This window comes from Klebsiella sp. 1SOBk10mer, from assembly GCF_046602535.1.
GTDB classification, from domain to species: domain Bacteria; phylum Pseudomonadota; class Gammaproteobacteria; order Enterobacterales; family Enterobacteriaceae; genus Klebsiella; species Klebsiella quasipneumoniae.
In genome coordinates this window covers 1-56,914 of sequence record NZ_JBKIUP010000016.1, presented here as the reverse complement: position 1 = coordinate 56,914, position 56,914 = coordinate 1, and the positions used below count along the sequence as shown (strand labels likewise).

The 56,914-nt window shown below is 59.1% G+C and carries 52 protein-coding genes and 1 pseudogene; 34 read left to right on the top strand and 19 right to left on the bottom strand.

What is annotated here, in order from left to right; translation table 11 throughout:
* Positions 1–109 precede the first annotated feature (109 nt).
* The 3 genes from efeB to efeU are packed head-to-tail and all read right to left on the bottom strand — an operon-like array spanning position 110 to position 3,407.
* Positions 110–1,393 carry an iron uptake transporter deferrochelatase/peroxidase subunit gene (gene efeB, locus ACLH1I_RS24310; protein ID WP_032455815.1) on the bottom strand — a complete coding sequence of 428 codons (1,284 nt, stop codon included), beginning with the start codon at positions 1,391–1,393 and terminating at the stop codon, positions 110–112.
* Positions 1,394–1,397: 4 nt separating this feature from the next.
* Positions 1,398–2,525, bottom strand: a complete 1,128-nt coding sequence (gene efeO, locus ACLH1I_RS24305; protein WP_017901109.1) for an iron uptake system protein EfeO — start codon at positions 2,523–2,525, stop codon at positions 1,398–1,400.
* Between the two features lie 51 nt (positions 2,526–2,576).
* Positions 2,577–3,407 (bottom strand): iron uptake transporter permease EfeU, encoded by an 831-nt coding sequence (gene efeU, locus ACLH1I_RS24300; RefSeq protein WP_004204515.1) that lies wholly within the window; start codon positions 3,405–3,407, stop codon positions 2,577–2,579.
* A 270-nt stretch (positions 3,408–3,677) separates the two neighbouring features.
* Between efeU and ACLH1I_RS24295 the strand changes: the two genes are divergently transcribed.
* Entirely contained in the window at positions 3,678–4,862 is a 1,185-nt protein-coding gene (locus tag ACLH1I_RS24295; protein WP_064794579.1) for a NupC/NupG family nucleoside CNT transporter, read from the top strand.
* A 31-nt stretch (positions 4,863–4,893) separates the two neighbouring features.
* Here ACLH1I_RS24295 and ACLH1I_RS24290 read toward each other — a convergent pair whose 3' ends face one another.
* Both ACLH1I_RS24290 and putP read right to left on the bottom strand, forming a co-directional pair.
* Positions 4,894–5,328, bottom strand: a complete 435-nt coding sequence (locus ACLH1I_RS24290; RefSeq protein WP_004204513.1) for a DUF3574 domain-containing protein — start codon at positions 5,326–5,328, stop codon at positions 4,894–4,896.
* Positions 5,329–5,462: 134 nt separating this feature from the next.
* Positions 5,463–6,971, bottom strand: a complete 1,509-nt coding sequence (putP, locus tag ACLH1I_RS24285; protein WP_004147889.1) for a sodium/proline symporter PutP — start codon at positions 6,969–6,971, stop codon at positions 5,463–5,465.
* Between the two features lie 420 nt (positions 6,972–7,391).
* Here putP and putA point away from each other — a divergent pair, with 420 nt between their 5' ends.
* Both putA and ACLH1I_RS24275 read left to right on the top strand, forming a co-directional pair.
* The gene (gene putA / locus ACLH1I_RS24280; RefSeq protein WP_049116747.1) at positions 7,392–11,354 is read left to right on the top strand and encodes a trifunctional transcriptional regulator/proline dehydrogenase/L-glutamate gamma-semialdehyde dehydrogenase; all 3,963 of its coding nucleotides are present in this window, start codon (positions 7,392–7,394) and stop codon (positions 11,352–11,354) included.
* Between the two features lie 183 nt (positions 11,355–11,537).
* A complete protein-coding gene (locus tag ACLH1I_RS24275) occupies positions 11,538–11,933 on the top strand; it encodes a lysozyme inhibitor LprI family protein (protein WP_017901106.1) in 396 nt (131 codons plus the stop codon).
* Here ACLH1I_RS24275 and rutR read toward each other — a convergent pair whose 3' ends face one another.
* A complete protein-coding gene (gene rutR / locus ACLH1I_RS24270) occupies positions 11,934–12,572 on the bottom strand; it encodes an HTH-type transcriptional regulator RutR (RefSeq protein WP_004204508.1) in 639 nt (212 codons plus the stop codon).
* Positions 12,573–12,856: 284 nt separating this feature from the next.
* On the opposite strand from rutR, the gene rutA reads away from it, so the two are divergent.
* From rutA to rutG, 7 genes are read left to right on the top strand one after another with little or no spacing between them, the layout of a single operon-like run.
* Positions 12,857–13,948, top strand: coding sequence for a pyrimidine utilization protein A (gene rutA, locus ACLH1I_RS24265; protein WP_004204507.1), 1,092 nt, complete (start codon positions 12,857–12,859; stop codon positions 13,946–13,948).
* On the top strand, positions 13,948–14,658 hold the full coding sequence (rutB, locus tag ACLH1I_RS24260; RefSeq protein WP_053810574.1) for a pyrimidine utilization protein B: 711 nt from the start codon (positions 13,948–13,950) through the stop codon (positions 14,656–14,658). Before rutA ends, rutB begins: the two co-directional genes overlap by 1 nt.
* On the top strand, positions 14,651–15,043 hold the full coding sequence (rutC, locus tag ACLH1I_RS24255) for a pyrimidine utilization protein C (protein ID WP_004204505.1): 393 nt from the start codon (positions 14,651–14,653) through the stop codon (positions 15,041–15,043). Before rutB ends, rutC begins: the two co-directional genes overlap by 8 nt.
* Positions 15,040–15,843 (top strand): pyrimidine utilization protein D, encoded by an 804-nt coding sequence (gene rutD / locus ACLH1I_RS24250; RefSeq protein ID WP_049093322.1) that lies wholly within the window; start codon positions 15,040–15,042, stop codon positions 15,841–15,843. The genes rutC and rutD overlap by 4 nt, the downstream gene beginning before the upstream one ends.
* A complete protein-coding gene (locus ACLH1I_RS24245; RefSeq protein WP_017901103.1) occupies positions 15,840–16,430 on the top strand; it encodes a malonic semialdehyde reductase in 591 nt (196 codons plus the stop codon). The genes rutD and ACLH1I_RS24245 overlap by 4 nt, the downstream gene beginning before the upstream one ends.
* A 10-nt stretch (positions 16,431–16,440) precedes the next feature.
* Positions 16,441–16,935, top strand: a complete 495-nt coding sequence (gene rutF / locus ACLH1I_RS24240) for an NADH-dependent FMN reductase RutF (RefSeq protein WP_012968592.1) — start codon at positions 16,441–16,443, stop codon at positions 16,933–16,935.
* A gap of 21 nt (positions 16,936–16,956) precedes the next feature.
* Positions 16,957–18,279: a pyrimidine utilization transport protein G gene (gene rutG / locus ACLH1I_RS24235; RefSeq protein WP_004204500.1), complete on the top strand. Its 1,323-nt coding sequence runs from the start codon at positions 16,957–16,959 to the stop codon at positions 18,277–18,279.
* A 735-nt stretch (positions 18,280–19,014) separates the two neighbouring features.
* On the opposite strand, the gene ACLH1I_RS24230 is transcribed toward rutG, so the two are convergent.
* Positions 19,015–19,953 carry a DMT family transporter gene (locus ACLH1I_RS24230; RefSeq protein WP_064794428.1) on the bottom strand — a complete coding sequence of 313 codons (939 nt, stop codon included), beginning with the start codon at positions 19,951–19,953 and terminating at the stop codon, positions 19,015–19,017.
* A 163-nt stretch (positions 19,954–20,116) separates the two neighbouring features.
* Positions 20,117–20,290, bottom strand: a complete 174-nt coding sequence (locus tag ACLH1I_RS24225; RefSeq protein WP_002898708.1) for a general stress protein — start codon at positions 20,288–20,290, stop codon at positions 20,117–20,119.
* A gap of 87 nt (positions 20,291–20,377) precedes the next feature.
* Here ACLH1I_RS24225 and ACLH1I_RS24220 point away from each other — a divergent pair, with 87 nt between their 5' ends.
* From ACLH1I_RS24220 to ACLH1I_RS24210, 3 genes are all read left to right on the top strand, one after another.
* Complete coding sequence (locus tag ACLH1I_RS24220; protein WP_049116017.1) at positions 20,378–20,599, top strand: hypothetical protein; 222 nt, start codon at positions 20,378–20,380, stop codon at positions 20,597–20,599.
* A 127-nt stretch (positions 20,600–20,726) separates the two neighbouring features.
* The gene (gene wrbA, locus ACLH1I_RS24215) at positions 20,727–21,323 is read left to right on the top strand and encodes an NAD(P)H:quinone oxidoreductase (protein ID WP_002898704.1); all 597 of its coding nucleotides are present in this window, start codon (positions 20,727–20,729) and stop codon (positions 21,321–21,323) included.
* Positions 21,324–21,343: 20 nt separating this feature from the next.
* On the top strand, positions 21,344–21,571 hold the full coding sequence (locus tag ACLH1I_RS24210) for a YccJ family protein (RefSeq protein WP_008805934.1): 228 nt from the start codon (positions 21,344–21,346) through the stop codon (positions 21,569–21,571).
* Positions 21,572–21,636: 65 nt separating this feature from the next.
* Here ACLH1I_RS24210 and agp read toward each other — a convergent pair whose 3' ends face one another.
* Positions 21,637–22,884 carry a bifunctional glucose-1-phosphatase/inositol phosphatase gene (agp, locus tag ACLH1I_RS24205; protein WP_023317888.1) on the bottom strand — a complete coding sequence of 416 codons (1,248 nt, stop codon included), beginning with the start codon at positions 22,882–22,884 and terminating at the stop codon, positions 21,637–21,639.
* A gap of 152 nt (positions 22,885–23,036) precedes the next feature.
* Between agp and ACLH1I_RS24200 the strand changes: the two genes are divergently transcribed.
* The gene (locus tag ACLH1I_RS24200) at positions 23,037–23,486 is read left to right on the top strand and encodes a winged helix-turn-helix transcriptional regulator (protein WP_064794430.1); all 450 of its coding nucleotides are present in this window, start codon (positions 23,037–23,039) and stop codon (positions 23,484–23,486) included.
* Positions 23,487–23,601: 115 nt separating this feature from the next.
* Positions 23,602–24,390: an SDR family NAD(P)-dependent oxidoreductase gene (locus ACLH1I_RS24195; RefSeq protein ID WP_064794431.1), complete on the top strand. Its 789-nt coding sequence runs from the start codon at positions 23,602–23,604 to the stop codon at positions 24,388–24,390.
* Positions 24,391–24,409: 19 nt separating this feature from the next.
* Here the strand turns inward: ACLH1I_RS24195 and ACLH1I_RS24190 are convergent, their stop codons facing one another.
* The gene (locus ACLH1I_RS24190) at positions 24,410–24,631 is read right to left on the bottom strand and encodes a hypothetical protein (RefSeq protein WP_004201478.1); all 222 of its coding nucleotides are present in this window, start codon (positions 24,629–24,631) and stop codon (positions 24,410–24,412) included.
* A 256-nt stretch (positions 24,632–24,887) separates the two neighbouring features.
* Between ACLH1I_RS24190 and ACLH1I_RS24185 the strand changes: the two genes are divergently transcribed.
* Positions 24,888–25,010 carry a small membrane protein gene (locus tag ACLH1I_RS24185; protein WP_002898600.1) on the top strand — a complete coding sequence of 41 codons (123 nt, stop codon included), beginning with the start codon at positions 24,888–24,890 and terminating at the stop codon, positions 25,008–25,010.
* A 118-nt stretch (positions 25,011–25,128) separates the two neighbouring features.
* On the opposite strand, the gene ACLH1I_RS24180 is transcribed toward ACLH1I_RS24185, so the two are convergent.
* The gene (locus tag ACLH1I_RS24180) at positions 25,129–26,520 is read right to left on the bottom strand and encodes an APC family permease (RefSeq protein WP_004201476.1); all 1,392 of its coding nucleotides are present in this window, start codon (positions 26,518–26,520) and stop codon (positions 25,129–25,131) included.
* Positions 26,521–26,873: 353 nt separating this feature from the next.
* Positions 26,874–28,295, bottom strand: a complete 1,422-nt coding sequence (locus tag ACLH1I_RS24175) for a glutamine synthetase family protein (RefSeq protein WP_064150340.1) — start codon at positions 28,293–28,295, stop codon at positions 26,874–26,876.
* A 225-nt stretch (positions 28,296–28,520) separates the two neighbouring features.
* Between ACLH1I_RS24175 and puuD the strand changes: the two genes are divergently transcribed.
* From puuD to ACLH1I_RS24155, 4 genes are all read left to right on the top strand, one after another.
* The gene (gene puuD, locus ACLH1I_RS24170) at positions 28,521–29,273 is read left to right on the top strand and encodes a gamma-glutamyl-gamma-aminobutyrate hydrolase (RefSeq protein WP_025999163.1); all 753 of its coding nucleotides are present in this window, start codon (positions 28,521–28,523) and stop codon (positions 29,271–29,273) included.
* A gap of 25 nt (positions 29,274–29,298) precedes the next feature.
* Positions 29,299–29,856: an HTH-type transcriptional regulator PuuR gene (gene puuR, locus ACLH1I_RS24165; protein WP_002898590.1), complete on the top strand. Its 558-nt coding sequence runs from the start codon at positions 29,299–29,301 to the stop codon at positions 29,854–29,856.
* 321 nt (positions 29,857–30,177) lie between these two features.
* The gene (puuC, locus tag ACLH1I_RS24160) at positions 30,178–31,665 is read left to right on the top strand and encodes an aldehyde dehydrogenase PuuC (RefSeq protein WP_048294461.1); all 1,488 of its coding nucleotides are present in this window, start codon (positions 30,178–30,180) and stop codon (positions 31,663–31,665) included.
* Positions 31,666–31,667: 2 nt separating this feature from the next.
* A complete protein-coding gene (locus tag ACLH1I_RS24155; RefSeq protein WP_198080105.1) occupies positions 31,668–32,948 on the top strand; it encodes an NAD(P)/FAD-dependent oxidoreductase in 1,281 nt (426 codons plus the stop codon).
* Here the strand turns inward: ACLH1I_RS24155 and ACLH1I_RS24150 are convergent.
* Positions 32,945–33,907 (bottom strand): LysR substrate-binding domain-containing protein, encoded by a 963-nt coding sequence (locus ACLH1I_RS24150; RefSeq protein ID WP_008805923.1) that lies wholly within the window; start codon positions 33,905–33,907, stop codon positions 32,945–32,947. The two genes, ACLH1I_RS24155 and ACLH1I_RS24150, sit on opposite strands and share 4 nt — an antisense overlap.
* Before the next feature lie 82 nt (positions 33,908–33,989).
* Here ACLH1I_RS24150 and ACLH1I_RS24145 point away from each other — a divergent pair, with 82 nt between their 5' ends.
* The 5 genes from ACLH1I_RS24145 to ACLH1I_RS24125 all read left to right on the top strand — a co-directional run bounded on the left by ACLH1I_RS24145 (position 33,990) and on the right by ACLH1I_RS24125 (position 40,856).
* A complete protein-coding gene (locus tag ACLH1I_RS24145) occupies positions 33,990–35,075 on the top strand; it encodes a tartrate dehydrogenase (RefSeq protein ID WP_017899481.1) in 1,086 nt (361 codons plus the stop codon).
* A 522-nt stretch (positions 35,076–35,597) separates the two neighbouring features.
* A complete protein-coding gene (locus ACLH1I_RS24140) occupies positions 35,598–37,205 on the top strand; it encodes a BCCT family transporter (RefSeq protein WP_004201469.1) in 1,608 nt (535 codons plus the stop codon).
* Positions 37,206–37,242: 37 nt separating this feature from the next.
* Positions 37,243–38,367, top strand: a complete 1,125-nt coding sequence (yeaW, locus tag ACLH1I_RS24135; RefSeq protein ID WP_004201468.1) for a carnitine monooxygenase, oxygenase subunit YeaW — start codon at positions 37,243–37,245, stop codon at positions 38,365–38,367.
* An 18-nt stretch (positions 38,368–38,385) separates the two neighbouring features.
* The gene (locus ACLH1I_RS24130; RefSeq protein ID WP_198080106.1) at positions 38,386–39,834 is read left to right on the top strand and encodes an NAD-dependent succinate-semialdehyde dehydrogenase; all 1,449 of its coding nucleotides are present in this window, start codon (positions 38,386–38,388) and stop codon (positions 39,832–39,834) included.
* 56 nt (positions 39,835–39,890) lie between these two features.
* Positions 39,891–40,856 (top strand): PDR/VanB family oxidoreductase, encoded by a 966-nt coding sequence (locus ACLH1I_RS24125; protein WP_043521056.1) that lies wholly within the window; start codon positions 39,891–39,893, stop codon positions 40,854–40,856.
* Positions 40,857–40,893: 37 nt separating this feature from the next.
* On the opposite strand, the gene ptsP is transcribed toward ACLH1I_RS24125, so the two are convergent.
* Entirely contained in the window at positions 40,894–43,395 is a 2,502-nt protein-coding gene (gene ptsP / locus ACLH1I_RS24120) for a phosphoenolpyruvate--protein phosphotransferase (protein WP_004201465.1), read from the bottom strand.
* A gap of 309 nt (positions 43,396–43,704) precedes the next feature.
* Here ptsP and ACLH1I_RS24115 point away from each other — a divergent pair, with 309 nt between their 5' ends.
* From ACLH1I_RS24115 to ACLH1I_RS24095, 5 genes are read left to right on the top strand one after another with little or no spacing between them, the layout of a single operon-like run.
* Entirely contained in the window at positions 43,705–44,781 is a 1,077-nt protein-coding gene (locus tag ACLH1I_RS24115) for a PTS fructose transporter subunit EIIC (protein ID WP_004201464.1), read from the top strand.
* Positions 44,782–44,801: 20 nt separating this feature from the next.
* Positions 44,802–45,122 (top strand): PTS fructose-like transporter subunit IIB, encoded by a 321-nt coding sequence (locus ACLH1I_RS24110; protein WP_004201463.1) that lies wholly within the window; start codon positions 44,802–44,804, stop codon positions 45,120–45,122.
* A gap of 50 nt (positions 45,123–45,172) precedes the next feature.
* Positions 45,173–47,470, top strand: coding sequence for a formate C-acetyltransferase (locus tag ACLH1I_RS24105; protein WP_049003770.1), 2,298 nt, complete (start codon positions 45,173–45,175; stop codon positions 47,468–47,470).
* Complete coding sequence (locus ACLH1I_RS24100; RefSeq protein WP_004201461.1) at positions 47,436–48,311, top strand: [formate-C-acetyltransferase]-activating enzyme; 876 nt, start codon at positions 47,436–47,438, stop codon at positions 48,309–48,311. Before ACLH1I_RS24105 ends, ACLH1I_RS24100 begins: the two co-directional genes overlap by 35 nt.
* 15 nt (positions 48,312–48,326) lie before the next feature.
* Complete coding sequence (locus ACLH1I_RS24095; protein WP_004201460.1) at positions 48,327–48,668, top strand: PTS fructose-like transporter subunit IIB; 342 nt, start codon at positions 48,327–48,329, stop codon at positions 48,666–48,668.
* A gap of 13 nt (positions 48,669–48,681) precedes the next feature.
* Here ACLH1I_RS24095 and ACLH1I_RS24090 read toward each other — a convergent pair whose 3' ends face one another.
* Positions 48,682–49,449, bottom strand: coding sequence for a phytanoyl-CoA dioxygenase family protein (locus tag ACLH1I_RS24090; RefSeq protein ID WP_017899475.1), 768 nt, complete (start codon positions 49,447–49,449; stop codon positions 48,682–48,684).
* A 261-nt stretch (positions 49,450–49,710) separates the two neighbouring features.
* Between ACLH1I_RS24090 and ACLH1I_RS24085 the strand changes: the two genes are divergently transcribed.
* Entirely contained in the window at positions 49,711–50,544 is an 834-nt protein-coding gene (locus ACLH1I_RS24085; protein ID WP_032455802.1) for a helix-turn-helix transcriptional regulator, read from the top strand.
* Positions 50,545–50,561: 17 nt separating this feature from the next.
* On the opposite strand, the gene ACLH1I_RS24080 is transcribed toward ACLH1I_RS24085, so the two are convergent.
* From ACLH1I_RS24080 to ACLH1I_RS24065, 4 genes are all read right to left on the bottom strand, one after another.
* Positions 50,562–51,461 (bottom strand): GGDEF domain-containing protein, encoded by a 900-nt coding sequence (locus ACLH1I_RS24080; RefSeq protein ID WP_017899473.1) that lies wholly within the window; start codon positions 51,459–51,461, stop codon positions 50,562–50,564.
* A gap of 244 nt (positions 51,462–51,705) precedes the next feature.
* Entirely contained in the window at positions 51,706–52,734 is a 1,029-nt protein-coding gene (locus tag ACLH1I_RS24075) for an ABC transporter ATP-binding protein (RefSeq protein ID WP_023317877.1), read from the bottom strand.
* 1 nt (position 52,735) lies between these two features.
* Entirely contained in the window at positions 52,736–54,310 is a 1,575-nt protein-coding gene (locus ACLH1I_RS24070; RefSeq protein ID WP_023317876.1) for an ABC transporter permease, read from the bottom strand.
* Between the two features lie 21 nt (positions 54,311–54,331).
* On the bottom strand, positions 54,332–55,348 hold the full coding sequence (locus ACLH1I_RS24065) for an iron ABC transporter substrate-binding protein (RefSeq protein ID WP_004201453.1): 1,017 nt from the start codon (positions 55,346–55,348) through the stop codon (positions 54,332–54,334).
* Between the two features lie 400 nt (positions 55,349–55,748).
* On the opposite strand from ACLH1I_RS24065, the pseudogene ACLH1I_RS24060 reads away from it, so the two are divergent.
* The 3 genes and pseudogenes from ACLH1I_RS24060 to ACLH1I_RS24050 form a co-directional block, all read left to right on the top strand.
* A pseudogene (locus tag ACLH1I_RS24060) lies at positions 55,749–56,360 on the top strand (CSS-motif domain-containing protein); the annotation flags it as partial.
* 207 nt (positions 56,361–56,567) lie between these two features.
* Complete coding sequence (locus ACLH1I_RS24055; RefSeq protein ID WP_406946352.1) at positions 56,568–56,819, top strand: EAL domain-containing protein; 252 nt, start codon at positions 56,568–56,570, stop codon at positions 56,817–56,819.
* Positions 56,820–56,836: 17 nt separating this feature from the next.
* A partial coding sequence (locus ACLH1I_RS24050; RefSeq protein ID WP_223602338.1) for a hypothetical protein occupies positions 56,837–56,914 on the top strand: 78 nt, incomplete at its 3' end.

The window sequence follows — 56,914 nt, the reverse complement described above, 5'->3', positions numbered from 1 at the left end:
TAGGAGACTATCGGTCATTTGTATTACAGAAATATAACACATGGCAGGAAATATAATAAAAAAGAGAAAAACAGCAGAAAACGCCCTGCCCTTGCGGACAGGGTCGGTATCAAGCCTGAAGCAGCGTCTGTCCCAGGTAGTGCTTATCATCCACCACGCCGGGTAAAACAAAGAAGTAGCCCCCGCCGATGGGTTTGACGTACTCCTCCAGCGCCTCGCCGTTTAGCCGTTTCTGCACCGTCAGAAAACCCTTTTCCAGATCGTGCTGATAGCAAACGAACAACAGCCCCATATCCAGCTGCCCGGCATTAGTGACTCCCAGCGAATAGCTGTAGCCGCGGCGCATCATCAGGCTGGACTGGGTTTCCGGCGTGCGAGGGTTGGCCAGACGAATATGGCTATCCAGCGCGATCGTCTCGCCGTTAGGATCTTTACTGTAATCCGGGGTATCGTGTTCGTTTTTCATCCCCAGCGGCGCACCGGTGTGCTTGTCGCGGCCGAAGATGGTCTGCTGCTCCTTGAGCGGCGTCCGGTCCCAGAACTCGACGTGGAACTGGATGATGCGCGCCGCCTGATAGCTGCCGCCCACCGCCCAGGCCGGCTCGTCCTGATCCGCCGTGACCCACACGACCTGATCCATCAGCGCGCTGTCATGGCTCGCCGGGTTAGCGGTACCGTCCTTGAAACCCAGCAGGTTGATGGGGGTCTCCTTGCCTTTGCTGCGCGCCGCGCTATCGGAGATAAACCCTTCCCGCTTCCAGCGCACGCTGAGCAAATCCGGCGTATGTTTGATGACATCGCGCAGGGCGTGGATCACCGTGTCCTGAGTATTGGCGCAGATCTGCAGCAGCAAGTCGCCATGGCACAGGGCGGCATCCAGTGAATCATTGGGGAAGCGAGTCATCGGCTGCAGCTTTTTCGGCGCTTTTTCCGCGAGACCAAAGCGCTCATCAAACAGCGAATGGCCGACCGAGACGGTGATGGTCAGATTATCCGGGGCAATCCACGGCCCTAAGATGCCGGAATCCATCGGCGGCAGACGCGGATTAGGCGTATCCGGCGCCGGGCCGCCCTGGGTTAAAAAGGCGATACGCTGGGTCAGCAGCCGAAACAGACGCTCGAGGTCGGCTTTATCTGACGCCAGCACATCGAACGCCACCAGCATCATCGAGGCCTGCTGCGGCGTCAGAATACCCGCCTGATGCCGGCCATAGAATGGCTGTTTTTCCTGGCGCGCGTCAGGTGTGAGCGTCCCGGGGGAACTTTCCGCTTTTGCCGCATGCGCCACCGGGCAGCCGCCGGTGATGGCCAGCGCGCCGCCAAGCGCGCCGATCCCTTTCAGTAAGCGACGACGTGACGGCTCGTTCACGTCGTGTGGTTTCTGTTGTGCCATCGACTTAGTCCAGACCCAGGATCCCGCGCAGCTGAGCCAGATCTTCCGCCAGGGTGGTGATCGGCCCTTTCAGCGCATTACGGTCAGCGGTGGTCAGCTTATCGTAAGTTTCGAAACCCTCTTTGGTGCGGTATTTGCTGAGGATACTGTCCACTTTCTTAAAGTTGGCGTCCACTTTAGCCAGCAGTGCGCTGTTCTCTTTTTGCAGCTGCGGGCGCAGCAGATCGACAATTTTCTGCGCGCCGTCAATATTGGCCTGGAAGTCCCACAGGTCGGTATGGCTGTAGCGATCTTCTTCACCGCTGATCTTGCTGGCTGCGACTTCTTCAATTAATCCTGCCGCCCCGCCCACGACTTTTGACGGTGGGAACGCCAGCTCGCTGATGCGCTTTTGCAGCTCCAGCACATCGCTGTTCAATTGATCGGCATATTTTTCCATGCCCTTGACGCTGTTATCACCAAACAGCGCCTTTTCCAGACGGTGGAATCCGGTGAATTTCGGATCTTCCGCTTTTTTCTCGAAATCGTCTTCGCGGGCGTCGATGCTGCCGTCAAGGTCAGAGAACAGCTCAGCAATCGGCTCAATGCGCTCGTAATGCTGGCGCGTCGGGGCGTACAGCGCTTTCGCTTTTTCGATGTCGCCAGCTTTCACCGCGTCGGTAAAGGCTTTGGTGCCGCTGACCAACTGCGCGGTTTCCGCCGTCACATAGGCTTTATAAGCGGTGATCGCTTCGCCGAGGCTCAGCACCGCATCCGCTTTCGCCGCGTCTTTGGTGGCGGCGCCGGTGACGATCAGTTTGCCTTTCGGGTTGGTGAGCAGACCGCAGGTCATGTCATATTCGCCCGGCTGCAGGTTTGCGGTGAGCTTCTGGGTAAAGCCCGGCGCGATGTTTTCGCGCTCTTCCACCACCATCACCCCTTTCAAAATCTCCCACTCCAGCGCTTTCTGGCTGTGGTTCTGAATAATAAACTGGGTTTTACCCGCGTTAACGGTCACCTGCATCGGCTCGCACTGTTTGTCGTTGACGGTGACTTTGACCTGCGGGATATCCGCAGCCTGAGCACCGAATGCAGAGCTGAGCAGCGCGGCCACGGTCACCCGCAGCGCATTACGGCGAAAATGAATCATCATGATCATCCCTTTCGGTAAGTAGAGTGTCGCTTATAAGCTCGCAGCGCCTGGTCAGGCAGCCCGCGAGGCAGTCGTATTATTTCGCGGCGGCAGCGCAAACAGCACCAGCGCCGGGATCAGATAAAGCAGATAGACAGCCACTTCGCTGACGCTTGGCGTCTCCTGGTAGCCGAAGATCCCTTCCAGCAGCGTGCCGAACAGCGTATGCGTCGACAGCACAGTGCTCAGATCGAAGGCGGTCTCCTGGAACAGGTTCCACAGGCCCGCCTCGTGGAAGGCGCGGATCGCCCCCGCCGCCAGGCCAGCGGCCACCAGCAGGATAAACAGGCTGGTCCATTTGAAGAACACGCCAAGGTTGAGACGGATACCGCCCCAGTAGAGGAGGAAACCCAGCACGATTGCCGTGGCCAGCCCCAGCATCGCCCCCAGCGGCGGCCAGATGCCAACGTCCTGCTGGAATGCCGCCAGCAGGAAGAAGACCGACTCCAGCCCCTCACGGGCGACCGCGAAAAAGACCATCATCACCAGCGCCCAGCCGTGGTGATTGCCGCGCTGTAGCGCCTTATCCACGGCCTGCTCCAGCTGCTGCTTGACGTTGCGTGAGACATTGCGCATCCAGAAGACCATCCACGTCAGGATCACCACCGCAATGACCGCGACGATCCCTTCGAACAGCTCCTGTTCGCGCTGAGGAAATTCCCCGGTGGTTTCGTTGATAAAGATGCCTAAGCCAAGACACAGCGCCGCTGCGAGGATCACGCCAATCCACATCACGCCAATCCAGTTGCCGCGCTGGGTGCGTTTCAGATAGCTGGCGATCAGGCTGACAATCAGCGCCGCCTCCAGGCCTTCGCGTAACATAATGAGAAATGGGACAAACATGCCAATACCCTTAAATGTAAAGCACCGTCAACGAATGCAAAAACAGGTAATATTTATGATAGTGATTATCATTACAATACTCAGAAACACAAGCGAAATGTTTAGAGAATGATGACTATCTGTAAATAAATCGCTGGCAAATAATGACTTATGAAAATATTCGCCTGTTATGAGGGAAAAGAATAAGCAAAGGATTTTTTACGCCAGATATTTACCCGTCGCGGCGGCTATGGCTAAATGGCGGCCTTATTGACCTGCGAAAAGAACAACATGACTGCATTTTTTCATTTCCTGCTGGCGCTGGCGGTGATCCTCGCCCTGGCCTGGCTTGTCAGCTACGACAGACAAAAAATTCGTATTCGTTATATTCTTCAGTTGATTATTATAGAAATAGCGCTCGCTTTCTTTTTCCTGCACGCCGAAAGCGGCCTGTGGCTGGTAAAAAATATTTCCGGCTTTTTTGCTTCGCTGTTAGGCTTTGCCGCCGAGGGGACCAATTTCGTCTTTGGCGGCATGAGCGAAAAAGGCTTAGCCTTTATTTTTCTTGGCGTCCTGTGTCCGATTGTGTTTATTTCCGCGCTGATTGGTATTCTCCAGCACTGGCGGATCCTGCCGATTTTTATTCGCGTGATTGGCACCCTGCTGTCGAAGGTCAACGGCATGGGTAAGCTGGAATCTTTTAACGCCATCAGCTCACTGATCCTCGGCCAGTCGGAAAACTTCATCGCCTACAAAGGCGTACTGGGCGACCTCTCCTCACGGCGCCTGTTCACCATGGCGGCGACGGCCATGTCAACCGTATCGCTGTCGATCGTCGGCGCCTATATGACCATGCTGGACGCCAAATATGTCGTCGCGGCGCTGATCCTGAATATGTTCAGCACCTTTATCGTGCTGTCGGTGATTAACCCGACGCGGCCGGGCAGCGAGCAGGAAATAAAGCTGGAGAAGCTGCATGAATCACAGAGTTTCTTTGAAATGCTCGGGGAATATATTCTGGCCGGCTTTAAAGTGGCGATGATTATTCTGGCGATGCTGATCGGCTTTATCGCCCTGATCAGCGCCATTAACGCGCTGTTCGCTACCCTGTTTGGCCTCAGCTTCCAGCAGATCCTCGGCTACGTCTTCTATCCGTTAGCCTGGCTTATCGGCATTCCGCTGAGCGATGCGCTGAACGCCGGCAGCATCATGGCCACCAAGCTGGTCGCTAACGAATTTGTGGCGATGATTGAGCTGCAAAAGATTGCCGCCAGCATGACGCCGCGCGGGCTCGGCATTCTCTCGGTCTTCCTGGTGTCGTTTGCTAACTTTGCTTCAATCGGCATTATCGCCGGGGCGATCAAAGGCCTGAATGAACCGCAGGGCAATATCGTCTCCCGCTTCGGCCTGCGGCTGGTGTTTAGCGCCACGCTGGTGAGCCTGCTTTCCGCCAGCTTCGCCGGGCTGGTGCTGTAAGACAAACGGCGGGGCTGCCCCCGCCGTTTACTCAGAACTGCACGCAGACCGGCTGGTCGACACGCATCACCGACTCCTGCGCGAAGCGCGATTTATAGCCCTCGCGCAGGGCCTCAATACCGGTCTCGCTCTGCGCGTCGTGGCCATGGATCACCATCAGCGCCTTGCTCTGCTCCCGCACCACCTGACCATTCTGGCCAAGCCACTGGCCGTGGGCATCAAACACCGTCAGCCCGTCGCGAAAGCGCGGCGTGACGTCGCGGTCGACAAACTGTTGCCACTCTTCAGCGGTGATGTCTTTCCCCGCCGGGCGGCTCAGACCGAAGTAAAGCGTGGTTTGCACCATGGACTGATCCGCCGGGCAGGCGCCGGGCTTCGGCGCGCTGGTCGATGAACTTCCACCCGCCGCGCAGCCGCTGAGTAACCCTGCCAGCACCAGCGCCATTACACCCTGTCTGAACGTCATCTTTGCTATCCTCATTGTTATTAGTCAGGAAATATCAGCGGATTTTCAAATAATTAGCAAGGGTTATAATATTCCGGCCCGGCAACAGGCAATAAAAAGCCCGCCAGCGGCGGGCTCGTGAGCGTCAGATGAGCTTACTCAGCCGTGGCGCGTACCGGCGGCGGCGTATGGTAGTGGGCATCCGCTTCAGCGAAGCGCTGCTGCATGCTGGCTGACGGCGCTTTATCCAGCAGGCTAAAGACCACAATCCCGATGCTGCCGAAGACAAAGCCCGGAATAATTTCATACAGGCCCAGCCAGCCAAACTGCTTCCAGACGATCACGGTCAGGGCGCCAATCACCATCCCGGCCAGCGCGCCGTTACGGGTCATACGCGACCACATCACCGAAAACAGCACCACCGGGCCAAAGGCGGCGCCGAAACCGGCCCAGGCATAGCTCACCAGACCCAGCACGCGGTTCTCCGGGTTGGCCGCCAGGGCAATGGCCACCAGGGCAACCACCAGCACCATCATACGGCCCACCCAGACCAGCTCTTTCTGACCGGCGTTTTTGCGCAGGAAGGCTTTATACAGATCTTCAGTAATCGCGCTGGAGCAAACCAGCAGCTGACAGCTCAGGGTGGACATCACCGCCGCCAGAATCGCCGACAGCAGGATCCCGGCAATCCACGGGTTAAACAGGATTTGCGCCAGCTCGATAAACACGCGTTCGGCGTTCTGGTTAACCGCGCCCGCCAGGCTCGGGTTGTTATTGAAGTAGGCGATGCCAAAGAAGCCGACGGCCACCGCCCCGCCGAGGCAGAGGATCATCCAGGTCATACTAATGCGACGCGCGTGGACGATGCTGTGGTGCGAATCCGCCGCCATAAAGCGCGCCAGAATATGCGGCTGACCGAAATAGCCCAGTCCCCAGCCCATCAGCGAAATAATCGCCACGAAGTTCAGCCCTTTCAGCATGTCGATATTTTCGATGCTCTTCTGCTTAATGACTTCCAGCGAATCGCCAAAACCGCCGACGGATATAATCACGATTACCGGGGTAAGGATCAGCGCGAAAATCATCAGGCTGGCCTGCACGGTATCCGTCCAGCTGACGGCGAGGAAGCCGCCGACAAAGGTATAGATAATTGTCGCCGCCGCGCCGGCCCACAGCGCGGTTTCATAACTCATGCCAAAGGTGCTTTCAAACAGACGCGCCCCCGCCACAATTCCCGAGGCGCAATAGATAGTAAAGAACAGCAGAATAACCAGCGCCGAAATAATTCTCAGCACCCGGCTTTTATCTTCAAAACGGCCGGTAAAATAATCAGGCAGCGTCAGGGCGTTATTATTCACCTCGGTATGCACGCGCAGGCGCCCGGCGACCAGCTTCCAGTTAATCCACGCCCCCAACGTTAAGCCGATGGCAATCCAGCTTTCGGAAATCCCGGAGAGGAAAATGGCACCCGGCAGGCCCATCAGCAGCCAACCGCTCATGTCCGAGGCGCCGGCGGAAAGCGCGGTCACAAATGGCCCCAGACTCCGCCCCCCGAGAATATAATCATCAAAGTTTTTGGTCGAACGCCAGGCAATAAACCCTATCAATACCATACCAAAAATATAAACAATAAATGTCACCAGCATCGGTGTGCTAATAGCCATGCAAAGTCTCCAGAATTTTTATCGACAGCGTCCAACTTCGTCGTTTTTTTCCACTACCGGAACGGGGTAATGGCGCATTGTTTAATTGGGCGACCGTATCCTGACGGAAGCTTCGGTTTTTCACAAACGATTTAACACAGCATTTACACGAAAATCCGACGGCGCAAAACGTCAATTTGCGAGAGGTTGCACTCTCTCACGTTTTTAAAGGTTGCACCAAACAAAAGTGTTAACTCACGCATACAAATACCCTATGAGCCCGGGGTTAAAATTCTGCTATTTTAGGCATTATTTTTAACAAATCAGCCATTTCACGGCTTTCGTCACAAGCCATAATTAACATGGTTGCACAAAGTTGCAACATAGTGGATATTTCCATGCAACCGCATAAGCTAACGATAAATGACAGGAGTTTTGAGCATGGGCACCACCACCATGGGTGTTAAGCTTGACGACGCAACCCGCGAGCGCATTAAGTCCGCCGCGAGCCGCATTGACCGCACGCCGCACTGGCTGATTAAGCAGGCCATCTTCAATTATCTGGAAAAACTGGAGAACGATGAGACGCTGCCCGAGCTACCGGCGCTGCTCTCCGGGGCCGCCAACGAAAGCGATGACGCCAGCGTATTAACGGAAGAGCCGTATCAGCCGTTCCTCGAATTCGCCGAGCAGATCCTGCCGCAGTCGGTAAGCCGCGCGGCGATCACCGCCGCCTGGCGTCGCCCGGAAACCGACGCGGTGCCGATGCTGCTGGAGCAGGCCCGACTGCCGCAGCCGCTGGGAGAGCAGGCGCATAAGCTGGCGTATCAACTGGCGGAAAAACTACGCAACCAGAAGACCGCCAGCGGCCGCGCCGGCATGGTGCAGAGTCTGCTGCAGGAGTTCTCCCTCTCCTCACAGGAAGGGGTGGCGCTGATGTGTCTGGCGGAAGCCCTGCTGCGTATTCCGGATAAAGCCACCCGCGATGCGCTGATCCGCGACAAAATCAGCAACGGCAACTGGCAGTCGCACATTGGCCGCAGCCCGTCGCTGTTCGTCAACGCCGCCACCTGGGGGCTGCTGTTCACCGGCAAACTGGTCTCCACCCACAACGAAACCAGCCTCTCCCGCTCGCTGAACCGCATCATCGGCAAGAGCGGCGAACCGCTGATCCGCAAGGGCGTGGATATGGCGATGCGACTGATGGGCGAACAGTTCGTCACCGGGGAAACCATCGCCGAAGCGCTGGCCAACGCCCGCAAGCTGGAAGATAAAGGTTTCCGTTACTCTTACGACATGCTAGGCGAAGCGGCCCTGACCGCCGCCGACGCCCAGGCCTATATGGTCTCTTATCAGCAGGCGATCCACGCCATCGGCAAAGCCTCTAACGGCCGCGGCATTTATGAAGGGCCGGGCATCTCCATTAAGCTGTCGGCTCTGCACCCACGCTACAGCCGCGCCCAGTATGACCGGGTGATGGAAGAGCTCTACCCGCGTCTGAAATCGCTGACCCTGCTGGCGCGCCAGTATGACATCGGCATTAACATCGACGCCGAAGAAGCGGACCGTCTGGAGATCTCTCTCGACCTGCTGGAAAAACTGTGCTTCGAGCCGGAGCTGGCGGGCTGGAACGGGATTGGCTTCGTGATTCAGGCCTACCAGAAGCGCTGTCCGTTTGTCATTGATTACCTGATTGACCTCGCCACCCGCAGCCGCCGTCGCCTGATGATCCGTCTGGTGAAAGGCGCCTACTGGGACAGCGAAATCAAACGCGCGCAGATGGAAGGTCTCGAAGGCTATCCGGTCTACACCCGCAAGGTTTACACCGACGTCTCCTATCTCGCCTGCGCGAAAAAGCTGCTGGCGGTGCCGAACCTGATTTATCCGCAGTTCGCCACCCACAACGCCCATACCCTGGCGGCTATCTACCAGCTGGCGGGCCAGAACTACTACCCTGGCCAGTATGAGTTCCAGTGCCTGCACGGCATGGGCGAACCGCTGTACGAGCAGGTGGTGGGCAAAGTCGCCGACGGCAAACTGAACCGGCCGTGCCGGATCTACGCCCCGGTGGGCACCCACGAGACGCTGCTGGCGTATCTGGTGCGTCGTCTGCTGGAGAACGGCGCCAATACCTCCTTCGTCAACCGTATTGCGGACAATACCCTGCCGCTGGACGAGCTGGTGGCCGACCCGGTCAGCGCGGTAGAAAAACTGGCGCAGCAGGAAGGCCAGGCCGGCCTGCCGCATCCGAAAATCCCGCTGCCGCGCGATCTCTACGGCAGCGGCCGGAGCAACTCCGCCGGTCTGGATCTGGCTAACGAGCATCGTCTGGCCTCCCTCTCCTCTTCCCTGCTCAACAGCGCCCTGCATAAATGGCAGGCATTGCCGATGCTGGAGCAGCCGGTAGCCGAAGGCGAGATGCAGCCGGTAGTCAACCCGGCTGAGCCAAAGGACATTGTCGGCTACGTCCGCGAAGCCAGCGATGACGAAGTGCAGCAGGCGCTGACCAGCGCTATCAACAACGCGCCAATCTGGTTCGCCACCCCGCCGCAGGAGCGCGCCGCCATTCTCGAGCGTGCCGCGGTGCTGATGGAAAGCCAGATGCCGACCCTGATGGGGATCCTGGTGCGCGAAGCGGGTAAAACCTTCAGCAACGCCATCGCCGAAGTGCGCGAAGCCGTTGACTTCCTCCACTACTATGCCGGCCAGGTGCGCGACGATTTCGATAATGAAACCCACCGTCCGCTGGGTCCGGTGGTCTGTATCAGCCCGTGGAACTTCCCGCTGGCGATCTTCACCGGGCAGATTGCCGCCGCGCTGGCGGCCGGCAACAGCGTGCTGGCGAAACCGGCCGAGCAGACGCCGCTGATCGCCGCCCAGGGCGTGGCGATCCTGCTGGAAGCCGGCGTGCCGCCAGGGGTGATCCAACTGCTGCCGGGCCGCGGGGAAACCGTCGGCGCCGCGCTGACATCCGATGAGCGCGTGCGCGGCGTGATGTTCACCGGCTCCACCGAAGTGGCCACCCTGCTGCAACGCAATATCGCCAGCCGCCTCGACGCTCAGGGACGCCCGACGCCGCTGATCGCCGAAACTGGCGGGATGAACGCGATGATCGTCGACTCGTCGGCGCTCACCGAGCAGGTGGTGATCGACGTCCTGGCCTCCGCATTCGACAGCGCCGGCCAGCGCTGCTCCGCCCTGCGCGTCCTCTGCCTGCAGGAAGAGGTAGCCGACCACACCTTAACCATGCTGCGCGGCGCGATGAGCGAGTGTCGCATGGGCAATCCGGGCCGCCTGACCACCGATATCGGTCCGGTTATCGATGCAGAAGCGAAAGAGAATATCGAACGCCATATTCAGACGATGCGCGCCAAAGGCCGCACCGTCTATCAGGCGGTGCGCGAGAATAGCGAAGACGCCCGCGAATGGAACCACGGGACCTTCGTGCCGCCGACGCTTATCGAACTCGACAGCTTTGACGAGCTGAAAAAAGAGGTTTTCGGCCCGGTGCTGCACGTGGTGCGCTATAACCGTAACGAGCTGGATAAACTGGTGGAGCAGATTAACGCCTCCGGTTACGGCCTGACCCTCGGCGTGCATACCCGCATCGACGAGACCATCGCCCAGGTCACCGGCAGCGCGAAGGTGGGCAACCTGTACGTCAACCGCAATATGGTTGGCGCCGTGGTCGGCGTGCAGCCGTTCGGCGGCGAAGGGTTGTCCGGTACCGGTCCGAAAGCCGGCGGCCCGCTGTACCTTTACCGTCTGCTTTCCAGCCGTCCGCAGGGCGCCGTTGGCGTGACCTTCGCCCGCCAGGATGCAGAGCGTCCGCTGGACGCCCAGCTGAAAACGCTGCTGGAAAAACCACTGCAGGCGCTGCAGCAGTGGGCGGCGGGCCGACCTGAGCTGCAGGCGCTGTGCCAGCAGTACAGCGAGCAGGCGCAAAGCGGCACCCAACGCCTGCTGCCGGGGCCAACCGGCGAGCGCAACACCCTGACGCTGATGCCCCGCGAGCGCGTGCTGTGCGTGGCGGATAATGAGCAGGATGCGCTGATCCAGCTGGCGGCTGTGCTGGCGGTCGGTTGTGAAGTGCTGTGGCCGGACAGTGCCCTGCAGCGCGATCTGGCGAAGAAACTGCCGCGGGACGTCAGCGAGCGGATCCGTTTTGCCAAAGCGGATCAGTTGCCCGGTCAGGCCTTCGACGCGGTTATCTATCACGGCGATTCCGACCAGCTGCGCGAGCTGTGCGAGCAGGTGGCAGCGCGCGACGGGGCGATTGTCTCCGTGCAGGGCTTCGCCCGCGGCGAAACCAATCTGCTGCTGGAGCGGCTGTATATCGAGCGTTCGCTGAGCGTCAACACCGCGGCGGCAGGCGGTAACGCCAGCCTGATGACCATCGGCTAACCCGGGCCCCCCGGTGGCGCTGTGTTACCGGGGCTACATAACACCGCAAAGGGTAGCCCGGATAAGGCGCTGTGCGCCGCCATCCGGGCAATCAATCTGCGATGCGATCAGCTAATGACAGCCGACGTCAGCTGTGCTTAATTAGGGCTCCCTGACGGGAGCCTTTTTTATGGGAGCAGAACAATGAAACGCATGTTATTTGCCGTGGCGGCCCTTCTGGCCAGCGGCGCGGCGCTGGCGGACGAGTGCAGCAACGCCAACACCCAAACCGAAATGAATCAGTGCGCGGCCGCGCAGTTTCAGGCAGCCGACAAAAAACTGAACGACACCTGGCAGCAGGCTCTGCAGCGGGCGGTGGGTAAACAGCAAACATTACTGAAACAGGCGCAGCAGGCATGGATTGCTCTGCGCGACGCCGACTGCGCCTTCCTCGCGTCCGGCGCCGAAGGCGGCAGCATGCAGCCGATGCTGCTGAGCCAGTGCATGACCGATAAGAGCGTGGAGCGGGAATCTTTCCTCGCCTCGCTGCTGCAGTGCGAGGACGGCGATCAAAGCTGCCCGCTGCCGCCGGCCAATTAACTAACGGACGCGAATGCCTTCGATAATCATCCGCTGGACATTATCGACCGTTTGCTCAAAAAAGGCCGCGTCCTGCAGCGTGGCGCCGGTGACCGCCTCTACCTGGGTGGCGAAGTCGGCGTAATGCTGGGTAGTGGCCCAGATCATAAAGATTAAATGCTGCGGATCGACCGGCGCCAGCTTGCCGCGGTCGATCCAGCCGGAGACAATCGCCGATTTCTCATCGACCAGCGCTTTCAGATCCCCGGTCAGCTCACCCATCAGCAGCGGCGCGCCCTGCAGCATCTCGAGACAGAAGAGCTTCGAGGCCTGGGGGTGATCGCGGGACACCTCCAGCTTCAGGCGAATATACTCGCGGATCGCCACCAGCGGGCTGATATCCTCGCGAAAGGCCTTCAGCGGCGCCAGCCAGATGGCGAGGATCTGCTGCAGAACGGCCACGTACAGCGCCTCTTTCGAAGGGTAGTAATAAAGCAGATTGGTTTTCGACACCCCGGCGCGCTCAGCTACCTGCTCCAGCCGCGTACCGTGAATACCAAATTGCGAAAATGCCTCCAGCGCGGCGGCCAGGATGGCCTCCTTTTTGGCGCTGACCGCTTGTGAACGTTTGCCGTTTTTCTTCACCGCGCCCTGTGCCATACATCCTCTCCTTCAGTTGACGCCACCAGCATAGCAAAAGCCCTTCGCCGACACGACCCCATGCACCCTGATTGCGCATGACTGCCGTTTTTTCGTGCACTGATTTTGACCATCCAGTCCACTTTTTTATCGTCCTTTTTAGCAACCCAATAGCAACACATTAATAACATTAGCATTTATAAAACTGGCATCGCGTTTGCTTTACCTGTTCTGCGAGGTGGTCCAGGGAGAGGCAGGATGCCGCACCACCGCAACCCATCTTCCATGACTGTAGAGAGGTAGGTATGAAAATTGGTGTTTTCGTTCCCATTGGCAACAACGGCTGGCTGATCTCCACCCATGCCCCGCAGTATATGCCGACCTTCGAACTGAATAAGGCTATCGTGCAGAAAGCCGAGCACTACCATTTCGACTTCGCGCTCTCCATGATCAAGCTGCGCGGCTTCGGCGGGAAAACAGAATTCTGGGATCACAACCTGGAGTCCTTCACCCTGATGGCCGGCCTGGCCGCGGTGACCTCGAAGATCCAGATCTACGCCACCGCCGCCACCCTTACGCTGCCGCCGGCGATCGTCGCCCGGATGGCCTCCACCATCGATTCCATCTCCGGCGGCCGGTTTGGCGTCAATCTGGTGACCGGCTGGCAAAAACCGGAATATGACCAGATGGGCATGTGGCCGGGGGATGACTATTTCGCCAGCCGCTATGACTATCTCACCGAATACGTTCAGGTGCTACGCGACCTGTGGGGCACCGGGCGCAGCGATTTCAAAGGCGATTACTTCACCATGAACGACTGCCGGGTCAGCCCGCGCCCTTCGCAGCCGATGAAGGTGATCTGCGCCGGGCAGAGCGACGCCGGTATGGCCTTCTCCGCCCAGCACGCGGACTACAACTTCTGCTTTGGCAAAGGGGTCAACACGCCGACGGCCTTCGCGCCGACCGCAGCGCGCATGATGCAGGCGGCGGAAAAAACCGGCCGTGACGTAGGCTCCTATGTGCTGTTCATGGTGATCGCCGACGAAACCGACGAAGCGGCGCGCGCCAAATGGGAGCACTACAAAGCGGGCGCCGATGAAGAAGCGCTGGCGTGGCTCACCGAGCAGAGTCAGAAAGACACCCGCTCCGGCAGCGATACCAACGTGCGCCAGATGGCCGACCCAACCTCGGCGGTCAATATCAACATGGGCACCCTTGTCGGATCGTATGCCAGCGTCGCCCGTATGCTTGATGAAGTCGCGAGCGTGCCCGGCACCGACGGCGTGCTGCTGACCTTTGATGATTTTCTTGCCGGCATTGACGCCTTTGGCGAACGCATTCAGCCGCTGATGCGCTGCCGGGACCACATTGCTCCTGTTACCCGTGAGGTGGCCTGATGATTACCCTTCCCGCTCGCCCGGAATCCCTGACCTTCGCGCCGCAGCAGAGCGCGCTGATTGTTGTCGATATGCAGAACGCCTACGCCAGCCAGGGCGGCTATCTGGATCTTGCCGGCTTTGACGTCTCCGCCACCCGGCCGGTTATCGACAATATTAATACCGCCGTCACCGCCGCCCGCGCCGCGGGCATGCTGATTATCTGGTTCCAGAATGGCTGGGATGACCAGTATGTTGAAGCCGGCGGCCCGGGCTCGCCGAACTACCACAAGTCCAATGCGCTGAAAACGATGCGTCAGCGCCCGGAGCTGCAGGGCAAGCTGTTGGCGAAAGGCGGCTGGGATTATCAGCTGGTGGACGAACTGACGCCGCAGGAAGGCGACATCGTGTTGCCGAAACCGCGCTACAGCGGCTTCTTTAACACCCCGCTCGACAGCATTTTGCGCAGCCGCGGTATACGCCACCTGGTGTTCACCGGGATCGCCACCAACGTCTGCGTCGAATCGACGCTGCGCGACGGCTTCTTCCTCGAATACTTCGGCGTGGTGCTGGAGGATGCCACCCATCAGGCCGGCCCGGCCTTCGCCCAGCAGGCGGCACTGTTCAATATTGAAACCTTTTTCGGCTGGGTCAGCGACGTCGAGAGCTTCTGCCGCGCGCTATCCCCTGCCACCCCGCTGTCTTTAGCCAAGGAGAAACGTTATGCCTAAACAGGTGATCATTCCGCCAGGCACCACCACGCCGATTGCCCCCTTTGTTCCGGGGACGCTCGCCGATGGCGTGGTCTACGTCTCCGGTACTCTGCCGTTTGATAAGCAAAATAATGTGGTGCACATCGGCGACCCAAAGGCGCAAACCCGCCACGTGCTGGAGACCATCAAGAGCGTTATCGAAACGGCGGGCGGGAGTATGGCGGATGTGACTTTCAACAGCATCTTTATCACCGACTGGACAAATTACGCCGCGATTAACGAGGTTTACGCCGAGTTTTTCCCCGGCGATAAACCCGCGCGCTTTTGCATTCAGTGCGGTCTGGTGAAGCCCGATGCGCTGGTGGAAATCGCCAGCGTCGCCCATATCGGCACCCCGACATGATGAGGCTCAATATTGCTCCAGCCCCATGGCCCGGCGCGCCGGTGGTGGTCCTCAGCGCCGGTCTGGGCGGCGGCGGCGGCTACTGGCTGGCGCAGCGCGCGGCGCTGGAGGAACAGTATCAGCTGGTGAGTTATGACCATAACGGGACCGGGGAGAACGCCGGTCCGCTGCCCGCCGACTACAGCATGGCGACGATGGCCGGAGAGCTGTTCAGCGCTCTGCAGGCGGCGGGGATCGCCCGCTTCGCGCTGGTGGGCCACGCGCTGGGGGCGCTAATTGGCCTGCAGCTGGCGCTCGATCGCCCCGAGGCGGTGAGCGCCCTGGTGCTGGTCAACGGCTGGCTGTCGCTGTCGCCGCACACCCGCCGCTGCTTCCTGGTGCGCGAGCGTCTGCTGCATGCCGGCGGCGCGCAGGCGTGGGTCGAAGCACAGCCGCTGTTTCTCTACCCGGCGGAATGGATGGCCGCGCGCCTGCCGCGCCTCGAAGCGGAAGATGCGCTTGCCATCAGCCATTTTCAGGGCAAGGAGAACCTGCTGAAGCGGCTGCAGGCCCTGAAGCAGGCTGATTTTTCGCGTCGCGCGGCGGCCATCGCCTGCCCGACGCTGATTATCAGCGCCGCTGACGACCTGCTGGTCCCGGCCTCCTGCTCCCGCGTGCTGCAGACGGCTATCTCCGGCAGCCAGCACGTGGAAATGCCATGGGGCGGCCATGCCTGTAACGTCACCGACGCCGATACCTTTAATACCATTTTACGCGACGGGCTGGCCGCTATGCTGCCGGTCGCCACGGAGACCCGATGAACGACGCGATAAACCAGACGGCCTGCGAGACGCTGTTTACCCAGGCCCGAACCCACAACGGCTGGCTGGATAAGCCAGTGAGCGATGCGCAGCTGCAGGCAGTCTGGGACCTGATGAAAATGGGGCCGACTTCCGCCAACTGTTCGCCGGCGCGCATCGTGTTTGTGCGCAGCGCGGAAGGCAAAGAGAAACTTCGCCCGACGCTCTCCAGCGGCAATCTGCAAAAAACCATGCAGGCGCCGGTGACCGCCATCGTGGCGTGGGACAGCGCCTTTTACGACCGGCTACCGACCCTCTTTCCCCACGGTGACGCCCGCAGCTGGTTCACCTCCAGCCCGCAGCTGGCGGAGGAGACCGCGTTTCGCAACAGCTCCCTGCAGGCGGCATATCTGATTTTCGCCTGCCGGGCGCTGGGCCTCGACACCGGGCCAATGTCCGGCTTCGACCGGGAAAAAGTCGATGCGGCGTTTTTCGCCGACAACGGCTGGAAAAGCAACCTGCTGGTGAACATCGGCTATGGCGACCCCGGCAAACTGTACGGCCGCCTGCCGCGTCTGTCCTTTGATGAAGCCTGCCTGCTGGCATAAGGAGTTTACGATGGAGTTAGCGGACAAAGCGAGTTTCCGTGACGCCATGGCCCACGTCGGCGCCGCGGTTAACATTATTACCACCGATGGCCCGGCGGGCCGGGCGGGATTTACCGCCAGCGCGGTCTGCAGCGTTACCGACACGCCGCCGACCCTGCTGGTCTGCCTGAACCGCTCGGCCTCGGTGTGGCCGGTGTTCAGCGAACATCACACGCTGTGCGTCAATACCCTGGCGGCGGGACAGGAGGCGCTGTCGACGCTGTTTGGCGGAAAAACGGCGATGGACGAGCGCTTTGCTGCCGCCGACTGGCAGACCGGCGCCACCGGCTGCCCGCGGCTGGAGGCGGCGCTGGTCAGTTTTGACTGCCGCATCGACCAGCGCGTCAGCGTCGGCACGCACGACATCCTGTTTTGTCACGTCGTGGCCATTACCCGTCACCCGGAACCCCGGGGTCTGATGTGGTTTGACCGCGGCTATCACACGCTTATGCGACCCGCTTGTTAACCTCTAACCCGGGATATCATCATGGCACTCTTCGATTTTCCTCGCTGGAAGCTGACCTCCCCCGCCGCCGAATCCGGCGTCGTCGCGCCCGATGAACGCTTATCGGCCGGGCAAACGCTGGTGATGGGCGTGCAGCACGCCGTTGCGATGTTCGGCGCGACGGTGCTGATGCCGTTGCTGATGGGGCTCGACCCTAACCTGTCGATACTGATGTCGGGAGTCGGCACCCTGCTGTTCTTTGTCGTCACCGGCGGACGGGTGCCGAGCTATCTCGGCTCGAGCGCCGCCTTTGTAGGGGTGGTGATCGCCATTACCGGCTTTAATGGCCAGGGGCTGAACCCTCATCTAAGCGTCGCCCTTGGCGGGATCATCGCCTGCGGGCTGGTCTACACCCTGATCGGTCTGGTGGTGATGAAGATCGGCACCCGCTGGATCGAGCGCCTGATGCCGCCGGTGGTGACCGGGGCGGTGGTGATGGCTATCGGCCTGAACCTGGCGCCGATTGCTGTGCGCAGCGTGTCCGCCAGCGCCTTCGACAGCTGGATGGCGGTGTTGACCGTGCTCTGTATCGGCATAGTCGCGGTATTTACCCGCGGGATGCTGCAGCGTCTGCTGATCCTGGTCGGCCTGATCGTCGCCTGCGCGCTGTACGCCCTGCTGGCTAACGGCTTTGGCCTCGGCAAACCGCTGGACTTCTCCCCCCTAGCCCAGGCGGCGTGGTTCGGGCTGCCGCACTTTACCCCCCCATCCTTTAACGGCCAGGCGATGATGTTGATTGCCCCGGTCGCGGTGATCCTGGTGGCCGAGAACCTCGGGCACCTGAAAGCCGTCGCCGGGATGACCGGGCGCAATATGGACCCGTACATGGGGCGCGCCTTCGTCGGCGACGGTCTGGCGACCATGCTCTCCGGCTCGGTGGGCGGCAGCGGGGTCACGACCTATGCGGAGAACATCGGCGTCATGGCGGTGACCAAGGTCTACTCGACGCTGGTGTTTGTCGCCGCGGCGCTGATTGCCATGCTGCTGGGCTTCTCGCCTAAATTCGGCGCATTAATCCACACCATTCCCGGGCCGGTGATCGGCGGCGCCTCGATCGTGGTCTTTGGCCTGATCGCCGTCGCCGGGGCGCGGATCTGGGTGCAAAACCGCGTCGACCTCAGCCAGAACAGCAATCTGATCATGGTGTCTGTGACCCTGGTGCTGGGCGCCGGCGATTTCGCGCTGTCGCTGGGCGGCTTTACGCTGGGCGGGATTGGTACCGCCACCTTCGGGGCGATCCTGCTGCACGCGCTGCTTCATCGCGGGACGCGGGAGGCGAAGGAGGCCAGAGTAACGCCGGTTTAAGCCACATTAGCGCGGCCTTGGCGCAGGGAGCGGGTGGGCCGGATAAGGCATTTATGCCGCCATCCGGCCTGCCGGGAACGTCTCAGCGATGTTGAGGCCGTCAGCACCGGCAGTTTCAGCAACAATGGTGAATAAATTAACGACAGGTCGTATGAACGTAGGCCGGGTAAGGCGACAGCCGCCACCCGGCGAAATAACGGTACAACCGAATATTTCCCTGCTCGCGCTGCGCTTAGCAGGGCTACAACTTCTATGTTAATGCCGGGCAGATTGCGCTCCCGGTTAATTTTTCTGCACTCTGTTTTCCATAGCGCAGGGAGCGCACAGGGGGCGGCCAGTCGCCGCCGCCCCCTGTACCCCCGGGCTCCGGCCAGCAAAATCGCCACTGCGTGGTGCCTTCGACTTATCCCTGCAGGCTGCGGGTCGGGCCGAGGCAGCGTCCCTGCAAAACACGGCCCTCAGCCCGCATCCATGCGGGCTGCCCCGGCCTTCCGGGAACGTCTCAGCGATTTTGAGGCCGTCAGCACCGGCAGTTTCAGTCGCGCAAGTGGTTAAATTAATAACAGGTCGTACGAACGTAGGCCGGGTAAGGCGCAGCCGCCACCCGGCATAAAAACGACGCCGTGCCTGATGCTATCGTCCGGCGGCGCTGCGCTTGCGCGGGCCTGGAGACGATCAGAGCCGGACGAGTAGGCCAGCCAGGCTAAGCGCCGCTGTAGGATCAGAAGCGTAAAATTACGGCTCGCGTCGATCGACCAGCTCCGGAAGCGGCTGCACATCGTCATTCTTTGACATCTGCGGCGGCGGTTTGCGCTTCCACTTCAGCTCGCTCACCAGCACTCCCGCGAGGATAAAGAAGCAGCCAAGGAGGGCCAGCAGCGGCAGACGCTCGCCGGCCAGTCGGCCAAAAATACCGGCCCATACCGGTTCGCCGGTATAGATCAGCGTGGCCCGCGTCGGCGAGACGCTGCGCTGCGCCCAGTTCATGGTCACCTGAATGATCGCGCTGAAAATGCCCAGCCCCAGCGCCACGCCGAGCAGCGTCGGCGTCAACGGCGGCACCGACTCACCGGCCGGCTTCATGGCAGCGAAAGCCACCAGCGACGCGGTCGCCAGCTGCACCACCGTCACCCGTCGGACATCCACTTTTCCGGCCCAGGCGCTGATAAGGATAATCTCCGCGGCGATCGCCAGCGCGCTCGCCAGAGTGATCATCTCCCCCACGCCAAGCGCCAACAGATTGTTTTCCGGCCCGGCCAGCAGGATCAAACCGATAAAGGCCAGCACAATCCCCACGCAGGACATCAACCCTGGCATACGCCCCAGACACAGCCACTGCAGCAGCGGCACCAGCGGCACATACATCGCCGTGATAAAGGCAGACTTGCTGCTGGAGATCGACTGCAGCCCCCAGGTCTGCAGGCCATACCCCAGCGCAATCGCCACGCCAATCGCCACCCCCGCCTTCACCTCCAGCCACGTCAGGCCGCGCAGGGTGCGGAGCGAGAGCAGGCCCACCGCCAGCGCGGCGGTCGCGAAACGCAGGCCGACAAAAAACAGCGGCCCACTGAGGCTGACCGCATACTGTACGGCAAGGAACGTCCCTCCCCAGAACATGGTGATCATGATAAGGAGCGCTTCCTGGCGGCTAACGGAGAATTTTAACGAAGACATAAGACAGCCATGACGATAAACGGGCGACCAGTGTGCAATCGGCCCGGCGGGAGCGCAACCTCCGACAGCTAAAAAAAACCGCCGGCAGATGCCGGCGGCGAGGGCGATGCGGTTGGGTCGGGGAGATTAACACCGCATCAAAGAGAACAGTGCCAGTCGCGCGTTAACTCTCACGACTACCATGACTGTTTTTACCCCCTTTTTTGCCAGCCTCTGAGGCGCGCTGAGGGTCATTTTTAAAATTCCCCCCGCTATGCTGGCCACCTTTACGTCCTGCTTCTGATGCTCTTTCACGGTCTTCAGCAAAGTTGCCAGAACCGCCACGATGGTTTGCCATTACTGACCTCCATTAGGTTAGACATCATAGTGCATTACGCGGGAGCGGCGACGCCGCTGTTCTGCCGCGTATCTATAAGGTTAGTGAATGACTGCCGGTGACGATGGCAAATGTCACATTCAGAAACAAAGCCTGGCGAAAAAAATCCCCTCGCGCCGCCTGATGGCGCTAACCTGCTCTGCTGCCGAAGAAAAAATAGTCAGCAAAAAATGTATCCTGATGCTACATCCTCGCCGCACCGGCCAGTATAGCGTAGGCATCGCTTCCCGCTTCTCAGCCGCTCAGGCCGCGCTGCGCAAGGAAAAGTAAATAATGTTTTGTCATTTTGTTATAAATCAAATAAATGCCCGTTGGATTTGCACTCTTCGGCAGAGGCTTTATCTTTAAAGGTACCAGCTATTTGGCTGGCTTATAATGCAACCGAGGAGTGATGGAAATGGCTAAAATTCTGGTGCTTTATTATTCCATGTATGGACACATTGAAACCATGGCTCACGCCGTCGCCGATGGGGCGAACCGGGTGGACGGCGTTGAGGTGGTTGTGAAGCGCGTGCCGGAAACCATGCAGGCAGAAGCGTTTGCCAAAGCAGGCGGGAAAACGCAAAACGCGCCTGTCGCCACGCCGCAGGAGCTGGCTGAGTATGACGCCATCATCTTTGGTACCCCGACTCGTTTCGGCAATATGTCCGGACAAATGCGCACCTTCCTCGATCAGACCGGCGGCCTGTGGGCATCCGGCGCGCTGTACGGCAAGATCGCCAGCGTATTCAGCTCAACCGGCACCGGTGGCGGCCAGGAACAAACCATTACCTCCACCTGGACGACGCTGGCCCACCACGGGATGATCATCGTCCCGATCGGCTACGGCGCACAGGAGCTGTTCGACATCTCCCAGGTCCGCGGCGGGACGCCTTATGGCGCCACCACTATTGCCGGCGGCGACGGCTCGCGTCAGCCAAGCGAGGAAGAGTTAGCCATCGCCCGCTATCAGGGTGAACATGTCGCCAAACTGGCCGTTAAACTGCACGGCTAATCTTCCGCAGGAGGAGCACTATGCCAACTCAAGAAGCAAAAGCACATCGCGTCGGCGAATGGGCAAGTTTACGTAACACCTCGCCGGAGATCGCCGAGGCAATTTTCGAAGTTGCCCACTACGATGAAAAACTGGCTGAGCAAATCTGGGAGGAAGGCAGCGACGAAGTGCTGGCGCTGGCCTTTGCCAAAACCGATAAAGATGCGCTGTTCTGGGGTGAACAGACGATTGAGCGTAAAAACGTATAGGGCGTTTATCCCTGCCGAGTCTCACCCTAACCTGCTAAAAACCCGGATTGCTCCGGGTTTTTTCATTATTTCGCCGCCTCGTTGATCACCTTTTTAAAGGTCTCCAGCGGGCAGAATCCCTGGTCATCGACCGGGCAGCCGTTAAGCGCCAGCGTGACCCGCTGCGGCGGGGTCTGTAACGTCAATGGGTCGGCATTACGCAGCTGCTCAGTGCTCTGATAGACATACTCAATCTTCATCAGATCGCGGTTGCTGCCGCTGTCGTGCCAGCGCTGAAACAGCAGTTTGCCGCCGATAGGCGTGCGCTCGTACTGGCCAGGAAGTTGATAGGGCTTAAAGTCCAGCGCCGTCAGCAGCGAGGCGATATTCGAGTCGTGTCCCACCAGCAGGGTGACTTTCGCCTTGCTGGCTCCCTCGCCCACCAGCGCGTTATCGATATATTTAACCAGCGGTTTGGCCACGTTTTGCGCCACTGCCGTCGAGGTGAACAGACTATCCTGGTAGCCGTTTTTCAGCTTCGACAGCACCTGCCACTGCTTATCGCTGGTGATTTCCCCCCACGCCACCTGATCTTTCGGGAAGCCTTCATAGTATTGCAGGGTGAAGGCGTCTACCAGCGAGTTGCCCACCTTCAACGGTCCGGACACTCCCGGCTCCTGCTGATAACCGGCGCTAAAGGTATCTTTACCCTCGCTCAGGGAACAGACCTGCTTCTCTTTGCAGGAGGGCGAGTTGCGGTAATCGATCATCGTCTCCAGCAGCTTGTAGCTCTCGGTCAACTGCATCCCCTGGCGCTCTTTTTCCATCGCCTGCAGCGCTTTCTCGCGAAACGCCGGGGAGTCGTCGGTGATAACCGGGTTGAAGGTCGGGTCCATGGTGCCCATCTGCGGCTGATGATGCACCGCAATGCCGCAGCCCGGGAACGCGCCGGTGATAAAGAACTGCGCAGTGGCGACGGTGCGCTGCAGGCTGTTAGCGTAGGCGTAAACGGCGTTTTCCGGCGGGCACTCCCCGCTGGTCACCAGCTTCTGTTGCGCCAGCCATTCGCGCATATAGTGGCCCATATACACCTCCAGCACGCCGCCTTTGGTGGTCAGCTGGCCTCCCGGCACATCCCACTGCGGCCAGGCTTTGGCGGTGGACTGCTCCAGCACGCTGCCGTTATTGGCCAGCGGCGCGCGAAGGTTATGACGACTCATGATCAGCACCTGCTGCAGCTGATACCCCTCTGGGGCGGCCGTGTCCTGAGCCTGGGCGCCAGCGGATAACATGACCGCGCCGGCTACGGCGGCGGCGAGTAGACGTATTTTCATCCCTTCATCCTTAGTCATTTATTATCATCGGGTTAATTGTGACGGATTTAGGCCATTTTTCCTGGCATTCGCTCGCAAACTTAGACCGGAGCCGAAAATTTCCTCTGCCGGCCAAATAGTTTTATAATGAAACAACTAACCTGGAGGCTTTCGTGAAACGTACCCGTCTGGAAAACAGCTGCTGTCCTGTCGCCCGCTCCCTCGACGTTATCGGCGACTGGTGGTCGCTGCTTATCGTCCGTGATGCCCTCCGCGGGGTACGCCGTTTTAGCGAATTCCAGAAAAACCTCGGCATTGCCAAAAATATGCTCGCCGGGCGGCTGAAAATGCTGGTGGATGAAGGCATCCTGCGCCTGCAGCCGGCCTCCGACGGCAGCGCCTGGCAGGAGTATGTCCTGACCGATAAGGGCCGCGCCCTGCAGACCGTGCTGGTCGCCCTCTCCCAGTGGGCGGACGACTATCTGTTCGACCCGGACGAACCGGCGACGCGGCTCATTGACCGCCAGCAGCGCCAGCCCCTGCGTAAGCTGGTCCTGCAGGCGGCGGATGGCCGTGAGCTGGCCCCGACGGATATCACCATCGCCGTTCCGCTGAACGACTAAACGCGGCCCGCGGCAGGCAGAAATAAAAAAAGCCCGGCAAAATGGTTGCATTATTAAACCATATATCTCATGCTGAATTTGGTTTAATAATGCAACCTTTTAAGAGGCAATACTCATGTCCCAGTCATCGCACACTGCTTTTATCACCGGCGCTTCCTCAGGTATCGGCGCGATCTATGCCGAACGACTTGCCGCCCGCGGCTACGATCTGATCCTCGCCGCCCGTCGTGAAGATCGGCTGCAGGCGCTCGCCGGGCAACTGCAGGCGCGCTACGCCATCCGGGCCAGCATCCTCAAGGCCGACCTGAGCGAGGAGCAAGGCATTGAAGCCGTAGAGCAGCGTCTGCAGCAGGATCCCGCCGTTGACCTGTTCATCAACAACGCCGGAACGGCAAAAATGGCGGGCTTTCTCGCCAGCACGTCGCGCGAGCACCAGGCGATTCATACGCTCAACACCACCGCGCTTCTGCGCCTGAGCTATGCCGCACTGGCCGCTTTCGCTCCCCGGGGCCGCGGAACGCTGATCAATATTGCCTCTATTCTTGCGCTGCATACGCTGCCGGGCAGCGCGGTCTACAGCGCCAGCAAAGCCTGGGTGTTGAGCTTTACCCGTGGCCTGCAGGATGAGTTCGCCGACAGCGGCATGCGTATTCAGGCAGTATTGCCGGCGGCGACCGCCACCGATCTGTGGCCGACCTCCGGCGTGGCGCTCGACGCCCTGCCCACCGGTACGGTAATGACCACCGAGGATCTGGTTGACGCCGCTCTCAGGGGACTCGAGATGGGGGAAAAGGTCACCTTACCGCCGGTGCATGATCTGGGACTGTGGGAGGCTTTCGAGCAGACGCGACTGGCGCTGTTTACCAGTGCGCGAACCGGGCAACCGGCGCCGCGGTATCGCTAACTCGCCCCGGCGGCGGGCATTATTCCGGCAGCGGAACCGCCGCCAGGGTACAGATCGCCTCGTGCTCCCCGCCGCGGCGATCTGTGATCACTACCTTATCGCCCGCTTTTTTGCCTTCACAGGGTTTCAGGACCTGCTCCACGATCCGCTCGCGGCTCGCCTGACGTTCATTTTCAGCCTGACTGGCGAAGGCCGTCAGCGCCAGCGCCACGCCCAGCAGGCTGAGGGTTGTCTTATACATGTCTTACTCTCAGATCATTCTTATTCGCGGTCAGCGTAACCCGTTGCTGGCCGCACTTCTGAAAAATCACTTAACGGAGTGTTACGCCATTTCAGCTGAAAGCCAGGCTGTCACATTCCTGCGGGAAATATTTTATCACAACCCCGACAGCAGATATTCTCGCGATGAGGCGTCATCTTTCAGACATATCCCGATGTTATCTTCACACAGAGCCCTGTATCTTTTTCCCTTTCTAAACAGAATATTAGGTTGGTCTATGTCGGGTCTTATTCTCTTTATCGTCGCGGTGGCGCTGCTGGGCGTCGCCATCTACAGCCTGGTGTCGTACCTCAAAGAGCGGCGCGCCAGTCAGTTACCTGTCCATAAAAAGAAGAAATAATACCTTCCGTTCTCCGCCGTTTTCTGCTGATTGCTTTACCATCCTGTACTGTCCCTTACCGAACCAAAAACAAAGGCAGGCCTGCAGGCCTGCCTTTGTTCGGTTTCAGCGTCAGGTTCTAGGACTCCCAGGCCTGCTCCGCCTTGGCGGCATCGAACTGCGGCGGCGGTTTACGGAAACGTTGGGTCAGATAAGCCAGATACAGCAGACCAAGCGCCGCCCACACCAGGCCGAGCGTCAGGGAAGTGGCCTCGAGGTTGATCCACAGCACCCCTACCGTCAACGCCCCGACCATCGGCAGCAGCAGATAGTGCAGTCGATCCTTCCAGGTTTTGTTGTACCCCTTGCGACGCCAGAAGTGGTTGAACACCGACAGGTTAACGAAGGTGAAGGCCACCAGCGCGCCGAAGTTAATTAACGCGGTGGCGGTCACCAGGTCGAAGAACAGCGCCGACAGCGCGACGATACCCACCATAATCACGTTCAACGCCGGGGTGCGCCATTTCGGATGCACATAGCCGAAAATGCGCTCCGGGAAGACGTTATCGCGACCCATCACGTACAGCAGACGGGAGACGCTGGCATGGGACGCCAGGCCGGACGCCAGGGTGTTAACAAAGGTGGTGCAGAGGAATATTGACTGGAACAGCTTACCGCCCACGTACAGCGCAATCTCCGGCAGCGCGGCGTCCGGGTCTTTAAAGCGATGAATATCCGGGAAAAACAGCTGCATAAAGAACGACGCGACGATGAAAATAATGCCGCCGTACATCGCGGTGAGAAAAATAGCCTTCGGGATCACCCGCGCGGCGTCAGGCGTCTCTTCCGACAGTGTGGTCACGGCGTCGAAGCCGAGAAACGAGAAGCAGACGATGGTCGCCCCGGTAATAATCGGGATCAGATGCGCATTCTGACTGATAAACGGCTGCAGCGACCAGACGGTCCCTACCCCCTCGCCTTTGTGCAGCCCCTGAACCACCAGAATGACGAATACCACCATAATCGAGATCTGCACCAGCACGAACAGGGTGTTGAAGTTCGCCACCAGATTAACGCTTTTCAGGTTTGCGGCGGTCAGAATGGCGACAAAGGTCACCACCCACACCCATGGCGGCACCTCAGGGAACAGCGCCGAGAGATAGATCTTCGCCAACAGGACGTTGATCATCGGCAGGAACAGATAATCCAGCAGCGAGGACCAGCCGACCATAAAGCCGACGTGCGGACTGATGGATTTTTGCGCGTAGGTGTAGGCGGAGCCGGCTTCCGGGAACTGGCGCACCAGTTTGCCGTAGCTGATGGCGGTGAACAGCACGCCAGCCAGCGCCAGCAAATACGACGCCGGGACGTGGCCGTTGCTGATACCGGAGACGATGCCGAAGGTATCAAACACCGTCATCGGCGTCAGATAGGCCAGCCCCATCATCACCACTTGCCAGAGTTTGAGGGATTTACGCAGACGCGGTCTGCCCGCCTGAGCGGCGTTATGCGCAGGAAGATTAATAGCCATCGCCCATTCCCCCCTTGCGGATAACAGTTTGCGGACACAACGTTCGCGTAACAAACCTGCTTAGCAAGGGGATAAGGCATAAATAAAAGGGTAAGACGGACCGGTGAGCGGTTGCTGGCTGGCATCCAATGCGGCCTGAGCGGCCTCCCTCTCCCTGCGGATATTTGAACATCTGCATCATCTCATTTCCTCGTCACACACTGTGTCGTTAACTGAAGCCCCGTTGCCGCCTGCGCTCCTTAACGCGACATCCGGGAAATGGCTGGGCTCCCAGCAAAAAGGACGACCAGGCTCCGCTCAGGCCGTATGATGCTACTCATGACTCAACTCATGCGCCCCTTGCGGGGCGACCATCAGGCGTTTTTCAACATCCACTCAATTTCAGTTTCTGTGATAAGACGCTCAAACTGCAGTAATTCATCATGCTTGCAGGCATGGAAAACGTGGCAGAAACGCTCGCCGAGACGCTCACGCAGGTGATCGTTCTGCATAAACTCCCACAGCGCATCGCTCTGGCGGATCGGGAACGGCAGACCCTCTTGTTCCAGGCCGTTACCTTCCACCTCTTCCTGCAAAGGCAGCTGAGGGTTATCCAGCCCGTGCAGAATGCCGGCGAAAATCGCCGCCATTACCAGATACGGGTTGGCGTCCGCCCCCGCCACGCGATACTCCACGCGGTGGTTCTGCCGCTCGCCGCACGGGATCCGCAGCGCCACGGTACGGTTGTTATGCCCCCAGGAAGCCTGCGTCGGGACATACATCCCCGGCTGGAAGCGGCGATACGAGTTCACGTTCGGCGCCAGCAGAGCCATCGAGGCCGGCATCAGATCGATCATCCCGGCCAGCGCGCGTTTAAGCAGCGCGGAGTCTTCCCCGTCGCTGTCCACCAGCACGTTTTCCCCTTTATTGTTCAGCATGCTGATGTGGATATGCATTCCGCTGCCCGCATGCTCTTCATAAGGCTTAGCCATAAAAGTGGCGTGCATCTTATGCTTCTCCGCCATTAAACGCACGAGACGTTTTAACGCCAGCGCATCATCGCAGGCGTCCAGCACGTTATCGGTATGGTGGAGGTTGATTTCAAACTGGCCCGGCGAGGCTTCGGCCACCGCGCCGTCGGCGGGGATCAGCTGCAGTTTCGCCAGCTCGTCGATATCGTTGAGCACGTCGGCAAAGTGGTTCAGGTTATCGACCGAGTAGACCTGGCTTTGGGTGTTGCGATCGTCGGTGCCCGGCGCGCACGGCGGCTGCAGGTAGCCTTCGGCATCGCGTTTGCGGTCCAGTAAATAGAACTCCAGCTCTACCGCTACCACGGGGAACAGCCCGCGCTGGCGCAACTGCTGCCAGAGGCGGTTGAGTACGTTCCGCGGCTCAACGTCAAAGGGAGCGCCATCTTCATCAACCATGGTCAACTGTACCTGGGCTATCGACTGCGGATCGGCCGCTGAAGGCGTTAAGGTGCCGGGCACCGGAATGCAGCTGCGATCCGGCTCGCCCATCTCCTGGCCCAGACCGGCCTCTTCCACGACGTTGCCGAGAATATCCATCGCAAACACCGAAGCCGGGAAATAACAGCCTTTCTCCAGCTTGCTCAGGCCGGCAACCGGGATGCGCTTGCCGCGGAAGCAGCCGTTCAGGTCAGTGAGGAGGACATCAACATATTGGGTATCAGGGTAGGTTTCGAGGTAGCGCTTCACTTCTTTCGCGAACGCGCTGACCCGTCTCTCTTCCGTTTGATGAACAAAATTCTCAACTTCTACGATATTGGTTTCCATGATTCACCGCCGTTGGTTTGGTTTCGGTCCTGCACTCAGACCGTTAAATATAATGTCCACCCCATCGACTGTGTATGCAAATAAATTGTTTGTCAAATGTTAAATTAAGTTTGCAAAGGGCTATTTCCACTGCTAGATTGAGAAAATATTGAACGATATGGCCGTTAACCCCGCTATAGCGGTCATAATTTAGTCCACTTTGTGAGGGCGATCATGGAAAATATAATGTACAAGCCAGTTATTGGCGTCGTGATGTGTAGAAACAGGCTTAAGGGTCACCAGACCCAAACCTTGCAAGAAAAGTACCTAAATGCAATTGTTAACGCCGGCGGACTGCCGATCGCCCTGCCACATGCGCTGGCAGAGCCGGATCTGCTGAACGCGTTAGTCGATAAACTGGATGGGATATACCTGCCAGGCAGCCCCAGTAACGTGCAGCCGCACCTGTATGGTGAAAACGGCGATGAGCCTGACGCCGACCCCGGGCGTGATCTTCTGAGCATGGCGCTGATTAACGCCGCACTCGAAAGGCGCATCCCCATTTTCGCCATCTGTCGTGGACTGCAGGAACTGGTTGTCGCCACCGGTGGGACTCTGTATCGTCGTCTGTTCGAGCAGCCTGAGCTGCTGGAGCATCGCGAAGATCCTGAACTGCCCGTCGAGCAGCAGTATGCGCCGTCCCATCAGGTTGAGGTTCAGGAAGGAGGATTGCTGTCGCAATTGATACCGGGCTGCAACACGTTTTGGGTAAACTCGCTACATGGGCAAGGGGCAAAAACCCTCAGTCCGCAGCTGCGCGTGGAGGCGCGAGCGCCGGATGGACTGGTGGAAGCGGTCAGCGTGAACGATCACCCTTTCGCGCTGGGCGTACAGTGGCATCCTGAATGGAACAGTAGCGAATACGCCCTGTCGCGTATGTTGTTTGATGGTTTTATCACCGCCTGTCAGGGCCATCATGCTGAAAAGCGGCGGCGCTGACCACTACCGTTAAGGAAATGCAAATATGAGCGATGACGGACTGGCGCCAGGGAAACGTCTGTCAGAGATCCGCCAACAGCTGGGTCTTTCGCAGCGTCGTGCCGCCGAACTGTCTGGGTTAACACATAGTGCCATCAGCACCATAGAGCAGGACAAAGTCAGTCCTGCCATCAGTACGCTGCAAAAGCTGCTGAAAGTCTATGGGCTGTCGCTCTCGGAATTCTTTTCTGAACCCGAAAAGCCGGACGAACCCCAGGTGGTCATTAATCAGGATGACCTTATCGAAATGGGCAGTCAGGGCGTTTCCATGAAGCTGGTTCATAACGGAAATCCGAACCGTACGCTGGCGATGATTTTTGAAACTTACCAGCCTGGAACCACGACCGGGGAGAGGATTAAGCATCAGGGTGAGGAGATAGGCACCATACTGGAGGGTGAGATTGTGCTGACGATTAACGGTCAGTCGTACCACCTGGTGGCTGGACAGAGCTATGCCATTAATACCGGCATCCCGCACAGCTTCAGCAACACCTCGGCAGGCATCTGCCGCATCATCAGTGCCCACACCCCCACCACATTCTGAATATTTAGCCTGAACGAGCTTCAGGCTTTCTTCAGACCTGCGGCGGCGGAAATTTTATTTTCGTCGCCGCGAAAAACTCGCAGTCATAACGTTGGTGCCGGAAGGGAATCTTATTTTCTGCTGGCCCTGAAATAATTAACGCCGTGAATGGCGACTCACCCCTGAATTATTCGGCATGCAGACAACCTGTCGAAATTTAGGGTGATAAAACGGTATTCAACTCCGGGGATACACTATGCCCTGCGCCTGGCGCAGCGCCCCCGTGCAGCCTGAAAACGCCGATGTGATTAATTTGCCGATAATGTTTTTTAAGGAGTCATGATGAATTTTCAGCACCTGGCTTACTGGCAGGAAAAAGCGAAAAGCCTGGCCATTGAAACACGATTATTTATTAACGGCGAATATTGCGCCGCGGTCGATAATACCACCTTTGAAACCATTGACCCTGCCGCGCAGCACACGTTAGCCCATGTCGCTCGCGGCAAAAAAGCCGACGTTGAGCTGGCGGTGAAGGCCGCGCGTCGGGTCTTTGATAACGGCGACTGGTCACAGGCCGCTCCCACGCAGCGTAAAGCGGTTCTCACACGCTTTGCCGACCTGATGGAGGCCCACTGCGAAGAGCTGGCGCTGCTGGAAACGCTGGATACCGGCAAGCCGATTCGCCACAGCCTGCGCGACGATATTCCCGGCGCCGCCCGCGCCATCCGCTGGTATGCCGAAGCGCTGGATAAAGTCTATGGCGAAGTGGCTCCTACCGGCAGCAACGAGCTGGCGATGATCGTCCGCGAACCGATTGGCGTCATCGCCGCGGTGGTGCCGTGGAACTTCCCGCTGCTGCTGGCCTGCTGGAAGCTCGGCCCGGCGCTGGCGGCGGGCAACAGCGTGATCCTTAAGCCCTCGGAAAAATCGCCGCTCACCGCGCTGCGCCTCGCCGGGCTGGCGAAAGAGGCGGGCCTGCCGGACGGCGTGCTGAACGTGGTCAGCGGCTTTGGTCACGAAGCCGGACAGGCGCTGGCCCTGCATCCTGACGTGGAGGTCCTTACCTTTACCGGCTCCACCCGCACCGGCAAGCAGCTGCTGAAAGACGCCGGCGACAGCAATATGAAGCGCGTGTGGCTGGAAGCGGGCGGCAAGAGCGCCAACATCGTCTTCGCCGACTGCCCTGATCTGCAAAAAGCGGTCAGCGCCACCGCCGGCGGCATCTTCTACAACCAGGGGCAGGTGTGCATCGCCGGCACTCGCCTGCTGCTGGAGGAGAGCATCGCCGACGAGTTCCTGGCACGACTGAAAACCGAAGCGCAACACTGGCAGCCGGGCAACCCGCTCGACCCAAACACCACCATGGGCATGCTGATTGACAACACCCATGCCGACAGCGTGCACAGTTTTATTCGCGGCGGCGAAAGCAAAAGCACGCTGTTCCTCGACGGGCGGAAAAATCCGTGGCCTGCCGCCGTCGGCCCGACCATTTTTGTTGACGTCGACCCGGCCTCCACCCTCAGCCGGGAAGAGATCTTCGGCCCGGTGCTGGTGGTGACTCGCTTCAAAAGCGAAGACGAGGCGCTGCGGCTTGCCAACGACAGCGACTACGGCCTCGGCGCTGCGGTATGGACCCGCGATCTCTCACGCGCCCACCGCATGAGCCGCCGCCTGAAGGCCGGTTCGGTCTTCGTCAACAACTATAACGATGGTGATATGACCGTCCCCTTCGGCGGTTACAAACAGAGCGGCAACGGACGCGATAAGTCGCTGCACGCGCTGGAAAAATTCACCGAACTGAAAACCATCTGGATTGCCCTGGAGTCTTAATCATGACCGAACATACCACCAGCTATTACGCCGCCAGCGCCAACAAATATGAACCCTTTCCGACGCTGGACGAATCGATAAGCTGCGACGTCTGCGTCGTCGGCGGCGGCTACACCGGACTCTCGTCTGCCCTGCATCTGGCCGAAATGGGCTACGACGTGGTGGTGCTGGAAGGGGCGCGCATCGGCTTCGGCGCCAGCGGCCGCAATGGCGGTCAGCTGGTTAACTCCTACAGCCGCGATATCGACGTGATTGAAAAAAACTACGGCCCGGATGCCGCTAAAATGCTCGGCAGCATGATGTTCGAAGGCGGCGATATTATTCGCGAACGTATCCAGCGCTACCAGATCCAGTGCGATTATCGCCCGGGCGGCCTGTTCGTGGCGATGAATCACAAACAGCTGGAGACGCTGGAAGAACAGAAAGCCAACTGGGAGCGCTACGGCAACACGCAGCTGGAGCTGCTGGACAGAGAGGCGATTCGTCGCGAAGTGGACAGCGACCGCTACGTCGGCGCCCTGCTCGACCACAGCGGCGGCCATATTCATCCGCTCAACCTCGCCATCGGCGAAGCGGCCGCCATTCGCCTGAACGGCGGCCGGGTCTATGAGCAGTCGCCGGTCACCCGCATTCAGCACTCCACTCCGGCAGTGGTCAGCACCGCCCGCGGCCAGGTCACTGCCCGCTATGTGATCGTCGCCGGCAACGCCTATCTCGGCGACAAACTGGAGCCGGAGCTGGCGAAGCGCAGCATGCCTTGCGGCACCCAGGTGGTCACCACCGCTCCGCTGTCGGAGGAGGTCGCTCGCTCGCTGATCCCGAAAAACTACTGTGTGGAAGACTGTAACTATCTGTTGGATTACTACCGCCTCACCGGCGACAACCGCCTGCTGTATGGCGGCGGCGTGGTCTACGGCGCCCGCGACCCGGACGATGTGGAACGGCTGATTATGCCGAAGCTGCTGAAAACCTTCCCGCAGCTGAAAGGGGTGAAAATCGACTACCGCTGGACCGGCAACTTCCTGTTGACCCTCTCAAGGCTGCCGCAGTTTGGTCGCCTCGATACCAACATCTACTACATGCAGGGCTACAGCGGGCATGGGGTCACCTGTACCCACCTCGCCGGACGGTTGATTTCGGAACTGCTGCGCGGTGACGCTGAGCGTTTCGACGCCTTTGCCAAACTGCCGCACTACCCGTTCCCGGGCGGCCGCAGCCTGCGCATTCCCTTCACCGCCATGGGCGCCGCCTACTACAGTCTGCGCGACCGCCTGGGGGTTTAATCGCCTCTGCCGACGGCGCTGGCCGTCGGCTCATGCTGCGGATAGTGCTGCTGAAAGTAGTGGCGCAGAAACTCCACAGTGGTGCGAATTTTAGCCGACGTCGCCAGCCGGGAAACATAGACTGCCCAGACGTTGGCAGGCTGAAAGAATTCCGGCAGCACATGCACCAGATGGCCGCTGGCGATATTCTCCCGGACGTCCCACCATGAACGTAACGCAATTCCTTGCCCGTCCAGACACCACTGATGCACAATTTCACCATGGTTGGACGACAGCGGCCCGGTCACCTTGATCGCATGCTGCCCCTCTTTGCTGTGCAACTGCCAGATGCCAAACGGATGATCGCGTTCTTTAATCACCAGGCAGGGTAAGGCGGCCAGATCGCTCAGCTGTTTCGGCGGTGGATGGCGGGCAAGGAATTGCGGCGAGGCGCAGAGCACGCGGTGGTTGGCCGCCAGCTGGCGGGCAATCAGATTCGGCGCGATATCATCGCCCACACGAATATCGAGATCCACCCCTTCATTGACTAAATCCACCAGCCGGTCCTGGACATCGAAACGCAGTTCCAGCTGCGGGTACTGAAGGGCCAGCGCCGACAGCGCCGGGGCCACCACCCGGCGGCCAAAGCCGAAGCTACTGATAATACGCAGCGTTCCCTGCGGCACCTGGCGCACGTCGGAAAGCTCGTCCATCATCTCATCGACATCCTGCAAAATGCGCTGCGCCCATTCGTAGATCCGCTCCCCCTCCTCGGTAATGGTGACCCGGCGGGTGGTCCGGTGCAACAACACCACATTCAGGGTTTGCTCCAGCAGCGAAACCCGCTTGCTGACGAACGCCGGTGATACGCCAAGCTCTTCGGCGGCGGCGGCGAACCCGGCCCGGCGAGCGACCAGCATAAAGACGCGTAAATCATTTAGCAGCGGCAGATTATTCATGATCTGTGTTTTATGTTTCACCAGTTAGCGTGATTAATTATGAACCAGTCAATTATAGGATAGGCAGGTGGTCAAACATCATCGCTAAAAAGTGAGAACCGGAATGAAAAAAAACTATCGTATTGCCGCCATCCCGGGTGACGGAATTGGCAAAGAAGTTCTGCCTGAAGGGATTCGCGTGCTGCAAGCCGCCGCACAGCGTTGGGATCTGTCATTGAGCTTCGAGCAGATGGAGTGGGCAAGCTGCGAATATTATGCCCATCACGGCAAGATGATGCCGGACGACTGGCGCGAGCAGCTGCAGGGCTTCGATGCCATCTACTTCGGCGCCGTCGGCTGGCCGGATACCGTTCCCGACCACATTTCGCTGTGGGGGTCGCTGCTGAAGTTCCGCCGTGAGTTTGACCAATACGTCAACCTGCGTCCGGTGCGTCTGTTCCCCGGCGTCCCCTGCCCGCTGGCGGGCAAAAAGGCCGGCGATATCGATTTTTACGTGGTGCGCGAAAATACCGAAGGCGAATATTCCGCCCTCGGCGGGCGCGCCAATGAAGGCACCGAGCATGAAGTGGTGATTCAGGAGTCGGTCTTTACCCGCCGCGGCGTGGACCGGATCCTGCGCTACGCCTTTGAACTGGCGCAAAGCCGCCCACGCAAAACGCTGACCTCCGCAACCAAATCCAACGGTCTGGCGATCAGCATGCCCTACTGGGATGAGCGGGTGGAAGAGATGGCCAAAAACTATCCGGATATTCGCTGGGACAAGCAGCATATCGATATCCTGTGCGCCCGCTTCGTGCTGCAGCCGGAGCGTTTTGACGTGGTCGTCGGCTCCAATCTGTTCGGTGATATTCTCTCCGATCTCGGCCCGGCTTGTACCGGCACCATCGGTATTGCGCCATCGGCGAATCTCAACCCGGAGCGCACCTTCCCGTCGCTGTTCGAACCGGTTCACGGGTCGGCGCCGGATATCTATGGTAAAAATATCGCCAACCCGATCGCCACCATATGGGCCGGGGCGATGATGCTCGATTTTCTCGGCAACGGCGATGAGCGCTATCACGCCGCGCACAACGGCATTCTGGCGGCGATTGAGCAGGTGATTGCCAGCGGGCCGAAAACCCCGGATATGAAAGGCAGCGCGTCAACGCAACAGGTCAGCGACGCTATCTGCAAAGCCATTTTGGCGTAATTACCCAAGCCGCTCCCCGGTCGCGCGGCGCTTACCGGGGCTACAAAAGGCACAATAATGTAAAAACACGGCCCTCAGCCCGCATCCCTGCGGGCTGCCCCGACCTGCCGGGAACGTCTCAGCGATGTTGAGGCCACCAACACCGGCAGTTTCAGCAACAATGGTGAATAAATTAAAGGCAGGCCGCACGGACCGTAGCCCGGGTAAGGCGCAGCCGCTACCCGGGAAGACCTGCGCCAACTTCCCTCTCTTTTCGCTATGCAGAATCCCCCACGATTGACAAGTGGACCGCATCACAGCGTCAAACTTTATTAATTCCTGAAAAGACAGAACCTGCGCCAATTCACCTTTTATTATTTCCGTTCCGTGTTTTATTGCTTCACGAAACGGCCAATTGTTTAATTCATGTAACGAAGAAATAATCCGATTGTTAATAGCTTTTGCTACGAACCTTGACCCTACAGCGTGATAACAACGACAGGCTAAAGCCACCGACGGGCAATCATGCCCAGGAGATCACCCATGTTGAGCAACGTAAAGAAAAAAGATGTGCCGCTGATTGCCATCAGCCTGGCGGCCATTGTTTTCATCGCCGCTACATTAAGTCTCTTCCCGCAGCAAACCGCGCAGGCGGCTGATTCGATTTTTAACGGCGTGACCCGCCTGCTGGGTTCCACGGTACAGGTACTGGTGCTGCTGGCGCTGGGACTGGTGCTCTATCTGGCGACCAGCAAATACGGCAATATCCGTCTCGGCGAAGGTAAAGTCGAATACAGTACCCTCTCATGGCTGTTTATGTTTATCTGCGCCGGGCTCGGCTCCTCCACGCTGTACTGGGGCGTCGCCGAATGGGCTTATTACTACCAGACCCCGGGCCTGAACATTGCCCCGCAATCGCCGAAAGCGCTGGAATACAGCATCCCTTATTCTTTCTTCCACTGGGGGGTTAGCGCCTGGGCGACCTACACTCTCGCCTCGCTGATCATGGCCTATCACTTCCACGTGCGGAAAAATAAAGGCCTCAGCCTCTCCGGGATCATTTCAGCGATCACCGGAGTGAGTCCGCAGGGCTTCTGGGGCCGTCTGGTCGATCTGATGTTCCTGATCGCTACCGTCGGCGCGTTAACCATTTCGCTGGTGGTCACTGCCGCCACCTTCACCCGCGGCCTGTCAGCGCTGACCGGGCTGCCGGATAACTTCACCGTGCAGGCGTTTGTGATCCTGCTCTCCGGCGGTATTTTCTGCATGAGTTCGTGGATTGGCATCAACAACGGCCTGCAGCGCCTGAGCAAAATGGTCGGCTGGGGGGCATTTCTGCTGCCGTTGGTGGTATTACTGGTTGGCCCAACCGAATTCATCACCAATAACATCATTAACGCCGTCGGCCTGACGACTCAGAACTTCCTGCAGATGAGCCTGTTTACCGATCCCCTCGGCGACGGCGCCTTTACCCGCAACTGGACCGTCTTCTACTGGCTGTGGTGGATCTCCTATACCCCGGGCGTGGCGATGTTCGTCACCCGCGTCTCCCGCGGGCGCAAAATCAAAGAGGTGATATGGGGACTGCTCCTTGGTAGCACCGCCGGCTGCTGGTTCTTCTTTGGGGTGATGGAAAGCTACGCCATGCACCAGTTCGTTAACGGCGTGATTAACGTACCGCAGGTGATGCAGACTCTTGGCGGCGAAACCGCCGTCCAGCAGGTCCTGATGTCGCTGCCGGCAGGTAAGCTGTTCCTCGCCGCCTATCTGTTCGTGATGATTGTTTTCCTCGCCTCGCATATGGATGCGGTGGCCTACACCATGGCGGCGACCAGCACCCGCAACCTGCGCGAAGGCGACGATCCGGATCGCGGCATGCGCCTGTTCTGGTGCGTGGTAATTACCCTCATCCCGCTATCGATTCTGTTTACCGGCGCTTCGCTTGAGACCATGAAAACCACCGTGGTGCTGACCGCCCTACCATTCCTGGCCATTTTACTGATTAAAACCGGCGGCTTCGTGCGCTGGCTAAAACAGGACTACGCCCACGTGCCGGTCAATCAGATAGAAACCCATACGCCCGAGCCAATGATTAAAGCCGAGACGCTACCGGTTGGCACGGTACTCAAAGGCGACGGCCAGTCGCTGTAAAAATCGCTTACTGACAATAATCACAAGGTGACCTTACATGAGCAATTTGAGCCCTGACTTTACTCTGCCGATTAACTTTTGCGCCAATCCGCAGGATGCCTGGACCATTCCGGCCCGTTTTTATACCGACAGCCAGGCGTTTGAACACGAGAAAGAGCGCATCTTCGCCAATAGCTGGATTTGCGTCGCCCACGGCAGCGAGGTCGCCCGGCCGAACGACTACATCACCCGGGAGATCATTGGCGAAAATATCGTTATCGTCCGCGGCCGCGACAACATTCTGCGCGCTTTCTATAACGTCTGCCCGCACCGCGGCCACCAGCTGCTGAGCGGTGAAGGTAAAGCCAAAAACGTGATTACCTGCCCCTATCACGCCTGGGCCTTCAAGCTTGACGGCAATCTCGCCCACGCCCGCAACTGCGAAAACGTGGCGAATTTCGATAGCGAAAAGGCGCAGCTGGTGCCGGTTCGCCTGGAAGAGTATGCCGGCTTTGTGTTTATCAATATGAACCCGCAAGCAGAGAGCGTGGAAACGCAGCTGCCGGGCCTGCAGGACAAAGTGTTGGAAGCCTGCCCGGACGTGCATGATCTGAAACTGGCGGCGCGCTTTACCACTCTCACCCCGGCGAACTGGAAAAATATCGTCGATAACTATCTGGAATGTTACCACTGCGGCCCGGCGCACCCGGGCTTCTCGGATTCCGTACAGGTTGACCGTTACTGGCACACCATGCACGGCAAATGGACGCTGCAGTATGGCTTCGCCAAGCCGTCCGAGCAGTCGTTTAAATTCGAAGAAGGTACCGACGCCGCGTTCCACGGTTTCTGGCTGTGGCCGTGCACCATGTTCAACGTGACGCCGATCAAGGGCATGATGACCGTGATCTATGAATTCCCGGTGGATGAAGAGACCACTCTGCAGAATTACGACATCTATTTCACCAACGAAGAGCTGACTGACGATCAGAAAGCGCTGATTGAGTGGTATCGCGACGTGTTCCGCCCGGAAGATTTACGCCTGGTGGAAAGCGTGCAGAAGGGGCTGAAGTCCCGCGGCTATCGCGGCCAGGGGCGCATTATGGCGGATAACAGCGGCAGCGGTATCTCCGAGCACGGTATCGCGCATTTCCACAATCTGGTGGCCCAGGTGTTCCAGCCGTAATCGTTGAAGGAGTTGGCTATGTCCGTGTTTCACTCAGATCTGTTTCGCCAGCAGGCGCTGATTGCCGGAAGCTGGCGCGACGCCGCCGACGGCACGACGCTTGCCGTCAGCAACCCTTCCACCGGCGCGACGCTCGGCCAGATCCCCAATATGGGTCGGGCGGAAGCGCAGCAGGCGGTGGATGCTGCCGCTGCCGCGCTGCCGGCATGGCGCGCGCTTACCGCCGCCCAGCGCGCCGCGTTATTGAAGAACTGGCACCGCCTGATCCTCGAAAACAAGACCGCGCTGGCGCAGATAATGACCGCCGAGCAGGGCAAGCCGCTGGCGGAAGCGGAAGGCGAAATCGCCTATGCCGCCTCATTTATCGAGTGGTTTGCCGAACAAGGGAAACGTGCCAACGGCGAGATAATCCCCTCCCCCGGCGCCGATAAACGCCTGATGGTGATCCGCCAGGGAGTGGGGGTCTGCGCGGCGATCACCCCGTGGAACTTCCCGGCGGCGATGATCACCCGTAAGGCCGGCCCGGCGCTGGCCGCGGGTTGTACGATGGTGATAAAGCCCGCCAACGAAACGCCGTTTACCGCGCTGGCGATGGCGGAACTGGCGAATCAGGCCGGGATCCCGCAGGGCGTTATTAACGTTGTCACCGGACAGTCGCGTGAGATTGGCGCGGTGTTCACCGGCGATGAACGGGTGCGTAAGCTCTCCTTTACCGGCTCGACCGAAGTTGGCCGCGTGCTGATGCGCCAGTGCGCGGAATCCATCAAAAAGCTCTCTTTAGAGCTCGGGGGTAACGCGCCGTTTATCGTCTTTGATGACGCCGATATCGATAAAGCGGTCGAGGGAGCGCTGATCGCCAAGTTCCGCAACGCCGGGCAAACCTGCGTCTGCGTCAATCGCTTCTATATTCATCGCGCCGTCTACGACCAATTCTGCGATAAATTCGTCGCCCGCGTCGCCGCCCTGAAAGTGGGCGATGGCAGCGAGTCCGATGTCCAGATTGGCCCGCTGATCAACGCCGACGCCGGGCGCAAAGTCCAGTCCCTGCTCGACGACGCCCTGAGCCGCGGCGCCACGCTGTTAACCGGCGGTAAAGCGCACCCACTGGGCGGTAATTTCTTCACCCCTACGGTGATCGGCGACGTACAACCGGGGTCACTGCTGCTGCAGGAAGAGATTTTCGGCCCGGTGGCGGCGCTGGTGAAATTTGACGATGAGCAGCAGGTCATCGAGCAGGCGAATAACACCATCTACGGTCTCGCCTCCTATTTTTACAGCAACGATGCCGCCCGTATCTGGCGCGTCTCCGAGCTGCTGGAATACGGCATGGTCGGCATCAATACCGGACTGATTTCCAACGAAGTCGCGCCATTTGGCGGGGTGAAACAGTCGGGTCTTGGCCGCGAAGGCTCGGAACACGGAATCGAAGATTACCTGGAGATGAAGTATCTCTGCCAGGGGTTATAAATGTATTCTCCCGGTGGCGGCTCTGGCCACGCCGGGATTTTTGATGGAGTTCAGCGATGTCTGATTATCAAATGTTTGAGACGATCGTTCGCGATGTTGAACAGATCACCGCCCAGGTGAAGCGTTTTACGCTGGTGTCGCCGACCGGCGCCCCGCTGCCGGGATTCAGCGGCGGTAGCCATATTATCGTCCAGATGCAGGATGGCGAGCAGCGCTACAGCAATGCCTATTCGCTGATGAGCTCTCCGCTGGATACCACCAGCTGGCAGATTGCGGTGCGTCTTGAGTCGCCTTCCAAAGGCGGCTCGCGCTTTATGCACCAGCAGGTGCGCCCGGGCGATACCCTGACGGTGTCCACGCCCAACAACCTGTTCGCCATCGAACCACAGGCGCGAAAACATCTGCTGATCGCCGGCGGTATCGGCATTACGCCATTCTTGTCGCATATTCCGGAACTGGAACAACAGCAGGCCGACTGGCAGCTGCACTACTCTTTCCACGACGCCGACAATAATGCTTTCGTCGATGCGCTCAGCGCCGCGCCGTGGCGCGATCGGGTCAATATTCATGTATCAGCGCTCGGCAGCCGTCTCGACCTGCCGCGCCTGTTCGCCGACCTCGAGCCCGGAACCCACGTGTATACCTGCGGCCCGGCGGCGCTTAACGAGGCGGTGAAAGCCGCCGCCGAACGCCATCAGGTGCCCGCCAGTCAACTGCACTTTGAGCAGTTTATCGTTGAGGATAAAGGCGGAGAGGCGTTTACCCTGGTGCTGGCGCGTTCCGGACGCGAATTTACCGTACCGCAGGACATGACCATTTTGCAGGTTATTGAGAATAACAAAGCGGCGAAGGTGGAATGTCTGTGCCGCGAAGGGGTGTGCGGCACCTGCGAAACGATGATTCTGGAAGGGGAAGCGGACCACCGCGATCAGTATTACAGCGAGGAAGAGAAAGCCAGCCAACAGAGTATGCTGATCTGCTGCTCGCGCGCCAAAGGCGGCCGGTTAGTGCTGGATTTATAGCTCGCTCTCCGGCCAGCGCCGCTGGCCGGAAAACCGATCATAGCTCCAGCTCGCGGCGCAGCAGGTCGGCAATATCCTCGCTGCTCTCTGCGGATACCAGAGCTTGACGGAACTCCGCGTGCATAATGCGCCGCGCCAGCCGCGAGAAGATGCGCATATGCTGGTCGCCCGCCGAGTGCTTGTTTAGCGTCAGCATAATCACAAACTGCGCCTCTTCATCGCCCCACATCACCGGCTGCGCCAGCCGGGCGACGCTGATGGTCGACTGCTCAATATGCTCGGATTTACTGTGCGGTATGGCGAAGCTAAAGCCAAGCCCGGTGGAGAACACCGCCTCACGGGCCCACAGGTCAGCCTCCAGCTTGCGTGGGTAGCGGCAGCGACCGGCCAGCAGCAGGTTATCCGTCATCCCCTTCAGCACTTCTTCCTTACTACGCCAGTCGCTGTTGAGCGTAATGCACTCGGCGCTCACCAGCGGCACCTCCTGCTGGCGCATACGGAACTGGGCCAGCAGATGCTCCACCTCCAGCGAGGTACGGCACTGCATCGCCTGATTCAGCAGCTGACGGCAGGCGCGGCTGTCCAGCTGCGCCAGACGCGCTTTGGTCGCCGGGATCGCCGGCGCGCTCATACTCAGTTCATCCAGGCCGAGGCCGACCAGCAGCGGCAGCACCGAACCTTTGGCCCCCAGCTCGCCGCACAAGCCGATCCATTTCCCCTGCCGGTGCGCCGCCTGCACGGCATAGTCCAGCGCACGCAGGAAGGCCGGGTTGAGACTGTTGTAATGGCGCGTCACTTTCGCGTTATCGCGGTCGACCGCCAGCAGATACTGCGTTAAGTCATTGCTGCCGATGCTAAAGAAGTCCACCTCTTCGCAGCACTGATCGATGATGAACATCACCGACGGCACCTCCAGCATGATGCCCAGCGGGATTTTTTCATCAAACGGGATCTGTTCAACGCGCAGCGACTGTTTGGCCTCCGCCAGCCGCTCTTTCACCCACAGGATCTCTTCCATGGAGGAAATCATCGGGATCATGATCTTCAGCGCGCCGTGCGCCGAGGCACGTAGAATCGCCCGCAGCTGAGTATGAAACAGCGCCTGGTACTCTTCATAGATGCGCACCGCGCGGTAGCCGAGGAAGGGGTTATTTTCCGCAGGAATGTTGAGATAGGCCACCGGCTTATCACCGCCGATATCCATAGTCCGCACAATAATGCTGCGCCCGGCGGCAGGCTCCAGCGCCTGACAGAAGATGTTGTAAAGCTCATCTTCCGATGGCGCGCCGGGCCGGTCCATATACAGCATCTCCGTGCGGAACAGGCCAACCGACTGCGCACCATTGTTGAATGCCGCCACCGCCTCTACCGAATGGGCGATGTTCGCCGCGATCTCGACGCGGATACCGTCTTCCGTCTGCCCTGGCTTATCCAGCCATACCTGCTGCTGTTGCTGGATCTGCGCCTGAACCCACGCCTCCTGCTGATAGTAGCGCGCCACCGCCGGACTCGGATCCACCACCAGCAGTCCGGCGGTGCCGTCGATCTGCACCTGGGTACCCTCCCACGGCAACAGTGCGTCGAGGTCAACCCCCACCAGGGTCGGAATATTGAACGAGCGGGCGAGGATCACGGTGTGCGACGTGGTGCCGCCGCCGCGCAGCAGCAGCCCTTTGAGATGCGCTTTATCCAGTTCGAGAAACTGGCTGGGGGTCAGCTCGTCGGCAAGGCAAATGGTGGCCTCCCGCAGCTGGCCCGGGGGCGGAAAGCGGGCTTCGCCATAGATATGTTGCAACAGCTGGAAGCAGACATCGCGCACATCGAGCACCCGCTCCTGTAGATAAGTGTTGCCGGAGTCGCGGAACCGTGCGCAGAAGTGGTCGCTGGTGGCGACAATCGCCTGCGCGCAGCTGAGGCCGGTAAGAATGCCGTCGAGCAGGTGCTGGCGCAGCGAGGCATCCGTCGCCAGCGAGCGGTGGGCATCGAGGATTGCGCTGGCGGTACCGTCATTGTCCAGCAGCCGCAGCTCAATGTCTTTTACCAGCAGGCGCAGGCCATTATCCAGCGCCGCCTGCTCCTGTTCGGGAGCGACGGCGCCCGGCAGTTCCCCCAGCGCATGCAGATCGCGGGATTTCAGGTGTATTAGCCTGCCCCCCGCGCTGCCGGCGCACACCGGATGGGCATGAAACAGCGTCGGGTTCAGCCGTGAAAGCGACTCTGGCACCGGCTGGATCTCCAGCGTATGCGCAGCGGGCAGCGGCGCGTCACAGTGAGGAAACTCATCGCGCATAAAGGCCGTTAACGCGGCGAATGCCTCAGCTTCATCTTCGCCGTGAATGACCAGCTGGCAGGCGTCGCCCTTCAGGGTATTGCTGCCGATGATCGCCAGCGCGCTCTTGGCATTTCCGCTGGTCTCGCGGCGCAGATTGCGCCACTCAATCGCCGATGAAAAACGGTTACACAGCGTTTCGACCAGACTGGCCGGACGCGCATGCACGCCGTTTGGCAAATCACATGTAAACTCAATGACCAGAGCCATCGCCTTCCTCCTGAGCAATCCATTATTTACCCAAAAGGTAATGAATGAAGGGGCCGGGGACTAGGTGATAAAACTGGCAATTACTGGACTATTGTACACACGATACTTTTTTATGCCCGCCATCACAATTCCATCCATTTAGCGCTCATCCTTCCTGCCATCATTAAGATTTGAGGTGGATCGCAATTCCTTTCTAACATTACAAATGTCCAGTAAATGCACTTTTTCTCTACTGTTTTATGCGGCGCCCTTTTTCTAATGTTGAGCCATCAATACTGTCACGGGCCCTACAGCGCTCAGGAGCAAACAATGAACGAACTGGTGCAAATACTAAAAAATACCCGCCAGCATCTGATGACCGGCGTGTCACACATGATCCCCTTTGTGGTCTCCGGTGGGATCCTGCTGGCGGTGTCCGTCATGTTGTATGGCAAAGGCGCAGTTCCCGATGCCGCCACCGATCCCAACCTGAAGAAGCTGTTTGACATCGGCGTCGCCGGGCTGACGCTGATGGTGCCTTTTCTCGCCGCCTACATCGGGTACTCCATCGCCGACCGCGCCGCGCTGGCGCCCTGCGCCATCGGCGCCTGGGTGGGCAACAGCTTCGGCGCCGGCTTCTTCGGCGCGCTGATCGCCGGCATGATCGGCGGCCTGGTGGTCTACTACCTGAAAAAAATACCGGTCCACAAGGTGCTGCGCTCGGTGATGCCGATTTTCATTATTCCCATCATCGGCACCTTTATTACCGCCGGGATCATGATGTGGGGGCTCGGCGAACCGGTGGGCGCGCTAACCGCTAACCTGACCGGCTGGCTGCAGGGTATGCGTGAAGGCAGCATCGTGGTGCTGGCCATCATTATGGGCCTGATGCTGGCCTTTGATATGGGCGGCCCGGTGAACAAAGTGGCCTACGCCTTCATGTTGATCTGCGTCTCGCAGGGGATCTACAGCGTGGTGGCTATCGCCGCCGTCGGCATCGCCGTGCCGCCGCTGGGGATGGGGTTGGCGACGCTGATCGGCCGTAAATATTTCACCGCCGAAGAGCGGGAAACCGGCAAAGCGGCGCTGGTGATGGGCTGCGTCGGGGTCACTGAAGGGGCGATTCCCTTTGCCGCTGCCGACCCGCTGCGCGTTATTCCGGCCAATATGATTGGCGCTGCCAGCGGCTGCGTCACCGCGGCGCTGTTGGGGGCCCAGTGTTACGCCGGCTGGGGCGGGCTCATCGTGCTGCCGGTGGTCCAGGGCAAACTTGGCTTTATCGCCGCGCTGTTGGTCGGTGCCTGCGTCAGCGCCGCCTGCGTCATTGTGCTGAAAGCGCTGGCTAAAAAGAAATCGTCTGACGCTAAAGCCGACGACGAATTAGATCTTGATTTCGAAATTAACTAACAGACTGGAAGGAACAGATTATGACCCACATTATCGCTGTCACCGCCTGCCCGTCGGGCGTGGCTCACACCTACATGGCCGCCGAGTCGCTGGAAAGCGCCGCCAAAGCCAAAGGCTGGCAGGTTAAAGTCGAAACCCAGGGCTCAATCGGCATTGAAAACGAACTGACCGCCGAAGAGATCGCCGCCGCCGATATGGTCATCCTGACCAAAGATATCGGTATCAAATTCGAAGAGCGTTTTGCCGGGAAAACTATCGTGCGCGTCAATATCAGCGATGCAGTCAAGCGCGCCGACGCCATCATGAACAAGATAGACAGCCATCTTTCTCAGCGTACCTGAAGCCTTACAAGGGGCGCCCTCGCGCCCTTCGCCACCACATGGAGTTTGTCATGACGAATCGTACTCAACGCCTGAAAGCCAGCCTGTTCGCCCAGCCGCGCGAAATCTCCCTGGAGCGCGCTCTGCTGTATACCGCCAGTCATCAGCAAACGGAGGGCGAACCGGTGATTATTCGCCGGGCGAAGGCCACCGCCTGGATCCTCGATAAGGTAGACATTTCGATTCGTGATGATGAACTGATTGCCGGCAACCGGACCATCAAACCGCGGGCAGGCATTATGTCGCCGGAGATGGATCCCTACTGGCTGCTCAACGAACTCGACGCCTTTCCGACCCGGCCGCAGGACCGCTTCGCGATAAGCGAAGAAGATAAGCAAATATACCGCGAAACGCTGTTCCCCTACTGGGAAAAGCGCTCAATGAAGGATTTTATCAACGGCCAGATGACCGACGAGGTCAAGGCCGCCGTCAGCACCCAGATATTCAGCGTGAACCAGACCGATAAGGGCCAGGGCCATATCATCATCGACTATCCGCGTCTGCTCAATCATGGCCTCGGGGCGCTGGTGGCGGAGCTAAAAGCCCACTGCGAGCAACAACCCGGGAACCACTTTTATCAGGCGGTGCTGATCCTGCTGGAAGCCTCCCGGCGCCATATTCTGCGCTACGCCGCGCTGGCCGAGGAGATGGCTGGGCACTGTCAGGACCCGCAGCGTCAGCAGGAGCTGTTAACCATCGCCGCTATTTCGCGCCACAACGCGGAGCACCGGCCAACGGACTTCCCCCAGGCCTGCCAGCTGTTCTGGTATATGAACATCATTCTGCAGTACGAATCCAACGCCAGCTCAATTTCACTGGGGCGTTTTGATCAGTATATGTTGCCGTTTTATCAGGCGTCGCTGAATCAGGGTCAGGATCCGGCGTATCTCAGGGAGCTCCTGGAGTCGCTGTGGGTGAAATGCAACGATATCGTGCTGCTGCGCTCCTCGAGCAGCGCGCGCTATTTCGCTGGTTTTCCCACCGGCTACACCGCTCTGCTCGGCGGACTGACGGAAACCGGACGCAGCGCGGTCAACGCGCTGTCGTTTTTATGCCTCGATGCCTATCAGAACGTGCAATTGCCGCAGCCGAATCTTGGCGTGCGGGTCAACGAGCTGATTGACCGCCCGTTCCTGCGTAAAACCGCTGAAACCATCCGCCTGGGCACCGGCATTCCACAGATTTTCAACGACGAGGTGGTGGTCCCCGCCTTCCTCAATCGCGGCGTGTCGCTGGAAGACGCCCGCGACTACGCGGTGGTCGGCTGCGTCGAGTTGTCGATCCCTGGCCGCACCTACGGCCTGCATGATATCGCCATGTTCAACTTGCTGAAGGTTATGGAACTGGTCCTGCTGGAAAATGAAGGGCAACCGGAGGTCAGCTGGGAAGGACTTATCAGTCAGATCCGTGACAAAATTCGTTATTACATCAAGCTGATGGTCGAGGGCAGCAATATCTGCGATATCGGCCATCGCGACTGGGCGCCGGTCCCCCTGCTCTCCTCGTTCATTGAAGATTGCGTCCGGCACGGCAAAGATATCACCGCCGGCGGCGCGCGCTATAACTTTTCCGGCGTCCAGGGCATCGGGATCGCCAACTTGAGCGATTCACTGCACGCCCTGAAGGGGATGGTTTTCGATCAGCAGCGTCTCAGTTTTGACCAACTGATGGCGGTCCTGAAGGCCAACTTCCGCACGCCGGAGGGGGAAAAGATCCGCGCCCGGTTGATTAACCGTTTTGAGAAGTACGGTAACGACATCGACGAAGTCGATAATATTAGCGCCGATCTGCTGCGCTTTTATTGCAAAGAGGTGGAGCAGTACCTGAACCCGCGCGGCGGCCATTTTACTCCCGGCTCCTATACCGTCTCGGCGCATGTGCCGCTGGGCTCGGTAGTGGGGGCTACCCCGGACGGGCGGCTGGCCGGCGAACAACTGGCGGACGGCGGCCTGTCGCCGATGGTCGGCCAGGATGCTCAGGGGCCGACGGCGGTGCTGAAATCGGTCAGCAAGCTGGATAACTATCTGCTGTCGAACGGTACGCTGCTTAACGTCAAATTCACCCCGGCAACGCTGGCCGGCGACGGCGGGCTGAACAAGCTGGCAGACTTTTTACAGGCTTTCTGCAAGCTCAAGCTGCAGCATATTCAGTTTAACGTGGTCAATGCCGACACCCTGCGTGAAGCGCAGCAGCGGCCGCAGGACTTTGCCGGCCTGGTGGTGCGCGTCGCGGGCTACAGCGCCTTCTTTGTTGAGCTGTCGAAGGAGATTCAGGATGACATCATCCGCCGCACCGCGCATCAGCTGTGAGGTGATGGAGACGCGCGCCGATCGGGCGCGTATTTTTAACCTGCAGCGCTACTCGCTCAACGATGGCCAGGGGATCCGCACGGTGGTCTTTTTCAAAGGCTGCCCCCACACCTGCCCGTGGTGCGCCAACCCGGAGTCAATGTCGCCGAAGATCCAGACCCTGCGCCGGCAGAGCAAATGTCTGGGCTGCGCCCGCTGTCTGCAGGACGTCGCCGAGTGTCCCTCCGGGGCATGGGAGCAGATCGGTCGCGACGTGACGCTGGAGAACCTCCTTCAGGAGGTGCTCAAAGATGAAGTCTTCTTCCGCGCCTCCGGCGGCGGTGTCACCCTCTCCGGCGGGGAGGTGCTCATGCAGGCCGGGTTTGCCGCCCGTTTTCTTCAGCGCCTGCGCCAGTGGGGGATCCGCACCGCCATCGAGACCGCCGGCGACGGCGCCTTTGACCGTTTGCTGCCGGTGGCTGAATCCAGCGACGAAGTGCTGTTTGATTTTAAAATCATGGATCCTGAGCTGGCGCGGTCGCTGCTGCGAATGAATCAGCCGCGGGTACTGGACAATTTTCGCCAGCTGGCGACAAGAAACATCAATCTGATCCCGCGGGTGCCGCTGATCCCGGGTTACACCATGAGCGTGGATAATTTTCGCCAGATACTGGCGTTTCTCGCGCCGTTCGCGCTAAAAGAAATGCACCTGTTGCCGTTTCATCAATATGGCGAGCCAAAATACCGTCTGCTGGGCAAACCCTGGACGCTGGCCAGCGTGAAAGCGCCTGGCGAAGCGGACATTCAACCTTATCGGATAATGGCCGAAGCGGCCGGATTCCACGTCACTATCGGCGGTTAACGCCAGGAGGATGTTATGGACTTCAATATTGTCGCCGTCACCGCCTGCGTCAGCGGGGTGGCGCACACCTATATGGCTGCCGAACGACTGGAAAAGGTCGGTCATCATGAAAAATGGCACCTGAAGGTGGAAACCCAGGGCGCGCTCGGCGTTGAAAATCGCATTACCGCAGAAGATATCGCCCGCGCCGAAGTGGTGCTGCTGGTGACGGATATCGAAATTGACGACGCCCAGCGCTTTAGCGGCCTGCGGACGATTAAAACCAGCATCAAGAGCTTCCTGCTGCAGCCGCAGCAGATCGTCGAGGCCGTGAAAAGCATCATGAAAAAGCCGGTCGTCTATGTAGAACTTCCCTGACCGGCGACGAGTCTTACTCTACATCCAGCAGCCACTTTTGCGCTGGCGTCAGGCGGCTTGCCGTTTCCGGCGTCAGCCAGCGCCGCTGGTCCTGCTGCGGCGTATCCGCGCGATCGATATATAACCCATGCAGCACGCGTCGTCGGCTACCCTCACGATTACGGGTACCGCCGTGCCAGGCGTGGGCGTTGTAGATCATCACGCTGCCGGCCGGCGCAGCAAACACAATCTCGTCTGGGTGGGCCTGTTCCGGGTCGTCCAAGACTTCTTCCGGCAACTCCGGCCGCAGGTGGGTTCCAGGGATAATCCGCGGCGCGCCGTTAGCGGCGCTTAAATCGTCTATCGCCCAGATGGTATTCACCAGGTGGACTTTGGGAAAATCCGGGCGCGGCTTTTTCCAGTCGGCGTGCAGCGGCTGGTGACCGCCGTTATACAGCGCCTCACGCGCATTAAGGCTGGAGACTTTAAAATCACCGTTGAAGATATAGCGGCAGGCGGAGAGGATCAGCGGGTGGGACCAGACTTTCTCCCAGATAACCCCCTTATTCACCAGGTTGGCGATCCGCGTCGCAGTCGCTTCCTGATGGTGTTCCATCGCCAGATTGTCGCCTTCACGCTCAACCAGGGTATCAATTAGCCGGCGCATTTCGCTCAGCCACTGGGCGTCAACGACGTTATGCACGACGGTGTAGCCGAGGGTGTCGAGTTCATGTTTCATTTGCGCACTAAGCGCCTGACTGGCGCCTAACGCATCGAGAAAACTAGCCGATGGTGAGTTCATTTTGCGTTCCTTTTTAACGTTCCGATAACACAAACAAACTCTACTGGTCCATCCGCGGCATGACAGGAGGCGAGCGCTACGAAAAACTGGACATACGTACGCGAGCCACCGAAGTGTGATGGGCATCAACAATCTCCTCTCCGGCGATGCATGCGCGGCGCCTGGCAGGGAATTCGCTGCGCAAATTGACGAAACAAACGCTGTCTGGGGATAAAAAATAGATTACCATCAACAGGATAATGCGCATGCTGAGGGCAAAGAATGATTGAAGATCTGCCAGATATTCTGCATCGGTTAATCAGTCAAAAAGATCATTTACAGGTGAGATTTCCTGAGCCGGATATCTCCGTCCCTGCCCTCGCCCTCAACGTGCCGTTTCCGCGTCTGGAAATAGTGCTGGAGGGCCAGCTCAGTGAACAGGGGCTGCCACTGGCCGCCTCGACGTTAACCACTTTACAGGTGCTGTACGTGCAGGCGGGAAAATGGACGCTGCCGCAGTGGACCGGCCCGGCCACCACCCTGAGTATTCTGTTTGGTCGACAGAAGCTGGGGTTCAGTATTCAGCGCTGGGACGGGAAAAGCCTGCACACGGAAAAGCAAAGCGTTGCCCGCCTTGGACCGCGCGTGGGCTCTTACCTGTTGCTGAGCCTGAACGAAGTCAGCCTGCAGCCCGATCCGCTGACCGCGCGGCTGGTGGTCGCCGCGCTGCTGAGTCACTGTCGCGAACAGCTGGTTGGGCTGGAAATGCGCGTCAGTCGCAGCCGGGATCTGTTTCTCGCCGTTCAGGACTACCTCGAGGAAAATCTTAGCCTGCCGCTGACGCGGGAATCGGTGGCCAGACGTTTTCACATCACGCCCAACTATCTTTCGCATATTTTTCAGAAATCAGGCTCGGTGGGATTTAACGAATATCTGACCCGGGTGCGTCTGGAAAAGGCAAAACAGCTGCTGCGCGGCTACGACCTGAAGGTGAAAGAGATCGCCCATAACTGCGGCTTTGTCGACAGCAACTATTTTTGCCGGGTCTTCAAACGCTACACCGAGCGTTCGCCGTCAGAGTATCGGCGACACTGCCGCAGCACGCAGCAGACCTAACCTGCCGTGTCGGAATATTACGCCCACTCCACGCGCCCACGCCCGTTGTGCTTGGCCTTGTACAGTGCCTCGTCGACTTTGCGGATAAACGTCTCCTGCGCTTCGCCCGGCCGCCAGGTTCCCACGCCAATGCTGATCGACAGCGGCGCCTGATGATTGATCAGGATGGTGCGGGCATTGTCGAGGATCGACTGCGCCAGGGCGTGCAGTTCAGGCTCCGACAGGCCATCGACGATAATGGCAAACTCTTCCCCACCAATACGCGCCGGCAGGACCTGCTCGCTGGTCAGTTTCGCCAGCTGTTTCCCCAGGGAAAATAACACTTCATCCCCCACCAGGTGGCCCCAGGTATCATTGATTTTCTTGAAAAAATCGATATCCAGAATCATGAGCCCCAGCGCATGCCCGGACTTTTCGCGAATGGTATCGATGAAAAAACGGCGATTGGGCAACTGAGTGAGCTCGTCCTTCAGTGATTGCGAGCGCGCGTCAACGTACAATAGGTTGATGCGCTCAATAATTTTGTAGACGCCCACCACGGTCAGCAGCATCCCGGAGAGGCGCAGCAGATCTTCGCAGTAATAACCCATCCAGCGCGGCTGAACCACTATCTCATCCATCACATCGAACGTGCCGCCAGCAATCCACAGCAGCAGCCCATAGCGCACCCAGTTGACGGCGATATGGCTCATCCGCACCTTTGCTGAGCTCCACAGCATAAACACCAGAAACAGCAGCGCCAGCAAATCGATATAGAGCCCGGGGTTGGCCAGGATCTCACGCCACGTGCCGATCGGCGGCGACACCAGCGCACAGCCGACAGCGACGGCGACGATGACCAGCAGCGCAGGCAGCAACGTACCCCGCGCCAAAGCGGACGGAATGGAGCGATTCGCAGGAGTATGGCATTCAGGCATAACGATGTCTCACGGTAACAACAGGGCCGATCGCGGGACAGGATAGCAGTTAAGCGCAGCGGGACGAATGAAAAAGCGACGCGCCGACAAAACGGCGGTGAGGTAGACTGACCCCGCGGAATTGTTCCAACGTACTACCACTCCATGGCGACGAGGTCAGTGGCGCGGATACTATCGGCTTAATCCGTCAGTTGATTAGCTTTCCGTGCGGCGCCACCGATATCCGGCGGCGCCTGCTCAGAGATTAGCCGCTGAACACGCGCGCCTTGCCGCTGACCGTCAGTCGCACCGTCGCGCCTGGCTGCCACGCCGGCTGGCTTACGGTTCGCAGAACAATCGGCCGATCGTGCCCGGACATCGACAGCGTCAGCGTGGAGAGCTGGCCGGAGAAATCAACATCGCGGATGGTGGCAGTACTTTCCTGTGGTCCGCTCACGCTGACGCTCAGCTGCTCCGGACGCAACATCACCTTACCTTCACCAGCAGGATGCGCTGCGTCTGTCGCCAGGTCGCCCAGCGCGCAGCTGGCCCGCCCGGGGCTCAGCCGTGCGGGGAGGATCAGGGCATCGCCGAGAAACAGCGCCGTCTCTTCGTCCACCGGCTGCGAGTAAACCGTCAGCGGGGTACCCACCTGGGCGAAACGTCCCTGGCGCATCACCGCCACCTGTGTGGCGAACGACAGCGCTTCGGTCTGGTCATGAGTCACCAGAATCGAGGCGATGCCGGTCTCCGCCAGCAGATCGGCGGTCGCTTTGCGTGTGCTGGCGCGCAGTCCGGTGTCCAGGGCAGAAAAGGGCTCATCGAGCAGCATCAGCGCCGGCTGCTGGGCCAGGGCGCGAGCCAGGGCCACACGCTGCTGCTGGCCGCCGGAGATCTCATGCGGCCAGTGGCGCGCCAGGCTATGGTCAAGGGCGACCATCTCCATCAGTGCGCCTACCCGGCGACGTTTTTCCTCGCGGCTGGCGTCCAGCCCCCAGGCGATATTGTCCGCGACATTGAGGTGAGGAAATAGCGCCCCCTCCTGCGGAACGTAGCCGATCCGTCGCTGGTGGGCAGGAACAAACACGCCCTCAGCAAACAGAGGCGCGCCGTGCATCACGATGCGTCCGCTGTCGGGCGTTTCGAAACCGGCAAGGATGCGCAGCAGCGTGGTTTTTCCCGAACCCGACGGACCCACAATTGCCGTCCGGCTACCCGGAGCCACCTGAAGATGAATATTATCGAGGACCTGCGCATCGGCGAAGGATTTCGAAACAGAAGACAATTCCAGCATGTTACAACCCTGCCATTTTTTTCGACTGCATATAGAGAACCGCCGTCAGCGGCAGCGAAATGATGATCATCAACAGCGCGTAGGGCGCCGCCGCCACATAGTCGATCTCGCTGGTTAACGCCCAGAAGCCGGTCGACAACGTGCGGGTGCCTAACGGCGAGAGCAGCAGCGTGGCGGTAAGCTCATTGCTGACGCCAAGGAACACCAGCGCGGCGCCGGCGGCCGCCCCCGGGGCGGCAAGTCGCATGGTGATACTCCACAGGGCGCGGGCCGGGCTGCGTCCGAGACTGCGGGCGACGTTTTCCAGCTCCACCGGCGCCTGGGCGATACCGGCGCGCAGGTTAATCAGCGCCCGCGGCATAAACATTAACAAATAGGCCAGAAACAGCGTCACTTCGGTCTGGTACACCGGACGGGCATAGTGGATGGTGACGGTGACCAGTGCCAGCGCGGTCACAATGCCGGGCAGCGAGCTGGTGATGTAATTACACCCCTCCAGCAGGCGGAACAGCGGACGCGGATAGCGCACGCCGAGCCAGGCGATGGGGATCGCGCAGACCGTCGTCAGCAGCGCCCCGCCCGCCCCCAGCAACAGAGTCTGGCGCAGGGAATGCCACAGATCGGCATGTAGCCAGTTATCGATACCGCCCAGCCACAGCCAGCGCCCCAGGACCAGCAACGGCACCCCCATCGCCAGCAGCACCAGCAGCAGAAGCAGCAGCTGCGCGCCGAAGGCGGCCCCTTTCCCCAGCACCAGGCGCTTCTGCTCGCGCGCCGCCCCGGCGCCGATACGCGCATAGCGCGCTTTACCACGCGAAGCGCTCTCCAGCAGCAGGATCGCCAGACAGCACAGAGCCAGCACGCCCGCCAGCATATTGGCGGCCGGACCGCTGAAGGTCGACTGGAACTGATCGTAAATGGCGGTAGTGAAAGTATCGAAGCGGATCATCACATACAGACCATATTCCGCCAGCAGATGCAGGGCCACCAGCAGCGCACCGCCGCAGACGGCCAGCCGCAGCTGCGGAAGCACCACCCGGAAAAACACTTTCCACGGCGGCGTGCCCAGCGACGCGGCGACATCCTCAAGGGTGGGATCGAGTCGGCGCAGCACGGCCGCCACCGGCATATAGATAAACGGATAGTAGGCCAGCACCGAGAGAAACACCCCAGCGCCCAGGCCATGCAGCGAGGGCACAGCGCTGATCCAGGCGTAGCTCTGGACAAAGGCCGGAATGGCCAGCGGGGCCACCGCCAGCGCCGACCACAGCTGCCGCCCGGCAAGCGCGGTACGTTCCGTCAGCCAGGCCAGCGTCACGCCAAGCACAATGCTGATGGGGACAGTCAGCACCGTCAGCCACAGGGTATTGCTGAGCAGTTCGCCTACCCGCGGGCGAAAGACCAGCGCTTTGATTGTCGGCCAGCCGGTATCGAATCCGACCGCCACCACAAACCCTAACGGCAACAGCGCCAGCAATGAAAACAGGAGCGCTAAGGCAACCATCGGAAATGCAGGACGCCTGCGCTCAGGCAGGCGTCCTGTTTTCTTTCCGAGCGACAGACTCAGAACAGACATAGCAACATCACTTCCTCAGGATCAGAGCAGGCCAGCCTGCGTCATCAGTTCAATGACCTTTTTACTGTTCAGCGAGGAAGGCTCCACCTTCGGGGCATCCAAATCTTTCAGCGGGGTCAGTTTCGGGTTAGAGGCCGCGTCTACCCCCACCGCATATTCGAAGGCGTTATTGGTGCGCAGCGCATCCTGTCCCTGCTTACCGGTGATCCATTTAATAAAGGCCTGCGCCTGTGCTTTATGTTTGCTGGAGGCCAGCACGCCGCCGCCGGAAATGCTGACGAAGGCCCCCGGATCCTGGTGTTTGAAGTAATACAGTTGGGTGTTTTTGCTGTTCTCGCCGGTTTTTGACTGGTCAACGAAGCGATAGTAATGGTAGATCACTCCGCCGTCGATCTGCCCGGCGTTGACCGCTTTCATCACCGTGCTGTTGCCTTTATAGGCGACAAAGTTGGTTTTCATCGCCTTCAGCCAGTCGAGGGTCGCCTGCTCACCCTTCAGCGCCAGCATCGCGCTGACGATAGCCTGGAAATCAGCCCCCGATGGCGAAGCCGCCCAGCGGCCCTTCCACTCCGGTTTTGCCAGATCCATCAGCGAGTGCGGCAGCTGCGCCTCGCTGATTTTGGCCGGGTTATAGACGAACACGGTACTACGCGCGGCGATGCCAATCCAGCGACCGTGCTGAGGGCGATATTGTGCCGGAACCTGCTGCAGGGTGGCCGCATCCAGCGGGGCAAAAAGTTTGGCGTTATCAACCAGCACCATCGACGGTGAGTTCTCGGTCAGAAACACATCGGCTGGCGACGCGGCGCCTTCCTGAACCAGCTGATTACCCAGCTCGCTGTCATCGCCATTGCGCAGCGTGACTTTAATACCGGTCTCTTTCGTAAATCCATCCACCCACGACTTCACCAGATTTTCGTGTTGGGCGTTGTAGACCACAATCCCGTCCTGACCGTCAGCCGCCATCCCCTGCGGCGCCAGAAACAGAGAAGCGGCAACCAGCGCTGCCTTACAGAGGGGCGATAAGCGAGATTTCATGAACGCATCCTTAATGAACCAGGGAAATTAATGGTAAATAGCCTGAGCGGAGAGGATTAAATCACAGCAAAAAAAGAATGATAATGAAAACAATTATCATAAACTTAAAAAAGCAAAAAATAGCGCAAGCACGCCACTACGGACTGGAAAATGCTAATAACCAGCCGGCCCAGAAAAATATATTAAGAAAACATTAATTTTTTATTTTTATTACCGGCAGAAGAGGTACGTAGCGTCAACGCGATATAACCGGCCTTTGTCGGCAGGTATTGTGATAGCGATCATATTTTTATGATGCGCCGTCATCGCGGAAGTTATCTCCCTTCTACGATCATAGAAAAGCCTTTACTGCCAGAGAGATGGTTCACTTTATGCACAAACACCATTGCATGCCCAACAAATGAAAGAGATAAAGCGACGAAACGCATGGATTGCCTTTTCCCTGGCGCTGGTGGTATTTCTGGCTGGCGTGTTCGTTATCAACTGGCAACTGTGGCATTCCGATCAGGCCTCGCATGTCGCCACCGCCCGTCAGGCGGCAAAGAAAATCGCCGTTATTCTGGATGAGGCCCGCGCAGCAACGATGACGGCGATGAACGTTAGCCGCGGCGGTTGCTCCGTGCAGGGCCAGTTTCAGCTCGGGACCGAGGCCGCCCTGCAGCCGCATCTGCGCACGATCGTGCTGGTAAAAGATGGCCAGGTGTGGTGCTCGTCGCTGCCGGGCAATCGGGTACTGACGCTCCATCCTGAGTCTTTACCCGATGAGCCACTGCAGCTGCTGCCCGCCAGAATGATGGTGAATAAGCGGCCAGTGCTGATCTATCACACTCGTTCGGCGCAGGTAAGAGTCATTGTCAGCATCAGCGATATCCATTTGCGCGATGCCTTGTATAGCGATGAGGATAACGGCGGGCTGGCGCTTTTGGTTCACAATCAAATGATTGCCAGATATGGCGATGTGAAGCCACTCAACGCTGGTCCGAACCAGGATATTTTTAGCTCACCAGACTATCCATTTCATATTGCCTATCCTGAGTCGCCTTTTTTTAGCCCCGGCCGCTTGTTTCATAATGGGTCCGGGCTGCTGATTTTTATTTTCTCTGTTTCGTTGCTGTTTTATTTTCTGTTGCGCAAATACCTCAATGTCTATACCTCAGAAGAGGAGAGGCTGCGCTACGCCATCGCTCAGGGCGCTATCGTTCCCTACTATCAACCGCTGGTGAACGGCAAAACCGGAGAGATCTATGGCGTGGAAATCCTCGCCCGCTGGCCAAACACCACGGCGCAGTGGCGTTCGCCCGCTGAATTTATTCCGCTGGCCGAGCGTACCGGCTTGATTATCCCACTCACTTGTAGCCTGATGGCGCAGGTCGCCGCCCAGATGAGGCCGATCTTCAGTAAGCTGCCGGACGGGTTTCATATCGGCGTCAATATCAGCGCATCACATATCAACGCCGGCTTTGTTGAATAAATCGAACTTTTGCTGAGTTGAAGGATCAGATCACGCATCTTCCCGACAACGCAGACCGTTCCGTGGCAAAGCAAAAGTTCAAAATCACCAACTGG

Bases quoted from the DNA above. Each gene is read 5' to 3' on its own strand.
- ACLH1I_RS24275 (WP_017901106.1), top strand. From the start codon at position 11,538: ATGAAACGCATGTTATTTGCCGTGGCGGCCCTTCTGGCCAGCGGCGCG.
- ACLH1I_RS24130 (WP_198080106.1), top strand. From the start codon at position 38,386: ATGTCCGTGTTTCACTCAGATCTGTTTCGCCAGCAGGCGCTGATTGCC.
- ACLH1I_RS24065 (WP_004201453.1), bottom strand. From the start codon at position 55,348: ATGAAATCTCGCTTATCGCCCCTCTGTAAGGCAGCGCTGGTTGCCGCT.
- ACLH1I_RS24185 (WP_002898600.1), top strand. From the start codon at position 24,888: ATGTCGGGTCTTATTCTCTTTATCGTCGCGGTGGCGCTGCTGGGCGTC.
- ACLH1I_RS24110 (WP_004201463.1), top strand. From the start codon at position 44,802: ATGACCCACATTATCGCTGTCACCGCCTGCCCGTCGGGCGTGGCTCAC.
- wrbA (WP_002898704.1), top strand. From the start codon at position 20,727: ATGGCTAAAATTCTGGTGCTTTATTATTCCATGTATGGACACATTGAA.
- ACLH1I_RS24230 (WP_064794428.1), bottom strand. From the start codon at position 19,953: ATGTCTTCGTTAAAATTCTCCGTTAGCCGCCAGGAAGCGCTCCTTATC.
- yeaW (WP_004201468.1), top strand. From the start codon at position 37,243: ATGAGCAATTTGAGCCCTGACTTTACTCTGCCGATTAACTTTTGCGCC.
- ACLH1I_RS24115 (WP_004201464.1), top strand. From the start codon at position 43,705: ATGAACGAACTGGTGCAAATACTAAAAAATACCCGCCAGCATCTGATG.
- ACLH1I_RS24075 (WP_023317877.1), bottom strand. From the start codon at position 52,734: ATGCTGGAATTGTCTTCTGTTTCGAAATCCTTCGCCGATGCGCAGGTC.
- ACLH1I_RS24105 (WP_049003770.1), top strand. From the start codon at position 45,173: ATGACGAATCGTACTCAACGCCTGAAAGCCAGCCTGTTCGCCCAGCCG.
- ACLH1I_RS24085 (WP_032455802.1), top strand. From the start codon at position 49,711: ATGATTGAAGATCTGCCAGATATTCTGCATCGGTTAATCAGTCAAAAA.
- efeU (WP_004204515.1), bottom strand. From the start codon at position 3,407: ATGTTTGTCCCATTTCTCATTATGTTACGCGAAGGCCTGGAGGCGGCG.
- ACLH1I_RS24195 (WP_064794431.1), top strand. From the start codon at position 23,602: ATGTCCCAGTCATCGCACACTGCTTTTATCACCGGCGCTTCCTCAGGT.
- ACLH1I_RS24190 (WP_004201478.1), bottom strand. From the start codon at position 24,631: ATGTATAAGACAACCCTCAGCCTGCTGGGCGTGGCGCTGGCGCTGACG.
- ACLH1I_RS24125 (WP_043521056.1), top strand. From the start codon at position 39,891: ATGTCTGATTATCAAATGTTTGAGACGATCGTTCGCGATGTTGAACAG.
- rutC (WP_004204505.1), top strand. From the start codon at position 14,651: ATGCCTAAACAGGTGATCATTCCGCCAGGCACCACCACGCCGATTGCC.
- puuR (WP_002898590.1), top strand. From the start codon at position 29,299: ATGAGCGATGACGGACTGGCGCCAGGGAAACGTCTGTCAGAGATCCGC.
- ACLH1I_RS24290 (WP_004204513.1), bottom strand. From the start codon at position 5,328: ATGACGTTCAGACAGGGTGTAATGGCGCTGGTGCTGGCAGGGTTACTC.
- ACLH1I_RS24295 (WP_064794579.1), top strand. From the start codon at position 3,678: ATGACTGCATTTTTTCATTTCCTGCTGGCGCTGGCGGTGATCCTCGCC.
- rutA (WP_004204507.1), top strand. From the start codon at position 12,857: ATGAAAATTGGTGTTTTCGTTCCCATTGGCAACAACGGCTGGCTGATC.
- ACLH1I_RS24155 (WP_198080105.1), top strand. From the start codon at position 31,668: ATGACCGAACATACCACCAGCTATTACGCCGCCAGCGCCAACAAATAT.
- rutF (WP_012968592.1), top strand. From the start codon at position 16,441: ATGGAGTTAGCGGACAAAGCGAGTTTCCGTGACGCCATGGCCCACGTC.
- ACLH1I_RS24245 (WP_017901103.1), top strand. From the start codon at position 15,840: ATGAACGACGCGATAAACCAGACGGCCTGCGAGACGCTGTTTACCCAG.
- ACLH1I_RS24175 (WP_064150340.1), bottom strand. From the start codon at position 28,295: ATGGAAACCAATATCGTAGAAGTTGAGAATTTTGTTCATCAAACGGAA.
- ACLH1I_RS24100 (WP_004201461.1), top strand. From the start codon at position 47,436: ATGACATCATCCGCCGCACCGCGCATCAGCTGTGAGGTGATGGAGACG.
- ACLH1I_RS24080 (WP_017899473.1), bottom strand. From the start codon at position 51,461: ATGCCTGAATGCCATACTCCTGCGAATCGCTCCATTCCGTCCGCTTTG.
- ACLH1I_RS24070 (WP_023317876.1), bottom strand. From the start codon at position 54,310: ATGTCTGTTCTGAGTCTGTCGCTCGGAAAGAAAACAGGACGCCTGCCT.
- ACLH1I_RS24180 (WP_004201476.1), bottom strand. From the start codon at position 26,520: ATGGCTATTAATCTTCCTGCGCATAACGCCGCTCAGGCGGGCAGACCG.
- rutG (WP_004204500.1), top strand. From the start codon at position 16,957: ATGGCACTCTTCGATTTTCCTCGCTGGAAGCTGACCTCCCCCGCCGCC.
- rutD (WP_049093322.1), top strand. From the start codon at position 15,040: ATGATGAGGCTCAATATTGCTCCAGCCCCATGGCCCGGCGCGCCGGTG.
- putP (WP_004147889.1), bottom strand. From the start codon at position 6,971: ATGGCTATTAGCACACCGATGCTGGTGACATTTATTGTTTATATTTTT.
- rutR (WP_004204508.1), bottom strand. From the start codon at position 12,572: ATGGCACAGGGCGCGGTGAAGAAAAACGGCAAACGTTCACAAGCGGTC.
- agp (WP_023317888.1), bottom strand. From the start codon at position 22,884: ATGAAAATACGTCTACTCGCCGCCGCCGTAGCCGGCGCGGTCATGTTA.
- puuD (WP_025999163.1), top strand. From the start codon at position 28,521: ATGTACAAGCCAGTTATTGGCGTCGTGATGTGTAGAAACAGGCTTAAG.
- putA (WP_049116747.1), top strand. From the start codon at position 7,392: ATGGGCACCACCACCATGGGTGTTAAGCTTGACGACGCAACCCGCGAG.
- efeB (WP_032455815.1), bottom strand. From the start codon at position 1,393: ATGGCACAACAGAAACCACACGACGTGAACGAGCCGTCACGTCGTCGC.
- puuC (WP_048294461.1), top strand. From the start codon at position 30,178: ATGAATTTTCAGCACCTGGCTTACTGGCAGGAAAAAGCGAAAAGCCTG.
- efeO (WP_017901109.1), bottom strand. From the start codon at position 2,525: ATGATGATTCATTTTCGCCGTAATGCGCTGCGGGTGACCGTGGCCGCG.
- ptsP (WP_004201465.1), bottom strand. From the start codon at position 43,395: ATGGCTCTGGTCATTGAGTTTACATGTGATTTGCCAAACGGCGTGCAT.
- rutB (WP_053810574.1), top strand. From the start codon at position 13,948: ATGATTACCCTTCCCGCTCGCCCGGAATCCCTGACCTTCGCGCCGCAG.
- ACLH1I_RS24090 (WP_017899475.1), bottom strand. From the start codon at position 49,449: ATGAACTCACCATCGGCTAGTTTTCTCGATGCGTTAGGCGCCAGTCAG.
- ACLH1I_RS24225 (WP_002898708.1), bottom strand. From the start codon at position 20,290: ATGGCAAACCATCGTGGCGGTTCTGGCAACTTTGCTGAAGACCGTGAA.
- ACLH1I_RS24095 (WP_004201460.1), top strand. From the start codon at position 48,327: ATGGACTTCAATATTGTCGCCGTCACCGCCTGCGTCAGCGGGGTGGCG.
- ACLH1I_RS24140 (WP_004201469.1), top strand. From the start codon at position 35,598: ATGTTGAGCAACGTAAAGAAAAAAGATGTGCCGCTGATTGCCATCAGC.
- ACLH1I_RS24210 (WP_008805934.1), top strand. From the start codon at position 21,344: ATGCCAACTCAAGAAGCAAAAGCACATCGCGTCGGCGAATGGGCAAGT.
- ACLH1I_RS24145 (WP_017899481.1), top strand. From the start codon at position 33,990: ATGAAAAAAAACTATCGTATTGCCGCCATCCCGGGTGACGGAATTGGC.
- ACLH1I_RS24220 (WP_049116017.1), top strand. From the start codon at position 20,378: ATGACTGCCGGTGACGATGGCAAATGTCACATTCAGAAACAAAGCCTG.